This is a genomic window from Kosakonia sp. YIM B13588 (genome assembly GCF_042788165.1).
Lineage (GTDB): Bacteria > Pseudomonadota > Gammaproteobacteria > Enterobacterales > Enterobacteriaceae > Kosakonia > Kosakonia sacchari.
Genome location: NZ_JBHZPO010000003.1, coordinates 172,003 through 228,287, shown reverse-complemented (window position 1 = coordinate 228,287; position 56,285 = coordinate 172,003). Strand labels below are relative to the sequence as shown.

Here is a 56,285-nt window from a genome sequence, read left to right as displayed (position 1 = left end):
TGCGCCGCTTTCACATCTGCCGGGTGCTGCGAACGTGGATACGACGGCGTCAGGTTCAACACAATGCCAATCTCACCGGCGTAAAACCCGGCGCGAAATGCTCTCACCGCGCCGGCATGCGCCAGTACCGTGTGGTACGCCACCGTGGCCGCACGTTTAAAATCCACCACGTTCGGGTAATGGAAATCGTACAGATAACCGCCTTCTACCGGCACAATCGGCTCGTTAAAGGTGAACCAGTGATGCACCCGATCACCAAACAGCTCGAAACAGATTTGCGCGTAGCGGCTGAAAGCCTGTACCACTTCCCGGCTTTCCCAGCCGCCTTTTTCCTGCATCACCATCGGCATATCAAAGTGAAACAGCGTGATAAACGGCGTAATACCCTGCGCCAGCAGCTCGTCGATGACCTCGTTGTAGAACGCCACCGCCTGCGGGTTCACTTCACCATCGCCATCCGGGATCAGCCGTGACCAACTGATCGAGGTGCGAAAGCTGTTGTGCTTGAGCTGCTTTAATAGCGCGATGTCCTGCCGCCAGTGGCGATAAAACGTCGAGGTCTCTTGCGGCCCAATTTGCTGGTGAAAGCGCCACGGTTGGCTGGCATGCCAGGCATCCCATGTGGTTGCGCTTTTACCGCCTTGCTGGCTTTCCCCTTCGGTTTGCAGCGCAGAGCAGGCGCTGCCCCACCAGAAGTTTGCGGGAAATACGTATTTCATTACCGACTCCTTTTCGTTACTGCTAATGCATTACGGCTTAGTTACTGCGGACGGTTTCCGTCATCGGCGCGCTGCTCTGCGCTTTTTCTTCTTCTGCTTTCATTAATGAATGCTCGTAAGCACGCAGGAACGGCAGATACATCAGGGCGGACATCACCATACAAATCAGGCACATCACCACCGGACTAAAGGCCCAGTTCGCCGCCCAGGAAGCACCGATAGGCGCAGGCGTTGTCCACGGCGTCAGGGAGACGACTTGCGCCAGCAGGCCCATTTTGGTGGCGGTGTAAGCCAGCACGGCGTTAACCAACGGCACGCAGACAAACGGCACAAACAGCATCGGGTTCATGATGATCGGCGCGCCGAACAGAATCGGTTCGTTGATGTTAAAGAAGCTCGGTACGACGCCCATTTTGCCGATAGTGCGCAGATGTGCGACGCGGCTACGCAGCAGCAGGAACGCCAGCGGCAGGGTGGAACCGACGCCGCCAATCAGCAGGTAGTGATCCCAGAAACCTTGCAGATAAACGTGCGGCAGCGCGGCGCCCGCAGCCAGTGCGGCCTGGTTGGCGGAGAGGTTTGCCATCCAGAACGGGTTCATGATGCCGGTGACAATCAGCGAACCGTGGATACCGGCGAACCAGAAGATCTGGCACAGCAGCACGGAAAGTAGAATGGCAGGCAGGGAATCGGACGCGGAAACCAGCGGTTCCAGTACGTGCATAATCGCCTGCGGCAGGATCATGCCGGTTTGCGCTTCAATAAACAGGTTCAGCGGGTGCAGCGTACCAATGATCACCAGCACCGGAATGAGGATTTCAAACGAACGGGCAACGCCGGTTGGCACCTCTTTTGGCAGGCGAATGGTGATGTTGTGCTGCTTAAGCCAGGCGTAAACGCGGGTGGAGTAAATCGATGTCAGCAGCGCGGTGAAAATGCCCTGGCCGGAGAGATACTGGGTAGAAATTTTGCCATCGGCATACGGTGCGGCAACCAGCAAAAACGCCATAAACGCCAGCAGGCCTGTCATCACCGGGTCGAGGTTAAACTGGCGACCCAGGCTCGCGCCGATCCCGACGGAGATAAAGAAGGTCATTACCCCCATGCTGAGGTTAAACGGCAGCATCAGCTGCGCGCGGTATTCGGTGGAGAAATCGAGCCACGCGCGGGCGAAACCGACGGTGGTGTCGGCGGAAAACGGCGGGAAGATAAACACCAGCATAAACGAGCCGATGATCATAAACGGCAGTGCGGCGGTAAAACCGTCGCGAATAGCGATAACGTACTTCTGTTGCCCGAGGCGACCGGCCAGCGGCGTAATGCTTTGCTCAATAACCGTAATCATTGATTGATATAAGGAACTCATAAGAACACCTTTTTAATGCGCCGCTTCTATGAGCGACAGTGCATAGTCCAGTACCTCATTGCCACGTTGCATTCCGTAGTCCATCGGGTTGATGGGTTGGACCGGAATGCCCTGAGCGGCGGCCTTTTCTGACAGCGTGTTTAGCATGTATTTGACTTGCGGTCCGAGAAGCACGACCTGGTAACGCGGAAATTGCGTGTCGAACTCCGCGACGCCATACGCGTCGATCTCTACCGGTATATCGCGTTCCTTCGCGGCTTCCAGCATTTTCCTCACTAGTAAGCTGGTGGACATACCGGCTGAACAGCACAACATAATCCTGAACATCGTTAACCATCCTCGAAGTGTAAAAAGTTATTGCGGGGTCGATTGGATATCATATGGAAACCGGTTTCCATTTATTCACCGCAGAAGTGTGATAGCTGTCAATGTCTATGAATTATCTGATGCCGTAATTGGATTTGTGTCACGGAATTTGGCACTCTATTGAGAACAAAAAGCGCAAAACGGAAAATCGGTTTCCATCAAAAAGCGAAACCGTTATACTGCGTGTGGTTATATATTAGCCGTTGAAGTATTTAGATTTTGCGGGCGCAATGTGCGCCTGTCAGGGGAGAAAGATGTCTACAATCAACGATGTATCACGTTTAGCTGGGGTGTCGAAAGCCACAGTCTCACGGGTGTTGAGCGGTTCGCGCGGCGTTAAGGAAGCCAGTCGCCTCGCGGTGCTGAAAGCGGTCGACGAGCTGAATTATCGGCCCAATGTTATCGCGCAGTCATTGCTCAGCCAGTCGACAGGCTGCATCGGTGTTATCTGCGCCCAGGACAATATCAACCAAACCACCGGCTACCTCTACGCGCTGGAAAAGCATTTAAGCCAGAGCCAGAAACATCTGCTGCTGCGCTTCGCCAACACCAAAGCGGAAGTGATGAGCGCGCTGGATGAGCTGACCTGCGGGTTGTGCGACGATGTGCTGATCATCGGCGCGCGTTTCCCGCTCAAAATTGACGACGAAAACGTCATTCTGGTGGATTGCGTTGAGTCTGCCGACGCCACGCCCAACTGTATTCAATTTGATCACGCCTTCGCCGCCGAAACGGCCTGTAACTACCTGATTAGCCAGAGCCGCCGACAAATTGCGCTGATCCACCCGCGCACCGCCGCGGCCGATCAAGTGCTGCACGGCTATAAGCTGGCGCTGGAAAATAATTTCCTGCCGTTTAACCGCAACCTGGTGTTTATGGATGACACCACTTCCTCTGTTGCGTTGCAGGTGCTGCTCAATAACGCCACTACTCTGAATTTCAACGCGTTGCTGGTGGCGGACGAGCAGGAAGCCCAGCGCGTGATCCCGCAATTGCAGGCGTTTAATAAATCGGTGCCGGGCGACATTATGGTCTTCAGCCTCGCCGGTTCACTGCATTTGCCGGGCATTCCTACCATTCCGGCTATCGAATATTCGATGGACGCGATGGCAGCGCGCATTGTCGCCTGGCTAAATGAAAAAACGCAGAGCGTGCTGGGGGCTTACCGGGTACGCGGGGATTTAATTATTCCCGATGTCAGCAAACGCTAATCGCTTTTTTGAAAGCCTCCGGTCGGGGGCTTTTTGTTACCTTCGTTAAAATAAATTTTACGCAAAACGCCGTTACGGTTTGGTTTGCTGCCAGATGAAATAAACGCTTTTCTTCCAGTCAGTCTCACGGAAAAACATAACGGGGTATTTTCCCTTGTGCTTAACTTTCCCGCGCAGCGCGGGTTATCAGCCGTTTAGCTGAATTTTTCCAATCGTTAGCCATAAGTTTGCTAAGGACGTTTAGCTATAAGCCATACGTTTTCGTTGTTAGACAGGGTGCGGTGCGGCTCTTATCGTTCGTCATTATTTGTAAATTCCACGCAATCATTTGATGAGGGAGCAATTTTGGCCAGCTTTGTGAATAGCTTAAAAACAAAACCCACGCGCTTCACCCTCGCGCTGAAAATCGCGTTACTAAGCAGCGTGGTGGCGTTCTCGTCTGCCTCGTTCGCCGATGAGATCTTGAAAGAAGGCATCACACCGGCGACAGACGCCAGCCAGATCCCGGCGGCGGCGAAGCTGCGCAAAGACACGGTGGTAGCCGGTATTTCGGAGCCGCAGGGGATTTTTAACCCGTACTTCTTCGTCAATGGTTGGGATGAAAACGTCACCAACGTCATCTTCTCGCGCCTGATCGACTGGGACAGCCATGGCAAACTGGTGCCGGGTCTTGCCGAAAGCTGGACGGTTAGCCCGGACAACAAGGTCTATACCATCAAGTTGCGCCCGAACCTGACTTTCAGCGACGGCTCGCCGCTGACCGCTGAAGACGTGGCCTTTACTCTGACAGTGCTCTACGACCCGAAATATGATGGCGACACGGATATCACGCTAGCGAATATCGCGGGCGGCGCGGAATACAAAGCCGGGAAAGCGGACAGCGTCAGCGGCCTGAAGGTGATTGATCCGTTAACGTTGCAAGTCACCACCACCCAACCGGGTGCCACAACGCTGGCGAAAATTGGCGGGCCGGTACTGTCCAAAGCCTATTACGGCAAGGGCTATCAGCGCGGCAACCTGGATTACCTGCGTACGCTGCACGGCAAACCGCTGGGCAACGGGCCGTATGTCTATGAGAAATACATTCCGGGCCAGGAGATCCGTTTCCACGCCAACACCCATTTCTACCGTGGCACACCGCCAACGCCGCGCTTTATCTATCGCGTGACCAACCCGTCCACCAACTTCCAGCTGTTCCAGACCGGCGAGACGGACTATGACGCGTTCACCTCGCGCCCGGATGATATTGAACAGCTGAAAATGCTCGGCTTCGCCAATATCAACCTGTACGGCTCCAGCGATTACAGCAAAGTGGAATTCAACGTGCGTCGCCCGGCGTTGCAGGACGTGAAAGTGCGCCAGGCGCTGATTTACGGTCTTGACCGCCAGAAGCTGATTGATGTGGTGTATCAGGGTTACGGCAAAGTGGCGATTGAGCCAATTGCGCCGATCTCCTGGGCCTATAACACTGACGGTGTTAACCCGTACAAATTCGATCCGGCGCAAGCGAAAAAACTGCTGGATGAAGCGGGCTGGAAACCGGGGCCGGACGGCATCCGCGTGAAAGACGGCAAACGCCTGGAACTGACGTTGCTGGTGAGCAAAAAAGTGCTGAACGACGCGCTGATCCCGATTGCCAAAGAGAACTGGCAACAGATTGGCGTGCTGCTGAAACCGCAGGTTGTCGACTTCAACGCCCTTATGGCGCAGCGTAAAGCCGGCAATTATGACCTCGCCTCCTTTAGCACCAGCACGTTAAACGATCCGCATGACGGCGTGTGGGATTACTACAGCACGGAAGCGAAAGAGTCCGGCTATAACAACCCGCAGGTCGATAAGCTGATTAACGAAGGTAACGCGGTGCTGGATGTGGAAAAACGTAAACCGATTTACCACCAGCTCTATAAAGTGCTGGCGGATGATCCGCCGGTGATCCTGCTGGGCAACCGCGAGATTTTGTCGGCCAGCAGCGCCCGCGTCACCGGTTTTAAACCGGATATCTACAACGGTCTGACCGGCAGCCTGCCGGATGTGAAAATCGTTAAGTAACACCATCACAACTGCCGGGGCTTCCCGGCAGTTGCCATGAGAACGCTATGCGAAATTTTATCCTGAGGCGGCTGCTGCAAACCATTCCCATGCTGCTGCTGGCTTCGCTGATTATCTTCATGCTGTTTGCCAAAACGCCGGGCGACTTTATTGACGGCAACGTCACGCTGACCGCCGCCCGCGCCGCTGAACTGAAAGCCATTTATGGCCTCGATCAACCGCTGTTCACCCGCTATCTGCACTGGCTCGGCCAGTTATTACGCGGTGATTTAGGCTTCTCGTTGCAATATCAAATCCCGGTGAGCCAGTTGCTGAACCAGTACATCTGGAACTCGTTCCTGCTGGCAAGCGTCGCGCTGGTTTTTTACTGGGGCATCGGCCTGGCGGTGGGTATCGCCTCGGCGCTGAAACCCAACTCGCTGTTCGATCACCTGGTGAGCGTGGTGGTGTTCGCTGCCATGTCTTTTCCGACCTTTTTCCTCTGCCTGTTGCTGATTAAGTGGTTTGCGGTGGATCTGCACTGGCTGCCGGTCGGCGGCATGACCAATACCGGTAGCGACGAAGGCGGCTGGGCGTGGGTGATGCAGGTGGCGGCGCACCTGGTGCTGCCGGTGCTGGCGCTGGTGATGTTGCAGGCGGGCAGTCTGACACGCTATTTCCGCGCCAGCATGCTGGACGTGGTGAAGATGGATTTTATCCGCACCGCGCGCGCCAAAGGGCTGCGCGAACGGACGGTGATTTTTAAACACGCGCTGCGCAATGCATTGTTGCCGATCATTACCCTGCTCGGTTTTGAACTGCCGGGGCTGTTTTCGGGCGCGATCATCACCGAAAAAGTGTTTAACTGGCCGGGCGCGGGGCATATTCATATCGATTCGCTGGCGGCGCGCGATTACCCTGTGCTGATGGGCTTTACTCTGTTCCTGGCAGTGCTAACCATTCTTGGCAACCTGATTGCCGATGTGCTTTACGCGTGGGCTGATCCACGTATTCGGGTGAGGTCGTGATGTTCGGTTCGCTTTTTTCAACCAATCGCCGCCTGCGTAAAGCGGAAATCCCGGCGCTGGCGCAGGCCACGCCTTCACCGTGGCGGCAAGCGTGGAAAGCGCTGCGCCATAATCATTTAGCCATGTTGTGCCTGTTTTTGCTGGTGGTGATGACGGTCTGGTGCGTGATTGGGCCGCTCTGGTCGCCGTGGAAAAACGACGCCACCGACGCGCTGATGATCAACAACCCGCCCGGTGCGGAGCACTGGCTGGGCACCGATTTTCTGGGCCGCGATGTCTATACCCGCCTGCTGCTGGCGGGGCGCATTTCGTTGATTATCGGTCTGCTGACCATGCTGCTCTCCGTGGCGCTCGGCTATCTGCTGGGCGCGGTCTCCGGTTATGCGGGCGGCTGGACAGACAAACTGATTATGCGGCTGGCGGACCTGGTGATGACCATCCCGAGTTTACCGCTGCTGATTGTCGCCGGGGCGATGCTGTCGGAACTCGATTTCTCCGCTGAATCACGCATCTACATGGTGGTGATCATGCTCAGTTTGCTGGAGTGGCCGAAACTGGCGCGGCTGGTGCGCGGGCAAATTCTCTCCCTGCGCGAGCGCGATTTTATGCTGGCGACGCAGGTGCTGGGCTTGTCGTCGCGTCGCCGTCTGTTTGGTCACTTATTGCCGAATACCATCCCGATTCTGGTGGTGATGGCGACGATGGCTGTGGCGAACGCCATCCTGATGGAGTCCGCGCTGAGTTACCTCGGGCTTGGTGTGGTGCCGCCCACGCCATCATGGGGCAACATGATGGACGCCGCCAACAGCCTGATTGATTTTCAGCGCCGCCCGTGGCTGTGGATGCCGCCGGGTATCGCCATTTTTATTACCGTGATTGCGATTAACGTGTTGGGTGACGGCCTGCGCGATGCGCTGGATCCGAAGATGAAACGGAGCGTGAAATGAGCGAACCGCTGGTCACCTTTAATCAATTGTCCCTCTCTTTTGCCGGCGATCAGGGGCGCGTGCGCGCCGTGCAGGACGTGTCGTTCACCATCAACGCCGGACAAACTATCGGCGTGGTGGGTGAGTCCGGCTGCGGCAAAAGCGTCACCGCCATGTCATTGATGGGGTTGTTACCACCGCAAGCGGCCCGCATTGACGGCGGGCAAATCCTGTTTCAGGGCACTGATTTGCTGCGCCTGAAGCCGTCAAAAATGGCGAATCTGCGCGGCAACCAACTGGCGATGATTTTCCAGGAGCCGATGACCGCGCTTAACCCGGTGCTGACCATCGGCGAGCAGCTTTGCGAACCGCTGATTCGCCATCGCGGAGAAACGCCAAAAGCGGCATGGGCGCATGCCACGCAGTTAATTACCGAGGTGGGGCTTGCACGGGCGGAGAGCCTGATGAGCAGCTATCCGCATCAACTTTCCGGCGGCATGTTGCAACGCATCATGATTGCCATGGCGCTGAGTTGCCAGCCAAAACTGCTGATCGCCGACGAACCGACCACCGCACTGGATGTTACCGTGCAGGCGCAAATCTTGCGGCTGCTGCGCGACCAGGCGCGGGCGCATGAGATGGCGCTGATGCTGATCACTCATGATTTAGGCGTGATCGCGCAGATGGCGGAACATGTGGTGGTGATGTACGCCGGACGCATCGTTGAACAAGGCCCGACGGCCGATGTGCTGCGTAACCCGCTGCACCCGTACACCAAAGGGCTGATCGCAGCACGTCCCATTCCGGGCGAGCGCAGACGTCGGCTTTACTCCATTCCCGGCCAGGTGCCGGATCTCGCCGCGCTGCCGCCGTACTGCGCCTTTTACGATCGCTGCGAGCGGGCGACCGGGGCGTGTCGCGCGGGCATTCCGCCGCTTATCGGCCAGACGCGGCAAGCCGCGTGTATTCACAGTACGCTTCTGGAGCCAACAGCATGAGCCAGCAATATGTCATTGAAGTGGAAGGGCTGAAAAAGCACTTCCCGTTGCGTGACGGGCTGTTTGGTCAGCAAACCGGGGAGTTACGCGCCGTGGACGGCGTCAGTTTTAAGATTCGCCAGGGGACGATTTTCGGGCTGGTGGGCGAGTCCGGCAGCGGTAAAACCACCGTTGGCCGCACCTTGCTCGGGCTGTACGACAAAACCGCAGGCAGTGTGAAGTATCGCGGCCAGGAGCTACAAGACCTGAGCGCGAAACAGATGCGCGCGCTGCGCCCGAAAATCCAGCTGGTGTTTCAGGACCCTTACAGTTCGCTGAATCCGCGTATTCGCGTGGGCGATGCGATTGGCGAAGCGATGCTTGAGCATAAGCTGTGCAGCCGGGCAGAGCTTATGCTCAAGGTGCTGGAGGTGATGAAGATTTGCGGACTTGCACCGCAGCATTACAACCGTTTCCCGCACGAGTTTTCCGGCGGGCAGCGCCAGCGTATTGGCATTGCGCGCGCGTTGATCCTCAACCCGGATTTCATCATCGCCGATGAGCCGATTTCGGCGCTGGATGTCTCTATTCAGGCGCAAATCATTAATCTCTTTGCCGACCTGCGCGACGATCGCGGCGTGACATTCCTGTTTATCTCCCATGATTTGGGCGTGGTGGAACACCTGTGCGATGACGTCGCGGTGATGTACCTCGGGCAACTGGTGGAAACCGCCAGCCGTGACACGTTGTTTAACCGGCCGCTGCACCCTTACACCCAGGCATTGCTGGCGGCGGTGCCAACGCTCGACCCGGATAGTGAACCCGTCGCTGTGGTACAGGGGGAAATTCCCGATCCGTCGCGCCCGCCGTCCGGCTGCCGATTCTCGTCGCGCTGCCCGCTGGCGACCGCCCAATGCCGCGCTGAAATCCCGGTGCTGCGTGAAGTGGAACCAGGGCATCATGTGGCGTGTCATTTGGTGGGAAGGATTGAGTGACAGCAATCGTAAGGGGTATTGTTGAGCACTCTTCGTTAACCTGGCGCACATAATGCAACATCCATTCGACACGATAACAAAGGGGGCGAATCTTCCTGGCCCCTTTTTACACAGAAATTTTCCCGCTATTTCTTTTTTGATAACGACATCTGTACATCAGATTGGTTGATAACGGCAACGCAGCAAATTATTCGTGCCTGCTTTGGCGCGACAGGTTGCGCGCATGTTTTCGCCAGCACCAGCTATACGTATTTAGGCGTAATAGATTCTCGCGAAGACTGGCTGGTGAACATCGCCGGGTTGAGCAAACAGATGCATGATAGCCGCGAGTATGGCGGCTTTATCATCGTGGATGCGCAGAAGCAGTGGGCACTATTTCAAAATACCCCTGTCGAAAACGGCGTGCTGGGGATTAACAGTGATAAGGACTTATCGGCGCTGAATGACACGATTTATGACATCTTTTTTGTCGATTGCGAGATCATCAAGGGTTGGCTAAATGGGAGCGGTCAGCGAGAGAGAAGGTTAGTCGAGAGTATTGGCTTTGATTATTTAACCGCATTACTAAAATATTACGATAAATAACTCTCTGCCCGGCGATAACTATTTTTATTTTCTCCTGACAAGCGAAACGGTAATTCCATAGGCAATGTTTTTGTGACCCAAATAACCGTTTCGCTGACATTAAGAATTACTGCTTATTTTATTTCTCTGCTCTGGTCTGTTCTATGCTTATCAGTTCTGTCTGAACCTTATAAGGAACAGGATATATGAGAGCACTGACTTATCACGGCGCGCATAAAGTTAGCGTTGATAACCGCCCCGATCCGGTTATCGAATCTTCAGACGATATTATTCTTCGCGTTACCGCAACGGCAATTTGTGGTTCCGATCTGCATCTTTATCACGGGAAAATACCGGGCACCAATCACGGCGATATATTTGGCCATGAATTTATGGGCGAAGTGGTGGAAACCGGGCCGGGTGTTCATGCCGTCAGTAAAGGCGACCGGGTGGTGATCCCTTTTGTCATTGCCTGCGGGGAGTGTTTCTTCTGCAAACTTCACCAGTACTCTGCCTGTGAGCAAACCAATTCCGGCAAAGGCGCGGCGCTGAACCGCAAAGGCATCACGCCGCCTGCGGCGCTGTTTGGTTACAGCGATTTGTACGGCGGTATTCCTGGCGGCCAGGCCGAATATGTACGCGTGCCGAAAGCGAACACCGGGCCGTTTAAAGTGCCGGACACACTGGCCGATGAGAAAGTGCTGTTTCTCTCCGATATCTTGCCTACCGCGTGGCAGGCGGTGAAAAACGCCGAGGTGAAACCCGGCTCCAGCGTGGCGGTTTACGGTGCCGGGCCGGTCGGTTTACTCACGGCGGCCTGCGCGCGTCTGGAGGGAGCCGAACAGATCTTTATGATTGATGACAGCGATTACCGGCTGGCTTTTGCCCGCGATCGCTATGGCGTAATACCGATTAACTTCGATAAAAATGACGATCCCGCCGCCTGGATAATCGAAAATACGGCGGGACACCGTGGCGTTGACGCCGTTATCGATGCCGTAGGATTCGAAGCCAAAGGCAGCACCACCGAAACGGTGCTCAGCACGCTGAAAATCGAAGGCAGTAGCGGGAAAGTGCTCCGCCAGGCGATCGCCGCTACGCGACGCGGCGGGATTGTCAGCGTGCCCGGTGTATATGCTGGTTTTATCCATGCGTTTATGTTTGGCGATGCTTTCGACAAAGGGCTGACGTTCAAAATGGGCCAGACGCATGTGCATGCGTATCTGCCGGATTTGTTACCGCTGATTGAGTCTGGTCATTTGAAACCGGAAGAGATCGTCACGCACCACCTGCCACTGGAAGAGGCCGCTCGCGGCTATGAGATCTTCGATAAACATGCCGAAGATTGCCGTAAAGTGATCCTTGTGCCGGGCCTGAATGCAGAAAAAGCGACGATTTGACCTGTCGCTTTTTTGCTAACACCCGCGGGAATTGCTAAGACGTGCCATGCCTCTTCCGGCAGGGAGAGGCATGGCGTAGCGCAGGAGCTTAAATAAAGGTGAAAATCTCGTCGCGCGGCAGGCGCGATTTTGGCAGCGCGGCGTTGAAATCGTTGTCGCTGCGAACGCCGAGCGACACCAGCACCACGCTGGTCAGCCCTTTCTCACGCAGGCCGAGGGCAAGATCCAGTTCGCGCTGGTCGAAACCTTCCATCGGTGTGGCATCAATCCCCAGCATTGCCGCACCCAGCAGCAGGCCGCCCAGCGCCAGATAAACCTGTTTTTCCATCCACTGCGGCAGATCGCGCTGCTCATAACGGTGAATCGCTACGTACGAACGGCGGCCTTTATCCTGACCCGCTTTTGCCGCTTCGTCTTTAAAACGACCGTCTTTCTGCTCTTGTTCCAGTACATTTTGCAGGTGCTGCTCATCAAGATCGCTGCGGATGCACAAGGCGATAACGTGAGACGCATTGACGATTTTCGGCTCGTTATAGATGAACGCCGCAGTGGCGGATTTCGCCATTGCCGCGCGGCCTTCCGGCGTGGAGGCGACCACAAAGTGCCACGGTTGCGAGTTCACTGAAGAGGGGCTGTTTTGCAGCACGTTGAGCAAGGTGTCGATTTTATCCTGCGGCAGCGTTTTGCCGGGTTCAAAGGCTTTCACGGTATGGCGGGCAATTACCGCATCATCAAGTGTCATTGTCGTTCTCCTGCGCAATAGATGAAAAATTCGGGGCGAACCGTCCCGTAGAGTGTGACGAGAATAAACAGAAAGCGGCACAAGATAAATCGGTGTAAAAAGGCAGCACTTTCACTCGGCGAGTGAAAATGGTGTTTGCCAGGACGCTGTTTTCTGGCAAAACAAAGGAGCCACTCGCCTGTTATTCACCCTGCGGAGAAACCATGATTCGGCTGGAAGATGTCACGCTGTTCGTCCGTTCAGCGCTACTGGGAAGTTTTTCAAACGCGGCGCGCGAAGCCGGGCTGTTGCCAGGCCAGGTGAGCGCGGCGGTACACCGGCTGGAGCGCGATCTGGATAAACGGCTGTTTGTCCGATCCACGCGCAGTTTGCGCCTCACCGCCGAAGGGGAAAAATATCTCCCTTTCGCCCAGGAGATGCTGGCGGTTGTCGCGGCTGGTGCGGAGAGTTTGCACAGCGGCGATAAAGAGATTCAGGGTGAATTGCGCGTGGCGGTGCCTTCCGATATAGGCCGCAATGTGCTGCTGCCGCTGATTACGCGCTTTTGCGAGCAGCACCCCAAAGTGTCGCTGCGGCTTTCGCTTTCCGATCAAATCAGCGATGTCTTTCGCGATCCGGTCGATATCGCCATTCGTTACGGCGTGCTGGACAACAACAGCTATGTCGCCTTGCCACTGGCGGAGGATAACCGTCGTGTACTGGCGGCGTCACCGGCTTACCTGGCGCACCACGGACGCCCGCAAACACTTGATGACGTGGTTAATCACCACTGTTTACTCTTCACCATGAACAGCCAGGTGTATGACAAATGGAGCTTCCCGGAAAACGGCATGCGCCGCCAGTTGATCGTCAAAAGCCGGATGCAGTGCGACGACGCTGATGTTGCCCGGCGTTGGGCGCTGGAAGGCATGGGGATTATTTATAAATCGTGGATCGATATCAGCGCCGATGTGCTGGCAGGCCGGCTGGAAGTGTTGTTGCCACAACACCCCGGCGAAGCCACGCCGCTGAATCTGATTTGCCCGCATCGCAAACAGTTTTCCCCGGCAATTCGCCATCTGCATAGCGTGCTGCGCGAACATCTGCGGCCGATCACCGCGTTGCTGCACACTCACCCGGCTTTTAAACCGCACGGATGACCAAAAAATATACGCCACTGCGCGCCAGGATTAACCTCTTTGCGTAGTTCATTGCGCACTCTTACGGAGGTATCAGCACATGGCTTTACGTTCACTGGGTACAACAGGGTTACAGATCCCAACACTGGTTTTCGGCGGCAACGTTTTTGGCTGGACGGTCGATGAAAAGCAGAGCTTCAGCTTGCTGGATGCGCTGCTGGAAAGGGGTTTTAGCGCTATCGACACCGCCGATGTTTACTCGCGCTGGGTGCCGGGCAATAAAGGCGGCGAATCGGAAACCATTATTGGCAACTGGCTGGCGGCGCATCCTGGCGCGCGCGACAAAGTCACGCTGTTTACCAAAGTCGGCGCGGATATGGGTGAAGTGGGTAAGAAAGGCCTTTCCGCGCGCTGGATCACCCAGGCGGTGGAAGATTCGTTACGCCGCCTGCAAACGGACTATATCGATCTCTACTTTTCTCACTGGACAGACAGCGAAACCGCCTATGACGAAACGCTCGGCGCGTATGAAAAACTGCTGAAAAGCGGGAAAATCCGCGCCATTGGCGCATCCAATCTGAATGCCGAGCAACTGGGCGAATCGCTAAAAGTGGCAGACGCCAAAGGTCTGCCGCGCTACCAGGTGCTGCAACCGGAATATAACCTTTATGACCGTTCCAGCTTTGAAGGCGCGTTGCAGGATTTAACGATACGGGAAAACATTGGCGTGGTGACCTATTACAGCCTCGCGTCCGGTTTCTTGTCCGGTAAATACCGCAGCGAAAAAGATTTGAGCCAAAGCCAGCGTGGGCAGGGCATTGCCAAATATCTGAACCCGCGTGGTTTCGCCATTGTTGAGGCGCTGGAAAGCGTGGCGGCCAGCCACAACGTGAAACCCGCCGAAGTGGCGCTGGCGTGGCTGATCCAGCAACCGGGCGTTACCGCACCGATTGCCAGTGCCACCAAACTGGCGCATATCGACAGCTTTGTCACCGCCGTGTCGTTAAACCTCTCCGCAGATGAAATCGCCGCGCTGAATAAAGCGGGTGCCTGATCCCATCGCCCGGCGGCGCCAGTTGCCGGGCTGTATAACTTTATGCGCAGTTGAGCGATAAGCGCGCACTCATCCAGATTCCAGTACCCTCTTTAAAAACAACCTGAAGCAAATCGCTTATTGGCGGCGCGTGCGGCACGGGTTTTGCGCTTTGGTGAACGCCGGGGCCTAGCCCTGAACTATCACGTTGCCGATTGAACCGGCGTCGGTGACGCGGATACCTTTCGCCATGAGCGCGGCGGATCTGTTGATGCTTTGTTGAAGTAAACGCAGCGGTAACGTGCAAAAAACACCTGAGTGACACGCCCTGTCAGGGCGATCGTTTATCTTTCCCTGAGCGAAATCATGGCATTGTGTAATTGTTGCGCTTTGGGCAGAAATTTCATTTTAGTTTTTCGCATTACTGCCGTTAACCACTATGAAAAAACAAGGTTTTACCTGGATAGCAGGGCCGTGGCGCGAGGGTCAGGCCGTAACCGTTAACGTCTTCTGAGACTTTGTATTCCGGAACCCGTCACAATGAAGGAAAGTCACGACAGAAAACACGACCCGTTGATTGAGCGGCTGTGCGAGATCTTCGCGGCGTTGTATCAGGGAAAGATCATTGATAAGGCGTGGCTGTGCGAAAAATTCGGTATCACTGAACGTACGGCTTATCGCGATCTGGCACGGCTTGGGCATATTCTCGATCAGGTTTCACCTGGCCGGTATAAACTCAGCGTCCATCTTCTTCCTGCCTTGCATAATGGCCATTTGGCGGAGTTCGCCGATTTTACCGGCGTGGCGCACCTTTTTCCACGTAATGATGGTCAATCGCTGCGTAACAGTATGCAGCACCGCAGCAATATTACCTTTCACGCGCCGAGTAGCCGGGAGAACCGGCAAATCGAAGATCTGATTAATCAGCTTAATCACGCTATTACCGGGCATTACGAAGTGGAATATCACTATCGCGATAAACCCCGGTGCGCACAGCCCTATCGGCTGATTAACCAGTACGGTCTCTGGTATCTGGCGGCGGTGGAAAACGGGCGGCTGAAAGCGTTTGAAGTGGCGCGAATCGAAAACCTGAAAAGCACGACGCTTAATTTTGAACCCCACGCCGAGGTACTGGCGGAGCTGGAGAACAGCGTCGGCATCCGCTTTGGTTCAAGGGTTGAAGCACTGCTGCGCGTTTCAGCCCACGCCGCCGAATATGTCACCCGTCGGGCGCTATTTCCGGCACAACGTATCGTTGAACAGCATGATGACGGCAGCTTAACGCTCGCCACCGCCATCACCGATCCGCACACGCTGTTTCGCTGGTTGCGCTACTGGTTGCCGGATATCGGCATTCTTTCTCCGGCGTCGCTGCGCGAACAGTTCGAGCAGGATTTGCACCTGCGCTACGCCCACGGCGTGGCGCAGAGATAGCGTCCGCGCCTACAAAAGTGAAAAGTATTGGTGGGGGCTAGCAAGGCCTTCCATCTTCAATCCACTTTTTCACTAACCCCATCGGCAGGCGGTACCGCGCGCAATTATACACCTCAAGGATGCGCAGTTCTTCCTGCAACAGCGCTTTGAAACGAGCCGTTTCTCCCTCGTCGAGGGTGATAGACGTTAGCGCGGCGTCCAGGTTCTGCCTTTCGCGAACCACATAACCAATCGCTTCATTTAACGCTTCGCGATGACGAAACCGAAACGGGTCGGGTACACCCATCGCGTCGAGTGTGACAGCATATTTTTTAATTGAACGGCGATATAAAAACTCAAAGAGCTCAGCGGCAAGGGAGACGTCTCGTTTTTCATAAATCCCCATCATGGCATAGGCGTATTCGGCGGGGTCTGCGTCGAGAAAGGAGAGGGGAGCACTGTTGTAAATCATCAACGGAATATTTGCGGCGAGTCGGCTTGTCCGCTTGTTGCCATCTTCAAAGGGCTGTAGATAAGCAAGGTTGACCCACAGGAAAAACGCGGATTCAACCGGGTTTTTAATCAACCTTGCTTTCTCAACAATGATTTCAAACATTTCTTTAAGCAAAACAGGCGTCTGTGGAGGTGTATATGTTGTGCCGCTGACGTTAACGATTTTGGTTCTTATGCTGCCAAGCCCCATTGAGTCCGACAATAAATCACTCATCAAGATCGAATGCAGATTGCTGATGACAGGTGTTGTGAGCCCGTACTGCGGAACCGCATCAATAAGAAACTCAATAGCTTGTTTATGGTTGAGCAGCATTACCGCATCCATGTCTCCCGCTTCCCTGCCACTGCGAAACAACTCTTCTGTTGCCAGTAGTGAATAGGTGTTGCCTTCCAGGCGAGAAGATGACCATGAGAGATCGACCAGCAGTTGTTCCAGTACTTTTCGGGCATAGGTTCCGGCAGGCTGTTGGCCCGCCATTTGACCTTCCTTCAGCAGGGTTTCCGCAAGCGCTTCAGACAGTAAAAATGTTTCGTTAGGGATGTAGGCATCGACGAAATCCCGGACATAACCGGTGATTTCTCGTGTGGTAAGCGGAGACTGAAGGTAGGTCAACAGAGACCGGGCATTATATGGCGCAGGAGATTCGTTTGCGGCCAACACTGGGCGATGAAGCGCAGTACGGGATAGCGTATAGCGGGTGGCTTTCCCCACGCCTTCTTTACGTAATAATCCTTCCTTGATAAGGACTTCAAGATGGCGTTTGATCGTCGACTTGCCAACCTGGAGCGCCTGGGCAAGTTCGCTGGAACTGACGGGCGTATTTTTCTCGCGCATCGTCACCAGCATTTCGTCTCGTACAGCCATACTTTCTCCTTACCCAACCCGCTTAGCCTTGTGGGCCGTAAACGTTAATGCGGCCCATCATAAAGGCAAATACGACTTATGATAAGAAAAATACGGTCCAAAGGCGATTTTTGCGGTCCATTTCGCAGAAATACGGCCCATAATGGGCAGGCCAGCTCGGCTGCGCTTTCGGCTAATCTTTATTTTCTACGTTGCTCATTATGCCTCCGGGTTAGCCGTGATACTGCTCGTCGGTAACATGTTCAAGCCAGGTAACCGGGCTGCCGTTTAGTGATTCGGCAATGGCGATATGGGTCATTGCGTTGGTGGCTGTTGCGCCGTGCCAGTGCTTCACGTCTTCCGGGATCCAGACGATATCGCCCTGGTTCATCTCCTGGACAGCTTCGCCTTCGCACTGGATCCACCCTTTACCATGGGTAATAATCAGCGTTTGGCCCAGCGGATGGGTGTGCCACGCGGTACGAGCGCCTGGCTCAAACGTGACCGTCGCACCGCCAACGCGTGCGGGTTCGTCAGCTTTAAATGGCGCGTCGATACGTACGCGCCCGGTGAAATAATCTTGCGGCCCTTGCGCAGAGGGAACCGATGCGCTGCGGATGATTTTCATGTTGTTCTCCCGTGTTTGAATACGTTTTAAAGCGTAGTTGGCAGGCGAGAAATTGTTGCAGGCAGAAAGCGGCGGTTCGCGGCGAAAACCGCGACTGACACCGGTAATAAGCAAGGTTTCCTGCGCCCTATTCGCTCCAAAAGGAAAAGTGACAAGGCGATCATAATCCTCACCGACTACCGACACTATTGGGGGAAATCGGCATGAGCTTATGAGTAAAACTCATCAATGGCGGCGTAGCGCCATCATCGCGCTGGCAAGAGTAAACAGCGCCATGATCCACGCCATCGTCCACGGCGTTCCGTCGCGAAACCACGTCAGCAGCAGTGACGAGATAATACCGCTGCCATATTGCAGCGAGCCAATCAGCGCTGAGGCAGAACCGGCGATAGAGGGAACAGTGTCGAGTGCGGCGGCGGTTGAGGTGGCGGCGATAATGCCGTTCATCGAAAAGAACAGAAACACCGGAATGATCACCGCAGCAATACCGCCGAACTGCAACTTCACCGCCAGCGCCAGAGTTACCATTGCCAGCGCGGCAATCGTGACGGCAATTTTTAGTAACTTATCTAACGGATGGCGCTGCACCAGCCGCCGGTTCAGAAAGCTCACCCCCATTAGGCCGACAATATTGACGGCAAACAGCCAGCCATAATATTGCGGATCAATACCGTAATAGCGGATGTAAACGAACGGCGAACCGGTAATAAAGGCATAGGCAGAGACGTAGAAAAAGGTCACGCACAGCGTGTAACGCATAAACGCGCGGTTACGCAGCAGCGCAAGATAGTTACGAAACGCGCCCGGCAGCGAGGCTTTGGTGCGTTTTTCAGCGGGCAAGGTTTCCGGCAGGAAATAGAGCGAAATGAACATCAGCGCGCCAATCCCGGCCAGCAACCAAAAAATAGCGTGCCAGCTGGTGATTTGAATAATTTGCCCGCCCGCCAGCGGCCCAACGATCGGCGCAATCGCCATAATGATGGTTAACGTTGAGAGCATTTGCGCCGCGCGGGTGCGGGCAAACAGATCGCGGATCATCGCCCGCGCCAGCATCGGCCCGGTACAGGCACCAAAAGCCTGAAACACGCGCCAGAACACCATCTGATGGATTTCTGTGGAGAGCGCGCAGCCAGCAGAACCGATGATAAACAACAGCATGCCAATAAACAGCGGCGTGCGGCGACCAACCGCGTCGCTAATTGGCCCCCAAACCAGCTGCGCTAGCGCGAAGCCGACCAAAAAACCGGTGGTGGTCAGTTCGATATCGCCCTGGAGCGCTTTTGCCATCAAAGGCATCGCGGGCAGGTAAATATCCGTCGACAGGGAGGTAAAGGCCATCAGCGCGCTGAGGATCGCGAGAAATAGCGGCCCGTGGAGCTTGTTGTTCATAAGATCCTGATTAAGTTATGAAGGGAACGCCGACAAGGGCGGAACGGTATCTTAATCAGTGCGGCACAAATGATAACGCCATTAAATCATAATGACGTTATGAGCCAGATTCATGAATGGCGTTCACTGACTGTCATGGTGAAAATAACGGGTTGGCTGCTTTCATTGGCGTAATGGTGTGCGGTGTCGGTTAACTGGCGATGTCGACAATATCCGCGACAGCGTGGTACCTGCAATTGACCCGGTGGTGGATCTCTATAACGCCATCAGTCTGCGCTACGCTATTCCGGTCGGTGGTGTGAACATTGCGGCCTATCACGGCGCGCCACGTCTGACGATCGCCGACGGTACGGAGCTGTTCGACATGATGAAAGAGGGCGAGCTGGCGCACGAATCACCGGAGCCGGGGGAAGTTATCTGGCGTGATGACACGGGCGTAACGTGCCGCCGCTGGAACTGGCGCCAGGGCGTGCGTACCCGCCTGAGCGCTGCCGACAGCCAGATGTGGTTTATCCTCGAAAGCCTGCCGGAAATGCCGCTGGACGCATTATGTGAGGCAGGCGACGAACTGATCGCCGGATTGCAACGTATGATGCCGGGCTGTCGTGTTGAAAAAACCAGGCTCGGGTTTGATCTCTGAAGGGGGAAGAATGGATTTCACAGGATTGAGCGCCTTTCCGCTGTCGCCGCTGCGCGACGAACGGCTGGATGAAGCGGCTTACGTGAAGTTGATTGAACGGCTGCGTGTTGCCGGAGTCGATTCGATTGGCGCTCTGGGCTCGACGGGGTGCTACCCCTATTTCAGCCGTACCGAGCGGGCCAATGCGCTGCGCCTGGCGACGGAACACTCCGGCGCGGTTCCGGTGATTGCCGGGATTGGCGCGTTGCGCACGCGCGATGTGCTGTGGCTGGCGGAAGATGCGCAGAAAGCGGGCGTTAGCGCTGTGCTGCTGGCACCGGTCTCCTACCACGCCTTAACCGAAGAGGAAGTGTTCAGCCTGTTTGCCGCCGTTACGCGCGAACTCTCTGTGCCGCTCTGCGTGTACGATAACCCCGGCGCCACCCATTTCACCTTTAGCGACGAGTTGCTGCTTCGTATTGCCCAGTTGCCCAATATTGGCTCAATCAAAATCCCACCGATTTCCGCACCCGAGCGGGCTGCGCGCCTGCGCCCGCAAATTCCGCAGAGCATCACGCTGGGTATTAGCGGCGATGCCATCGCGGTTGACGGTCTTCGCGCCGGATGCGGCGTCTGGTATTCGGTACTCGGTGGGGTGTTCCCGCAAGCGGCGCTGGCTATTTCCCGCGCGGCACAGGCCGGAGATTTCACACTGGCGCGCGCCCACTCTGATGCGCTGCAACCCTTGTGGGATCTCTTTAAGCGCTACGGCGGTAGCCTGCGGGTGATGGCCACGGCGGCGGAACTGCTGGGTTTAGCGGGCGCATCGTGCTTGCCCGCGCCATTGCGGACGCTCACCGGCGATGCGCGCCGCGAGGTGGCGGAAGTGATTGAGCAACTGCGGTTAGCCTGATGATTACTCTTCGAACGTTTCTTTTTGGTTCGTTGCATGGAGTATTTTGTATATCCCATTGGTAAATTATCCTGTCTTTCAGTGTGAAATTTCACCAATGGAGGCGCATGTGGAAAAAACGACACTTTTCAAAAGCAACCGTAGTCAGGCCGTGCGTTTGCCAAAGGCAGTCGCGCTGCCGGAGGACGTGAAACAAGTCGATATCATTGCTGTAGGAAGAACACGCATCATTACCCCCTCCGGGGAGGCCGGGGATAGCTGGTTTGATGGTGAAAGTGTGTCACCAGACTTTATGGCTGCACGGGAGCAGCCAGGGGATCAAGACAGGGAAGACTTTTGATGCTCAAATTTATGCTGGATACGAATATTTGCATTTTCACTATCAAGAACAAACCTGAGATCGTCAGGCAGGCTTTTAATCAGCACAACGGGCAGATGTGTATCAGCTCTGTCACGTTGATGGAGCTGATTTATGGTGCCGAGAAATCAGCCATCCCCGAAAAAAATTTGCGTGTTGTGGAAGGGTTTATGGCGCGCCTGGAAGTTCTGCCATATGGTGTAGATGCTGCTGTTCATACAGGTCAGTTGCGTGCGGAGTTAGCCAGAGCTGGTACTCCAGTCGGACCATATGACGCCATGATGTGGCGCACATGCACGCTCACTGGGACTGGTACTTGTCAGCAATAACACTCGCGAGTTTGCCCGTATACCAGGCTTGCGTTTGCAAGACTGGACCTCGCATTAACCTGGAGATTACGCCCCCAGTCGTTTCGCCACGAAGCGGGAAATCGCCGGGCCGGTTATCAGCACCAGAATAAACCGCCCGGTCTGCATTGCCATCACAAACGAGATATCGACCTGGCTTGACGAGGCGATAATCGCCACCGTATCCGCGCCGCCGGGGCTGGTGGCAAGGTAGGCGGTAAGCGGGTCGATGCCGGCGAAGTGCACCAGTAACCAGGCAAAACCGCAGCACACCGCGACAAGCGTCAGCACCGACAGCAGCACGCGCGGTAGCGCGCGGGCAGCGTAGCAAACAATCTCCCGCGTAAAACGTAAACCGATACTCCAGCCAATCATCGCGTAGGAGAGCGCCAGCAACCACGGCGGCAATTCCAGCGTCAGCAAACCGGTATCTTCCACCATTATCCCCAGCGCTAACGTTATCAGCATTGGCCCGGACGGAATTTTGACGCAGCGGGCAATCAGGAAACCTGCGGCAATCACCAGTAATGTTCCGGCGAACGGCAGCCAGCGCACCGGGCCAAACAGGGTAAAGGTGGCGACCGCGTGATCCGCGCTCTCAGTGCCCATCCACATACGGGTCACCAGTACCGCGACCAGCGCCACGATCATCACCCGCAAATACTGCATAAACGCCACCAGGCGAACGTCCGCACCAAAACTCTCGGCCATAATCGTCATGGCCGCTGCCGCGCCTGGCGACGATCCCCAAATCGCTGTTGAACCGGGGAAAACCTGCAATTTCGCCATGATCCAGCCAAGAATGGCGCTGGCAAAAATCACGGAGAAAATACAGCTGATAAACAGCGGCCAGTCGGCGGCGATGCGGCCAAACACGGACGGCGGGATCGCATGCGCAATCATCGCGCCGACTACCGCTTGCGCGGCGGCGAAGCATTTTTTACTGACGGTAACAGGCCGGTTGAAGATGGCGAGAAGAATGCCGGAAAACATCGGGCCCAACAGAAGCGCTGCGGGCAGATGAATCAGTTCCATCACAGCAACGAAGAGCAATGAAAGACCGATTAGCTGTAACCAGTTGCGAAACCAGGGCGCATGTGTCGCCATCAGCGGCACTCCCTGCATGCCACAGCAGCGGCGGTAAGATCAATCAACGGCATAACGCTTCCCGAAAATAACGTGTTGAAAAGCAAGGTTGGGTCTTTGAATGTAAGTGTTCTTCACTATCCCTGCAAATGTGCTTTTCCTCACGGTAACATGGCTTAGCAGACCTTACTCTTCCCGTCGGAATTTGCGGTCAGTCTGTTCGCTGTTTTCAGCCATTGATAAGTGCAGCTCCACCTATTTGTTCTGCGTACTGTGAAGCGAGGCGGCTTTTTAACCAAAAATATTTATTTAAGAGGATATATTTTTTCTAATTCAACTATTTTCTGCTTTAGTAATAATTTGATTGGTATAGGCTATTCTAGCTATAGGTTTGGACATTTATGAAAAGTCCTAATCTATTGTGAGCCTTCTTGCGTTATGCAACCTTAATGGCTAATTTTTTATTACTCTGTGTTACTGTTGTTATTTGAAAAATAATAACTTCTTAATTTATTTACAAATTTAGATGATTTTAAATGTGGCGAAATTTATTGCCACGTTATTTATTATATTAAAGATAATGCTTCCAGGTGATTGAGTCATAAAACATTGCACCTCCCTAAGTGAAATTTATCTTCAGCACCCATTATTTCTCTTATGGATTAAATTGCTTTTGTTATGGATTTATTGGCTATGGCGGGTATCGAACGACTCAGTATGCTTTGGTGAAAACCAGGGGCGGTAGCATTTTTTTGCGACTTTATTTTTCCTGATTCACCCATTTCTCTTATTGCAAAACGCTATATAACCTTTTGAATTAACCGAAGGCATAATTTGTTTTCGTTATAATTCGCTGGCAAATAATATTTTCCGGAGGTTGGATATGTATGTCATCTCTCAGGATAGCTATTTTGTCATGGGCATGGATAAGCTGCTTAAAGCCATTAATCCGCATGCAACACACACGTTGGTTGCATTTGATCGGGGAGATGGAAAAATATTATTTTTTAGCATGAACTCATTGCTTTATATTTTAAGTGAAGAAAAAGGGTTTAATTCATTTATTTGCACTCGATTTATCTCTATCGATAAATCTTCATCTGTATCTTTGCTTCGGCATGAGATCAGAAAGATACTTAATTTCCTTAAGGGTCATGAGGATATATATTCCTTTCGCGAAGTCCATTTTAGCGCGACGGAGTATAAAATTATGCTGCGGTTTCTAGAGTACCAGTCCAGCGATACGATTTCGCAAGCATTGGACATCGATAAAAAAATCGTCAGTAATTACAAAAACGCGATACTGCGTAAACTCGGTTTAAACAGTATGGCGGAGCTTATTCATATTTATAATAACTGGAACGACTGTTTTTGTTGCTTCGAAGGAAAAGTCATGGCGGATGCGATATTTCTTCCCCGTATCGGGACGAATGAGCTAAAGATGATACGACGCGCGAATAAGCCTGCTTCAGAACCTGCGGTTTCGCCACTCTATTCTGGCAGTTTCTGCCACATCCCTGCGATAAGGGCAGGCCAGCATTATTTATTGACAACGTAGCAATAGTTTATTGCTTTTATTGCTGTTTATTCAAAACTCTTGTGCGCCTATCCTGCTTCGCATCAGGTTGTTAACCGCAACCACATTGACCGAATCAAGAAAGGATAAGCCACCATGTTATTTGATAAATATTCTCTGAATACGCTCGCGTTAACTAACCGGATTGTGATGCCGCCAATGACCCGCTCCCGTGCCGGAACGGGTGATGTGGCCACCGACATGATGGCGGATTACTACGCGCAGCGCGCCAGTGCCGGGCTGATTATCAGCGAAGGCACACAAATCAGCCAGCAGGGTCAGGGATACGCCTGGACGCCGGGTATTTACAGCGATGCGCAAATTGCTGGCTGGAAAAAAGTGACCGATGCCGTGCATCACGCGGGCGGCAAAATTTTTGCTCAGTTGTGGCATGTGGGGCGCGTTTCCCACACCGTTTTGCAGCCCGGTAACGCGGCACCGGTTTCCTCTTCGGCGATTCAGGCCGAAGGCGTAAAAGTGTTTGTCGATGTGGAAGGGCGCGGACCGGAAAATGGCGTGGGCGATATGGTGCAGCACTCCATGCCGCGTGCGCTGGCTGTGGATGAAATCCCCGCTATCGTCAACGATTACGCACAAGCGGCGCGTAACGCAATTGCTGCCGGTTTCGATGGCATCGAACTACACGGTGCGAACGGCTATCTGATTAACCAGTTTATTGATTCACAATCTAACCTGCGCGATGACGAATACGGCGGTTCGCTGCAAAACCGCCTGCGCTTTATGAAAGAGGTGGTGGAAGCCGTTTCGGCGGCGATTGGTAAAGAGCGCGTCGGCATTCGGCTTGCTCCGCTTACTACGCTGATGGGTTCACGCGATGATACGCCGGAAGCCACTTATCTCGCGGCGGCGAGCGTACTGAATGCGATTGGCATTGCTTACATTCACATCGCTGAAGCGGACTGGGACGACGCGCCGGTGATGCCTGCTGCGTTTAAAGAAGCACTGCGCATTATTTTCCACGGCACGCTGATTTACTCTGGCAAATACACGCCGGAGCGCGCCGAAGAAGCGCTGGCAAAAGGCTGGGCAGACTTAATTGGTTTTGGCCGACCGTTTATCGCTAACCCGGATCTGCCGTACCGCCTGCAACATAACCTGCCGCTTAACGAACCGATCAGAGAGAAATTCTTTGGCGGCGGCGCAGAAGGCTACCTGGATTATCCACTGCAGAAAGCGTAATAACGAACGGGGGCAAATGCCCCCGTTTTTGCGTGCTGCAAACCGCCGTCAGAAATCATAGGCATTAATAACTTTCATTAATGCCGCGTCATTCTTGTATTTTTCCCGCAGCGTTTTGAGCTGCACCACCGCTTTGCCGCAGGTGGCTTGCAGGCTGGCATCCAGCTCTTTCTGGCGCTGCTCGTCGAGATCTGAATCCTGCTCGCCGGCAAAATGCTCGCACTCTTCGGCAAGGTTGCGGAAATCCTGAACGTCTTTCGGCAACGGGGCGGCAGCAAAACTGCTGTTGAAAATAAAGGCGGTGGAGAGAATAAAAAGGAAGCGCTTCATCGGTTGTTGTCTGTGGAATTTCGAGGCGCTTATCTTACTCCTTAATAATGGTGATGCAGAGAGGGAAACGAACGACTTTTAACGCGTTTTTTGGAGTGCAATATTTAGCCGATGCTGCCGCTTTTTACCGCGTTCTTCCCACCGTAAAACAACTTACTGGTTGGTCTTTTTATTTCCTTCCGCCCCGGCAAATACAGCCCGTGGGCAGGCTGTTTTGGCATGCTGCAAATCGACAGGTTTCAGTCTGGCCGTGATTGCAGATACGCCTTTTTCATAACGTCCTTCACTTCCCTGAGCTGCTTGCGCGTTTTATCCAGCGCCGTCGCCAGCCACTCCTCTTTATCACTGTATTTCACCAGCACGATGCAGCCCTGCATCACTTTCACCAGAATATGTTGCCCGGTATTAAATCCGGCATCGCGTAGCCACTTGCCGGAAAGCGTGATGCTCGGTGTGCTCGCATCACCCTGATTCGGGCGATATCGCACAATTACGTTGTGCTCGGTTCCGGCGATGGTGAAGTCTGAGGTAGAATGCGGATCAGCCATTATCAACTCCTTGATAGTTGTGGATGGTTAGACGCTCCGGTTGTGTTGCTGCACATCGGGGCGTTGTTTACGAAATCCAATTTCATGTGGTAGGTACCACGTGAACATAACGTAACTGAAGTGGTACCTACCATGCAAGAAAAAAAGAAGCTAAATTTTGATCGAGCCAAAAGCACAATGAAAAACATCCGATTTGAGGATGATCTTTTGGAACAGATTGAGAAAGCGGCGGGAAAAGGCAATTTTAGCAAGTGGGTTAAAGAGGCTTGTAGGATGCGTCTTGAGGCAGAACACGAAAAAGAATAAAAGACGCTACTTTCTTATTCTAAGCGAATTAGAAAAAACTCATCCTTAATGATATTTCGTCTATAAATATATTGTTAAATATTAATGGGTAATTATTTTTAACGCCAGAAGTATACTGGCGTCAGTGAATAAAAAGATGAATTGCTAATTTGCTCGCCAATGTTTAATTAATCCCTCATGCGAAGCAGTTCCCATTTTTATTAACATAATCTGCAGTTTATCATTCGTATCATACCCTATAATTATATTGTCGCCTTCAGCAGCATTATCCATAACTTCATTTGGCGTAAAATAGAGCCGATACTCTGATCTCGACAGATGGGAAGTACGAGCGTCATACCAAGTAACTTGTGCCAGTTTTGAGATTTGTGATCCGCGTATAGAGAATTGTGCATCACATTTAAATTCATCTATACCTAATAAAGCTTTTAATTCTTTAACTCCATTAAACTCATGCTGGTGTGATTTTTCTGGATTTGCTTCTACAGATGATAATGTTTTGATGCAAGAGGCCCGAAAACGAATAGCAGCAGTCATATATTCATCCTTGTAAGAGTGAATCTGTAATTTATCAGATAATGTTGAATAGAAAATTGGCTGAATTACTGATATTTGGATCTATCTCACATAAATTTAGCTATATTTTGGGGGTTTAATAAATATAAGTATAGGGAATAAAGGATGTGTATTAATAAATTATTTGCATATGAGGTAGATGTTCATTTTGGCGGAGATCACAGGAGTCGCATTTGGTGATTAATCATGTTGAATTTATTGATTATTTTCCTATGTGGTTTACTGACATGCCCCCGATTATGCCCCCACATGTTTTCCTTAATGATCAGTTGGCTGATTTATGAGCGTTTCAAGCCAAGGTTGAACTGTGCCCGATGAACATCCAAAGATGTTATCCAGGGTTCTTGATCCTGCCAGGATAAACCCTTCTGGTCAATGCGCACCAGCTCGAATCGTTCCACAAGGAAATTAACAGCATCAGTAAGATTCACTCCAGCCTCTATATGTTCCTGAATCGTCGTATCGTTACTGAACGGTGTGTCGTTGATCGTGAGGCCGTAATGATGCTCTAAAATATACGTTAATAGTTTTTGCCAAACTTGGACAGGAGACAGGCGTGACGAAACCGTCACCGTTGCCGGTACAGTTGAAATATGCATGTGTTGAGTCCCTGATAAAAGAAGAGGAAGGTGTTATCTGGTTAGAGCTGACTGGGGATATATGGCAATGTAAACGTAGCCATGAGAGCCGAGAGTGTCAGCTTCACAAGTAAGTCCGTTGTGATGCCGTGTGACGCAGTGCTGGCTGCGAGGATCAAGCTCGCCAGCCGTCAGCATCCGCTCAAGCTGTTTCATCATCAGTGGAAATGCCTGGTCCAGACGCAAAGCTTCATCGTCACTGAATGAGCCATTAAATCCTGCCCGGTCAGCCAGAAAGTATAGGCGGTTGCCTTCCTGTACCAAGCGAGCGCCGAAGCATGGCGTGATATTACGTTTTAAACCCCACTGAAGGCAGGATGCGTTCTCCGCCGATGTGCCGGATAAGGTGGTCGACTGCATTAATATATTCCTTAATGACTGAGTGGGTTGATTAGTTCACTGTCACGCGTGCGCAGAATGGCGTACGGGCCTGCCCGGTCCTGACGACGTTCAACAAAAACAGCGAGAACGCCGCTGATATCCTGAACTTCACGTCCGTAGTAATGGCAGACACTGCTATGCCACTGGTAGTGACCTGTACAGAAGGCAGATAACTTGGATTCGGGATGCTGACGATAAATATGCATCGCCTGGCGCTTACTGATGATTTTCATTCTGCACCTCATAACAAGCCACATTCAGCAAAAGACACCACTTCGTTCCCGACCACAAGATGATCCAGCACACGCACTTCCACCAGAGCCAAGGCTTTAGCAATTCGCTGAGTGACATGTTTATCCTGCTGGCTGATTTCTGTCGTGCCGGACGGGTGGTTATGCGCCAAAATGACCGCAGCAGCGTTATGTTTCAGGGCTGATTTAACCACTTCGCGGGGATGCACTTCGGTATGGTTGAGCGTGCCGGTAAACAGTGTTTCTCGCTCCAGCAGGCAATGCTGATTGTCGAGATACATTACGATGAAGACTTCCCGTTCCAGGTGAGCCATCTGCAGTTGCAGCCAAGTTTTTGTAAGGCTGGTAGAGGTAAATGACTCACTCGGTTGACGCTGGTATTTCTCCAGCAGACGTAATGCTCGCTGGATGACACGCTGCTCGTTTGCAGGAAATACCGGGGATAAATTGATCGTAGACATGGTTGCTCCTTAGAAAGAAAAGCCCTTCCGAATCTTCGGAAAGGCGTTAAGGGAAAATAGTGGAAGAGATCATGAAGCAAGCTGCAGCATATTCTCAGCCATCACCCAGAGGGCCCGGTTGAGCTTCACATCACCGTCAATACCTTTCACTGCTCGGGTATGGGCGCGCTTTCCTTTGGTTGTTCTCCCCGATAGACCGCCTTTAATCAGGTTTTCCTGAATGCGCTGATAAGTGGTCCACAGGTCGTTACTCTCATCCTGCCAGCGGCGTGGGGAAAGTATCTGCGTCTCTGTCACCGGTTGGTGCTCCTCACCGAAGCGATATGTCAGCGCCGCTTTCGCCATAGCCTGCTGAGCGGGCGGTGGCAACAAAAGCGACTGCATGGAATCGCGTTTCTCTTCTACTCGGTCAAATATTCCCAGTACTTCGTAGGCCCCTTCGATGACTTTCTCTACTACGTTGCCTTTATGCGGCACGCGTACTTCGCCAAAACTCTCACCGCAAATCAGCCCATTTTGGCAAACTGCTCTGAATAACCCCGGTAGCATCTGATATGAGCTGGAGCCGTCGTGACTGTTCAGCAGAATAATTTCGGGAACCTGTTTGCCAGTAATCTGGCCTTCACGACGCAGGCGCAGCATGTGCTTCGTATGCTCTCGTTTGCTCTGGTCGCGGACTCTGGTTTGACACGCGAAGAATGGCTGGAAGCCTTCGCGTTGCAAGTTATCGAGAAGGGTAATTGTCGGGATGTAGGTATAGCGATCACTACGGGATTCATGCTTTTCTTCGCTGAAGACACTGGGCACATAATGGGCCAGTTCGTCGCGAGTTAACGGGCGGTCACGACGAACAAGGTTGACTGCACCAAAGCGGCTGGCTAAACAGGTCATAGTTGATTCCTTTTAAAACGGGCATAAAAGCCACTCCAGTAGAGTGGCATTGGATGGAAGATAAAATGTTCAGGGAGAGGCTGGTGGCTGGCTCTGCTGTGGCGAGAGTTCTCTGTCAGGTAATGCCGGTGGTATTAGCTTTTCGGCCTGGTGATGTTGTAATCGCTGCAGAATAAAGGGTTTACTGTACTGGAAGTATCGAAGACACCACTCGTATTTAACGACTCGCCTTATGTTCAGAGGTAAGCGTTCATACGCTTTGCTGCACACCGATAAAACAAAGGCATCATCATTGATTCTGTCCTCTGCTATTGCAGCCAGCCCTTTGATAAAGGAACGATTCAGCTTTTGTCGAGAGTTAGCTTCCAGGCGAGCTTCGGAAGGTGATAGTACGTCTGGTACAGGTGTTAGAACACAAACCGTGTTGCCTGATTGGGACTTTTCAGGCAAGCGTGGCGAGTTTTTTTATGAGTCTTATCAGGCTATAGGTCATCAGGCTGGCTCCCATTGTCTGGCATACGACCGACTTACTTCTCAGCAGAGTGAGGCCTGCGACGCTGAAAACAACGGGCCAGGTCAACCCAAATGATTCTGCATCTGGCGTTGTATCGTCCGGGGATTTTTTAGTTTTCATAGGTTGATCCAAAAGGCGTCCGGTATCGCAGGAAGCTTATACCGGACTAGAAGAGTAATTAGGGGAGATCGACTGAGGCTATTTCCTCAGAAGCGTTTGTGGGGCCACTGTAAACGCCGACGTATTCATTTTGAGGGAAGATAATTACTGCATTTTTCTTCGGGTCAAAAGAGCAACCATTTAATCCTGCAATTTCGGCGGTTTTCCCGGAGCTTGTGTTTTTAACAACCAGTTTGTTGTCAGCACAACTGCTACCTTTTACATAATTCACCACATAACCGTCCTGCTCTGCGACCATTTCTCCAGCTGCTGGTTTTGGCTCAGAGTTACTTTCTTTATTCCTACTTACGCGTTTGCTGTTGTAAGGAATATATTGCGCAGCATCATTCCGCATGGTCGGTGGATCATTGTTCAGACCGAGATATACAGGACAACTGGGGACACCCACCTCGCAACTCTTTTCGACGATAGCACGTGACGGCCAGCCTTTTGTGCCGATGTAAGCAGCACCGGTTTCATCAAGGCAGTAGGTTTCCTCCCATGTGTAATTTTTATTCTGACCCGGCATAGTGCGGGTCGTGACGAGACAAGTCAGAGCCTTAACCGGTTTACTGTCGTAGCGGATAAAGTTCTGTTCAAGGGGTGATGCTGCGTACAGCAAAGGAGATATGTTCGCAGCAGCAGCCTTGCTCTGTGCCTCAGCGCTAAAACCAACTTTGTTGTTGAGTTTTACGCTGACTGCCGCATCGTTCATTTCGCGAAGCATTTCACCGCCTCTATCTGTTAGAAAGAACGTGTATCGCTCTGGGTGAATATTACCGGGAATGGTGATGGCAAAACTTAGGGCCGGAAATGAAAGCACTGAGATAACAAATAAGCGTGAAATAAACTCTGTCATGATGACACCCTGAGGACGTTTGTCGTTGGCTCTGCTGGACGTATCTGAACTCCAGCAACGAGTGGTTAAAACAGCAAACTGTGCTGTTTTGAGAATTAGGCGAAGAAGGTGCTTAACGGCTGATGCAGTCCTGCCAGGTTACCTCTTTCAGCGCTTCCTGAAGACCTACAGTTTTGAACGGTTTGGACAATGGTTTTTTGGCTTCAGTGACTTCCAGCACTCCTTCATCACTGGTGTTTTTGAGCGCCATAAATGCAGCTTCGCCTAATTGATAGTGGGTTGAGTTGATGATCAACCCTGGCTTTTTCAGACCTGCCCCAGAAGAAATGGAATAGTTCTTTGCTGGGACGCTGTAGGTGATGCCCAGGTGGCCTCCGATGCAAGTGAAGGTAATGCGCTCACCAACATCATTGTCGGCATTAATACCAAATTCCATTCCGCTGGTATTACCAAACCAGTTACCCCACTGCTGTTCCTGAATGGTCGCGTGCGCAGCGGTGGTGAACAAAGTTGCACTGAGAAAGAGTGCAGAAGTGACCTTGAACATAGAGATTCCTTACTGTTGTTTTACAAACGAAAAATGGCCCTTTGCTGTACAAAAGGCCACCTGATCCTATGCATTTGAGAGAGAATGGGATAATCGTTACTACAGATCAGTTTCCAGGAATTGATCGTTATATTCTATTGATAAAACGATCGATTCCTCGCTATTAATAGTCAGTAACTATCACTGCTTGAGTATCGATCGGTGCAATAGATCAATGTGAAGAAGCCGCGCCAGTAATACATACTGGCACGGCTTCATGTGGGTAATATAGATGTGAAATGATCTGGAATACTTTCAAGGCACTTTTATGGGGTAATTTATACTAAGTTATAAGCTCACCAGTTGCCCACAGACTAATTCAGCTCCTGTAATTTATTTCTGATTATTTTTATTTTTTTTCTTTTACGGGTAAGGTATGTATCCTTGGCACGCTTAAACTGGTTATAAAGTTCTGGTTCCAAGAAGGTTCCTCCAACATAGAAAATCCAGACTGCATGGATAGCTAAATATGTTTCTCTTGGTGTCGATGGCTGAATGATCTCAAATGCATCATGCCAGCCAATTCTATTAATACTGGATAGAGAACTGCCATTTTCCGGAAAAAGGTCTATGGTTTTATAACTCACCTTTTTTATGCCACTTTCATGCTTTGAACTCTTGTCATTATCAGCGTCATTGTTAGGTGATTTATTGTAATCCTCCTGTGCCGTACTTTCTGACATATTCTTATTGCAGATGCCATATTTGTCGTCAGCAGAACATATTGAGAGTGAATAATCTTCAACAGATAATTTAATTCCCCCCTCTGGCGCTTCTGTGCCTTGACTGTAAACGCGCTTCCTCATGGATGGTTTATTTTTCATATAGTCCCAGGCCCACTGGCATAGACCTGTATTTTCCACGGGGATATTTAACTTACGTTTTGCTTTAAACTTAACATCCCATTGAGACCTTATGTTTTTTATAAATGATAATTTATCAATGAAGTATGATGGAACTAGATCCATGAAATACAGGATAGAGTTATAACGTTCTTTGTGGGATGCGGGATGTACATGCAGCGAGTTTATTTCTGAAAGAAAAGGTTCCGATGCAATTGCATGCTGATTCTTTTGGCTAAAATTATCAAGACCTGATAGGTCAACCAGAGAATGCACATTGCTAAATTTTTGTGGCGCAACCTCCTGTTGAATATTGAGCATTTCAGAAGATAGCTGAGGATAGTATTTTTTAATACTTAACCAAACAAAATAACAAGCATGCTCATTTTTCCTGAACCATTCAAACTCTGATTCTGGAAGAAGTGAGTCAAGAAAAATTTCTATTTTTCTTTCATAATGAAGTATAGCATCAAGGACACCTGAATAATAGTCGCTGATAATTTCAGATAATAGTAAAGAGGCATCCCGTATATTCATTCGGTAAATTGAATTTATTCTTTTCATGTTTTTTAGAGGTGAGAAACGGTAGCGATCGACCATAGGTTTATTTTCCATTACAAACCAATAAAAAACGGATAGTTCTCTTTTTGTTTTTATTTTTAGCCTGTAATCCTCATTCTTTCCTTTGCTTAAACTCATCTTTTACCTCTTTGAATGCCGGACTCAATTTACAGCATATCCATTATTTTTATACTGATAATAGTTGTAGTGTATTGCATAGTCAATAAGTAGATTTTTCGTAGTTTTTTTGTAGTGTTTTTTTTGATGAAACGTGCAGTAATAGTGACAAATTACATAGAAAGTAGCTTTTTTTAGACAGGGGTGTAAGGAGAGTTTCCTTATCGCCATAGTGAAAGGCCATAACCTGTCCCTGTATGCTTTCAGTAATGACTCTTCAACCACTATGGAGACTCTCCATAGAAATGTAAAACCATACATACCTGACCTATCCATTTGAAAGGATGCCGCCCGGCGTCCTCATGTTAAATTCTTTTGGAGAAGTCATGAAAGAGATTGATCTTTATAAAGACCGGTTCGTTGATATGGTTTTCATTACCGAGCTGACCAGTCTGTCTGATAAGTGGTTTTATAAAATGGCACAGCAAGGGAAATTTCCAAAACCTATAAAGTTTGGCCGCAGTTCCCGCTGGATTGAACGTGAAGTAAAAGAATGGTTAGAAGCCCGCATTAATGACTCGAGAGCATAAAGACAATTAAAGATAGTGATAAAAAGGTCACTAACTTTACACCATGCTTTTATACTTGCGTGCCTTGTTGCTCATGGGTTTTATGTGATTTATAAAGACGGTTTATTTATTATTGTATTTAATGCATTATCAATCGGTCATTAATGCACTCAATCATCAAACAATATCACCCCATATAAGCACTTTATACCCATCTCATTGAGGTGTTATACACTTATACTTTGTTATCACACAGACACTACCTCTGATATAACTATTCATACTGAATATTAGACAAAGACACTCATCCAATAACCACACTAATACATTGCCGGTCAGCAATGGCTGACCGGTCTCAGAGAAATACATTATGGCCTTACCAGAATCATTCCTGTTATCTCATGCTGAATATCACATTGAGAATAATACTCCCTATGTCACCATATCCGATGACAATGAATTCAGACTCAGATTAGAACAACTGGATAGTTGTCTTAAAACTATCAGCAGAGGACGTAAGTTACCTTTCGCTATTCTGTATAACCGTTCAGGATACAAAGAGAGCGCTGAGTCAGTCACCATTCTTGATGCCATCCGTTATCTTAATATGTTGCCACAAGATGCAATGAAAGTACGAATAGCTAATCCACGTATAGCTACCTTCCAGCGTCTATTTACTGGCGCCAATTTATATTCGCGTGTCCATAACGGGAAAATAGCAGGGGCAGACACTGTTACCACAGCAGAAATGCTGAATAAGCTGATACAGGATTACCGGTTTACTGTGAGCCAGGCAGGATTTAAAAAAGCATGCAGAAAGTATCAGAGGGCTTCGGTTAAAAATCTTAAGGGAGTGATGAATTACATCAGACATCTGCAGGAGCGTCATTCCCGGCTGCTGGTCTTGCGGGTTGATTTATCATGGGCAAATGAACACAAAGCTGATATCACTGCTGATGATGCCCGTAAGCACCGTCAGCAGCTGTTTCGCAATATGCAAAAGAATCCAATGTTTCGCCATGTCCTCGGGACGGTATGGAAACTGGAATATGGCCCACAACGTAAATTTCATTACCACATGCTATTTATCTTAAATGGTAATAAGGCACAACAGGATGGCGTGATTGCTCATGCTTTCGGGAGATACTGGAATGAAACTATTACTAAAGGTAAAGGCATGTTCTACAACTGCAACGCTTACAAAGAGCGTTATGAGGACTGCTGCCTCGGCAAACTGAAACGCGGTGACAGTAGTAAGGACAAGGGGTTACTTAAGGCGCTAAGTTACATCACCAAAATCGATGCCTGTGCACGTCTGGTTCTTCCGGGTAATGCCAGAACCTTTGGTCGCGGAGAAGTACGTTCATTGAAAAAAAGGAAGAGAGCATAAATATGCCGGTAAACCTAACCTGTTGTAACAGTCGGTAATGCTTCCTTCCCCCCTTCTATCTACAAAGCCAGCTAACCATGCTGGCTTTTTTCATTTGTTACGGAGTTCATGATGAATTACTTCGTCTTAGCCACTCACGCCGTCACCGTAGATGGTGAATGGGTTACACCAGAATCTGTTCAACAGGTTGATTTTGATTCATTGCTTTGTATTTACTGCAAACTGCAGATCGGTGTTCAGTTTAATCCTCTGACATCTACAAAAACGTTTGTGCACATACCGAGGCATATCAACAATGTTGCTCGGCTTAAAACATGTCGATTTAACAAGCTCCAAACAGTACCAGAAGAAACCTCGCCAAAAACTATCCCGCCTCCAGAAATGCGCCTTCGACCTACTAACACGACGATACGGCAATGGCGATGCTGCTGGTGCGATACTCACTGGCATGGGGACAAGGTTTGTCCGAAATGTCGCGACTTGATTTATGTGTTAGAAGTTTAAGAGACAGTTTCGGTCGTTAGAGTTCGTAGGTTAAATCTGAGCGTGCCGACATCTACCATTGCCTCTCTTTTACCAGGAAAGGAAATTAGGTATATTTCTACAATTCCGGAAATATAGAAATGAGATGCAAATGGAGCTTTCAAAAGCAGCAGACACTCTGAAAGAGCTGGGACATCCTACACGACTGAGCGTGTACAGAGAGCTGGTTAAAGCCGGACATGAAGGTTTACCGGTTGGCGAACTGCAGAAGCGGCTCGACATCCCTGCCTCTACGCTGAGCCATCATCTCTCATCGCTGATATCAGTTTCTCTGGTACGCCAGGAACGTCAGGGCAGAACGCTCTTTTGCCATGCTCGATATGAAAATCTTGAGGCTCTGATTGCCTTCCTGACAGAAGAATGCTGCTCAGGAACTGACGACTGCCTCACCATGCCCCAGAAGACGGAGAAGTAAAATGACAGGTGATCTTAAGAATGTTGATTCGGGTTTGTTCGACACCTCAATCACAGAGGCAAGATTCGGCGTTCCTGCCGTTCCCCATCCTCCACGTATCCTCATGTTGTACGGCTCTGTACGCGAACGTTCCTACAGCCGACTGGCAACTGAGGAAGCTGCAAGGCTGCTGACTGCCATGGGCGCAGAGGTGCGGATCTTCAATCCTTCTGGCTTGCCTCTTCCTGATGATGCGCCTGATTCGCATCCTAAAGTCATGGAGCTGCGTGAGCTGGTTCGTTGGTCCGAAGGCATGGTGTGGTGCTCACCTGAACGCCATGGTGCGATGACCGGCATCATGAAGGCTCAGATTGACTGGATACCACTTTCGGAAGGCGCTGTTCGCCCTTCTCAGGGTAAGACGCTGGCCGTTATGCAGGTCTGCGGTGGCTCCCAGTCTTTCAATGCCGTAAATCAGATGCGCATTCTTGGCCGCTGGATGCGGATGATCACCATCCCGAATCAGTCCTCCGTGGCAAAAGCCTGGCAGGAGTTTGATGAAGATGGACGAATGAAACCATCGTCTTATTACGACCGCATCGTGGATGTGATGGAAGAACTGGTGAAATTTACTCTGCTGACAAGAGGTAGCTCAGCTTATCTCGTCGATCGCTACAGCGAACGTAAAGAGTCTGCAGAAGAACTTTCCCGGCGGGTTAATCAGAGCAAAATCTGAGGGCTAGGATGAGTGATGTAACGGCATTCAACAACTGCATGAGCGCGTTATGGCGGCAACATGAAGCCGAACTCTCTCGCTTCCTGACATCGAAGACAGGTGATAGCGAAAAAGCAGCAGACCTTCTGCAAGAGCTATTCCTGCGTGCCCGCGCTCATTCAGACAGTTTCTGCGAGATGGAGAATCCGCGAGCCTGGCTATATCGGGCGGCGAGGAATCTGCTGATTGATGAGTACCGCACCACCAGGGAGTTTGTTGAGCTGGAAGAAGATGCCCCATTAACAGACGTATCCCCTGATGCAATCTCAACGCTGGATATTTGCCTGCCTGAAACATTACAGGCTTTACCCGAAGATGAGCGATGGTTGATTGAAGAGTCCGACCTTAACCGGCGTCCCCAGCAGTCTCTGGCCGATGAACTGGGAATCACGCTTACGGCGTTTAAATCCCGTTTGCTTCGAGCCAGAAAGCACCTGAAAGAAACGATGACAGAACTTTGTCAGATTGAGGCGGATGACACGTCTCCCGTCTGCTGCCACAAAAAAATGAATTAATCGCGCATCTTTTTCCCGTCACCTTCGTTTACTTCAGTGTAAAGCCAAATGACTAAACACTGAGGTAAACAGTCCATGTCAAAAATTGAGATCTTTGAAGCAGCAGGCTGCTGCGCAACCAGCAGCGTTGTGGTCAGCGACAATGCCGTCAAATGGAACGCCAACGCCGAATGGGCGAAAAAGAATGGCGTTGATATTCAGCGCTACAGCCTTGCGAAGAACCCACAGCAGTTCCTGAATACCCCCGTCATCAAAGAGTTCCTGAACACATCAGGAATGGAGTCCCTCCCCGTCACCTTGCTCGATGGGAAGCTCGTGATGGCAGGCAAACTCCCGACGCGTGAAGATATCGCCCGTTGGTCAGGTATTCCGCTTACTCAGGACTGGAGTGAAGACAACACGCAACCACGCTGCTGCAGCATTCCACGTATGCCTTAATTCCAGAGGAGCTATTACTGATGAATATTCCATTTTTAAAAGACATTCCCCCGTTCATCTTCTTCACTGGCAAAGGTGGCGTGGGTAAAACATCTCTGGCCTGTGCTACTGCGGTATGGCTGGCCGATCAGGGTAAGAGAACGCTTCTGGTGAGTACCGATCCGGCTTCCAATGTCGGCCAGGTCTTTAGCCAGACTATCGGCCACCGAATCACAGATATCAGCACCGTAGAAAATCTTGCCGCGATGGAAGTTGATCCGATGGCTGCAGCACAGGCTTATCGTGACCGCGTACTCGACCCGGTTCGCGGGCTGATGCCAGCCGATGTGGTCAGCAGTATTGAAGAACAGCTCTCTGGCTCATGCACCACGGAAATCGCTGCGTTTGATGAGTTTACCGGTCTACTGACCAATCATGAGCTGCGGGAAAAATATGACCATATCGTATTTGATACCGCGCCAACCGGTCACACCATCCGCATGCTTGAGCTGCCGGGAGCCTGGAGCGGTTATCTGGAAGCGAACCCCGATGCCGCCGCTAACCTCGGGCCGCTGGTGGGGCTGGAGAAACAACAGCACCAGTACTCAGATGCGGTTAAGGCGCTCTCTGATGCTGCACTCACGCGTCTGGTTCTGGTTGCCCGCGCCCAGGCTTCGACACTGAAAGAGGTTTCCCATACGCATGATGAGCTGTCTGCTATCGGTTTGCGGCATCAACACCTTGCCATTAATGGTGTGTTGCCGCCATTTGTGGGTGAAAATGATCCGCTGGCGCAAAGTATTTTAGCTCGGGAGGAAAAAGCGCTACTTGCTATGCCAGAGAATCTGGCGAACCTTCCCCGCTCGCAGCTGTATCTGAAGCCATTTAATCTGGTCGGTCTCGAAGCCCTGCGTGGGTTATTTACAGAGAGCGAAGCCTCGATGTCTCTCCCAGCTACCACGCTGAACACTCTGGATTTACCAAAACTTGCCTCGCTGGTGGATGAACTCAGCCTGACAGGTAAAGGTCTGGTAATGACGATGGGTAAAGGCGGGGTCGGCAAAACGGCTGTTGCAGCATCGGTGGCGGTATCTCTGGCAAAACGCGGTCATAAAGTCCATCTGACGACGTCAGATCCGGCAGCACATCTGTCTTATACGCTGGATGGCTCGATACCAAACCTTCAGGTCAGCCGTATTGACCCGAAAGTAGAGCCTGAACGCTATCGTCGCTTTGTTCTGGAAAATCAGGGGAAAGGGTTAGATGCAGAAGGGCTGGCGGTGCTGGAGGAAGATCTCCGCTCACCATGTACTGAAGAGATCGCCGTCTTCCAGGCATTCTCGCGGATCATCAAAGAGGCAGACGATCATTTTGTCATTATGGACACCGCGCCAACGGGTCATACGCTTCTGCTACTGGATGCAACAGGGGCCTATCACCGGGAAATGGTGCGCCAGATGGGGCAAACACATGACCATGTGATGACACCAATGATGCAATTGCAGGACCCGGAGAAGACGAAGGTGATTATCGTGACGCTTGCCGAAACGACACCTGTACTGGAAGCAGCAAACCTGCAGCAGGATTTGCGTCGGGCTGAAATTGAACCATGGGCATGGGTAATCAATAGCAGTCTGGCTGCTGCGAAACCGTCCTCACCGTTCCTGGTAACCCGAGCCAGTCGCGAACTGCCGCTGATAAATGACGTTACAGAGCAGTTTGCAAAGCGTATTGCATTAATACCACTGCAGAACGAAGAACCAGTGGGTGCGGCTCTGCTGGCAAAAATGGCAGGCTAATAGATGGGGCTGCGGCCCCATCTTCTGTAGCCAAACTTTTGCTTATACAGATTATAAGCTTAAGTGCTTAACCTGCTGTCGCGAATTTCGGTAGTTTGTAAAACACCATTACTGGAGCAATTCGATGCACATTATCAAAGCTGAAGAACAGCACATTACCGCGATACGCAATATCTATGCTTACCATGTTCTGCATGGTACAGGTAGCTTCGAAACCGAACCTCCGGATACGCAGGAAATGCTTAACCGACTGAGGAGCATTCAGTCTCGGGGATTCCCATGGTATGTCGCCCTGCAGGGCGATACGATCATTGGCTACTGTTATATTTCCCGTTACCGCGAACGCCATGCTTATCGGTTCACGGTTGAAAATTCGATATATATTGATCCGGCTTATCAGCGCCAGGGCGTCGGAAAAGCACTGCTCGACCATGCATTAAAATGGGCCGAATCTCAGGGATATCGTCAGATGATTGCTGTTGTGGGTGACAGCGCTAACGTTGCTTCTGTTGCGCTGCATATCCGCGCAGGATTTACTGAAATAGGCACATTAAAGGACATTGGTTTCAAACATGGCCGCTGGCTTGACACGGTTTTGCTGCAAATGAAACTTGGTGAAGGGAATAGTACTCTGCCAGAAGGTTCAGATCTTATGCCTGAGGCAGGAATAAGGGGGCGTCTGCCCCCTTTATGTTTATTTCAATCGCTTACCTGTTTCATCAACAACTTTCTCGCCGTCTTCCTTAGCAAATGCACCTTTTTGCGCATCCGGAAGAATATCCAGTACCACTTCGGAAGGGCGGCAAAGGCGCGTTCCCAATGGTGTCACCACAATCGGGCGGTTAATCAGGATCGGATGCTGAAGCATAAAATCGATTAACTGATCGTCAGTAAACTTATCTTCGGCAAGCCCCAGTTCTTCATAAGGCTCGACATTTTTACGCAGCAGCGCCCGTACTGTAATCCCCATATCTGCGATAAGTTTGACCAGTTCATCGCGTGACGGTGGATTTTCAAGGTAATGAATAACGGTCGGTTCATTACCGCTGTTGCGGATCATCTCCAGCGTATTACGCGACGTGCCGCAGGCCGGGTTGTGATAAATGGTGATGTTGCTCATATCAGTATCTCATTACAAAGTGAAAGAGAGACGTAGCGCCAGCGCGGCCAGCGTTACAAACAGCACAGGCAGAGTCATGACGATCCCGGTGCGGAAATAGTATCCCCAGGTGATGGTCATATTCTTCTGTGAAAGGACATGCAGCCAGAGCAGCGTTGCCAGGCTACCAATAGGTGTAATTTTCGGGCCCAGATCGCAGCCAATCACGTTGGCGTAGATCATCGCCTCTTTAATAACGCCAGTTGCAGTGCTTCCATCGATAGAAAGAGCGCCAACCAGCACGGTAGGCATGTTGTTCATAATGGAAGACAGGAAAGCCGTCAGGAAGCCAGTACCCAGCGTCGCAGCCCAGAGTCCTTTATCCGCCAGTACGTTCAGCACACCTGAAAGGTATTCGGTTAGCCCGGCGTTGCGCAGACCGTAGACCACCAGGTACATCCCCAATGAGAAGATGACGATCTGCCATGGCGCACCGCGCAGCACTTTGCCAGTGTTAATAGCATGGCCTCGTTTAGCTACTGCAAACAGGATCACAGCTCCAACAGCCGCAATCGCGCTAACGGGAATACCGAGCGGCTCAAGGACAAAGAACCCAACCAGCAGAAGAATTAAAACTATCCAGCCGGTTCTGAAGGTTGCCAGATCTTTTATCGCTTTCGCCGGTGCTTTCAGCAGAGCCAGGTCATACGTTGGCGGAATGTCTTTGCGAAAGAACAGATGCAGCATCACCAGCGTGGCGATAATAGCGGCAATATCCACCGGCACCATTACCGACGCATACTCAGTGAAGCCCAGTCCAAAGAAGTCCGCCGAGACTATATTCACCAGGTTCGACACGATAAGCGGCAGGCTGGCCGTATCGGCAATAAAACCCGCAGCCATGACGAATGCCAGCGTGGTGCCTTTGCTGAACCCTAGTGCCAGCAGCATGGCGATGACTATCGGCGTTAGAATAAGTGCCGCACCATCGTTGGCGAACAGTGCCGCCACCGCCGCACCGAGCAGAACAATATACGTAAAGAGCAAACGTCCACGACCGTTACCCCAGCGGGAAACGTGCAGCGCTGCCCATTCGAAAAAACCGGACTCATCAAGCAGCAGGCTGATAATAATTACGGCAATAAAGGTCGTCGTCGCGTTCCAGACGATATTCCACACCACCGGAATATCTCCCACATTCACAACGCCAGATATCAGAGCCAGTCCCGCGCCCAGCATTGCACTCCAGCCGATCCCTAATCCCTTCGGTTGCCAGATAACCAAAACAATGGTCAGGACAAAAATAGCGCCTGCCAGTAACATAACACCTCCTGACAGGGCGACTTTGTCGCCCTGTATATGCCAAAAAATTAACTCATCAACTCTCTGAGCTTTTCAATACCGGCGGGCTCTGACGCCAGCACCGGAACAAGCGCTATACGGTCAGCGTGCTGATTCTTAACAGCCTCAATCTGAGGCCGTTCCTGATGAGCACGCTGGCAAAGCAACGGAGAACGCGTATCCGCAATGGAAAGGCTGTTATTGATAATCCAGCCCCACGGATGAATCCCCGCTCTCTCGAGGTCAGCCTGCAGGTTTGCCGCTTCCAGCACCGGTGTGGTTTCAGGAAGCGTAACCAGCAGAACTTTGGTGCGTTCCGGGTCCTGAAGCTGCATCATTGGGGTAGTAAAATGACCTTTACTCCCCATTTTTTTGGCAATCTCTCGGTGGTAAGCCCCGGTCGCATCCAGCAGTAAAAGCGTGTGCCCCGTAGGGGCAGTATCCATGACAACAAACCGTTTACCCGCTTCACGAATCACCCTGGAAAAGGCCTGAAAAACGGCAATTTCTTCAGTACAGGGAGAGCGTAAATCCTCTTCCAGTAGCCGTTTCCCTGCTTCGTCCAGATCTCTTCCCTTCGTCTCAAGGACATGCTGACGATAGCGTTCGGTTTCATCGTGAGGGTTGATGCGGCTGACCTGCAGGTTTTTGAGGCTGCCGTTCAGCGTTGTACTCAGATGCGCAGCAGGATCAGAGGTCGTGAGATGCACGTCAAATCCCATGTCTGCCAGCCTGACGGCTATAGCCGCAGCCATCGTGGTTTTCCCTACGCCACCTTTGCCCATCAGCATAATCAGGCCGTGTTCACTGCGAGCGATATCCTCGACCAGGCCAGAGAGCGATAAGTTTTCAGGCATGTACAGAACGTTCGTTGCCGGGAGCGGTAACGCCTCAGAATGGATATCCAGCAGTCCCTTCAATGCGGACACACCAACCATATTGACTGGCTGTAGTAATAGGGTATCTGTCGGTAGCTCAGATAAACCGGCAGGAAGATTTGCCAGTGCCTCCTGCTCACGTTGCCATATCGCAGCTGCCAGGGCGTCATGTTCAGCTTCGGCTTTAGGCAGCACACCATTAATCACCAGGTATTGGTTTTTCAGGCCAATTGAAGCCAGTTCTTCATGGGTGCGGGCGACTTCCTGCAGCGTCGATTTTTGCAGTCGTGCAACCAGAACCAGGCGGGTACGTTCAGGATCGGATAACGCCTCTACTGCATGAGCATACTGCTCACGCTGCTTTTCCAGCCCGGCCATTGGGCCAAGACAGGAAGCACCATCTGGATTACTTTCAATGAAGCTACTCCAGGCACCGGGAAGCTGGAGAAGGCGAATCGTGTGGCCCGTCGGCGCTGTATCAAAAATGATGTGATCGAAGCGGGTCAGCAGGGTAGCGTCTGTCAATAAGCCGGTGAACTCGTCAAACGCCGCAATCTCAGTGGTACAGGCTCCTGAAAGCTGCTCGCTGATACTGTTAACAACGTCATCTGGCAGAAGACCTTTGATAGGATCAACAATTCTGGCGCGGTATTGCTGGGCGGCTTCCTGCGGGTCAATCTCCAGAGCAGAAAGCCCAGGAACTACTGTCACAGGGCGAATGTTGTTACCGATAGCTTGGTCGAATACCTGGCCGACATTCGAGGCAGGATCGGTACTGACCAGCAAAACCTGCTTACCCTGTTCGGCAAGGCGGATAGCCGTCGCGCAGGAAATGGAAGTTTTTCCTACGCCTCCCTTGCCAGTAAAAAACAGGTAAGGCGGGATATTCTGTAAGAATTTCATATGTCCTCCTGACATATTCAGCAACAGGAAGTATTACCACCACAGCAGCTGGTGGGAGCTAACCCTACCTTCTCCAGCGGAATACCGAACCAGCGAGCCAGCTCAGCACGTTTTGGGTATCGCCCTGCCATCACAGTTTCACCGTCCAACAGCAGTAGCGGAAGCCCTTCTGCTCCAGATGCTTCGAGGAATGCTTTCGCTTTCTCATTCTGAACAAAGCTCATGGGCTGCTGCGCCAGGTTGTAACGTTCAACCTGTACGCCACGTCCTTTCAGCCACTGCACATCAGCAGAAAAATCAACCAGAACCTGATCGACATCTGAGCCACATACGCCGGTACTGCAGCACATTGCCGGGTCAAACACCGTTAACGTCTTCATTCTCAATACCTCACATTCGTAAAATCATATATGTTCAGGCAAATTTTTTAGATGCAAACAGCCTTACCGCTACCAAAGCAGTTTGCCGATGCCAGCTTACGGGCGATGGCCTGTACGTCGTCCTGTTGGCTTAACCAGGCCTGCTCAATCACCTGAGCGGCCCAGGAAGGAATATGCGGGGACAGGCGGTAATGAACCCACTTGCCCTGTTTGCGATCCAGCAAAAGTCCACTTTCCCGGAGCATTGCCAGATGGCGTGAAATCTTGGGCTGAGACTGTTCCAGCGCAGTACATAGATCGCACACGCATAGCTCTCCCATCTCTCTAAGCAGTAGCACGATGCCCAGGCGGGTTTCATCGGAGAGATTTTTGAAGAGTTGTAAATTGGTAAGTTTCATTGATACCTCCGACAAATATTTTTAATGATAAACAGGTTTGTACAGGAGTCAATGTCATATTCGATTTTTCATATGTGTTTTGGGGGTGGGTTGGTAGAATTTAAGAAAATTTGGTTTTGTAAAGTGGAAGTAGTCCCAATTCTCAAAATAACAGGTTTACATCACTGAAAGAGAGGATATTATCATCAAAAATTGTTCATCAAAGATGCGGGTCGTATGAGTTCTACACACCAAGAATATCTTTACAGGCAGTTATTTCGACTGAAGATTCATGAAAGCATGGGCGATGCTTTTCAGGCTCTTTTTTCGAAGGTTATGCAATATACGACCCCTGGATTCCAGGCTGTATCACCGTGGGGAAACTGGGGAGATGGTGGAAACGATGGATGGATAGAAACCGAAGCTCACTACTTCCAGGTTTATGGCCCCAAGCCTTCTAATCAAATCAAAGAGCTAGAAGCTGTTAATAAATCGATTGGCGATTTTGACAAGTTAGTTGTTAAGTGGGGAAAGGTATCAAAGTATACTTTTGTTATGAATGATTATTTTAAGGGTATTCCTGCACCTGTAGGAAATTCCCTAAAAAAGCTTGCGGACGAAAAATGCCTTGACCATGCAGGAGCTATGGGAGGGATGGAACTCCTCAAAGAGTTTATGTCTTTGTCAGAGTGTGATAAGCAAGATATTGTAGGTTTAATTCCAGACGTAGATCTGGATTTTATTGATAGTCGTGCTGTCGGCGAAGTTTTGAATTATTTGGCATATAAATCCTCTTCAGACTTGGCTTTTTTAAGCGAAACAGCACCTGATTTTGATGAGAAAATAAAAATAAATGGTATTTCTAAGCCTATAAAATTAAGGCTTGAAATGAATAGCTATCAATTATACCTAATAAATGAATTTCTCAATTCTGTAGATAATGGTTTAGAACAACGCATAGCACAGGAAGTCAAAGAGACTTATGCACAAAGTAAATTAGCCATATCTTCCGAAATTCCTGAACGAGCGGACTTGAGATATCTTTGGATGATTGATAGATTACTCCCATCAGGAATTCATGAAAATGCTAAAGCTAGCTATAGATTTGCCGCTGAGCTGATCTTGGCAAAATATTTTGAGACGTGCGATGCGTATGAACATCCAAACAATGCTTCTGCCACATAAACATATTAGATTTAGCAATTCTTTAGTAGCAATTGCTGGGTACATCCGGACAATTATAGATGAACCACTATCTGTCGATGAGCTCTGGTCGAAAATTGAACAAAAAAAATCCACAGAGCTGATAACTCCATCATTTACACAATTTATATTTGCCCTAGATATTCTATTTTGCATCAAGCAGATAATTGTTGATGAAGAAGGCAGATTAACTTTGGAAGTTTGCAATGATAATGAACTATAGTAGAAGAGAAGTTTAATGAAACTAATCCGCTTAACTTGCGATCAACCAACTTTTCACCCTGTATATTTCAATGAATCTGGATTAACTCTAATAATAGGGGATAGTTCAACTGAAAAAGAAGGGAGTAGTAATGGCGTTGGCAAAACGTTAGTACTTGGCCTTATACAGCATTGTTTAGGAGCAAATGCTGATAAAAAATTATCCTCTGCTGTTCCTGATTGGTGGTTTACATTAATTTTTTCACACAACGGGACTGAATACTTAGTTTCGAGAACGGGTAATGGGAAAAAAATAATATTAAATGATCAGCCTATTTCTTTAAAGGCATACAAAGAGTTATTGGATAAATCTGGCATATTTAACTTAAATGATAACATTCCTTATTTAAGCTTTAGGTCACTATTTAAGCGGTTTACACGATATACAAGGGATGACTGCATTAGCCCAGTTCGCACAACTAAAGAGCCTGATTTTGAAGCTTTACTCCGAACGGCATTTTTATTAGGTATTGATCATACCTTAATTTTGTCTAAAAGAAATAATAAGCATGAATTAGACAAGGTTAGTCAATCTTTAAAAAATTGGCAGAACGACGATATATTAAAAGATATGTTTAGAGCTGGTTCTCAGCCCAAAGTTCGTTATGAGTGGCTTGAGCGTGTCATTCCGAAATTGAAAGATGAGCTAGATGAATTCCAGATTCATGAAAAATATCGAGCTATAGAAGAAGAAATAAATATATTAACAAAGAAAGTACGAGAGTTAGAAAAAAATAAAAACATTATTGAATTTAGAATAAGTAATATTGATAAAACTCTTTTAGAACATCCAGATATATCAAGAGAAGATTTACTTGATTTATATTCTGGTTTGCAAAATATTTTCAAACCAGAAACATTAGCTCATTTTGAAGCGGTTGAAAATTTTCATAATTCACTTTCTTTCAATAGAAAAAGACGATTAGAGAAGGATAAAATAAATCTGCTTTCTGAATTGGAAATTCTCAGGTTTAATATTGCTGAAGTTTCAGAGCTTCGAGATCTAAATCTGCAATCTTTGAATGGTAAAAAAGCGCTTGATGAATATTCCGTCGTTGCAAGGCAACTTGCTGAATTAGAGGAAGAAAAATCAAGATTGCATGAATACTTAAACTTTGCAACTAAACTCCAAGAAAAAGCACAAAAATTAAGAGAAAGAAAAGTTGAACAAGATAGACTGGCGGTTGATTATACTTCCACCAATCCTTTATCAGAATATGATAGAATATTTGCCGAGCTTGCTGAAATATTGTATCCGAGAGTACCGGCTGGAATAGTCTTAGATGTTAATACCGGTGATAATCAAATTCGTTATGATTTAAGCATTCAAATAGAAGGAGATGATTCTGATGGTATTAATGATGCAAGGATATTATGTTTTGATTGGTTAGTATTTATGTATGGTCAAAATCATTCGATGAATATGTTGTGGCATGACAACCGCCTGTTTGCTGATATTGACCCTGGGGTGCGTTCAAGATGGTTTGCATTCATAAATGAATCTGTGAAATTTAATGGAAAACAGTATATAGCGTCGTTAAACACAGAAAACTTCCAAGCTATGGCCGAAACACTCTCCAAGTCAGAAATGGATGATTTAAGGTCAAAAGTTGTACTCACATTGCGAGGAGATAAAGCTGAGAATAAGCTTTTTGGCATTCAATTTGGAAGCAAAAAATAAAAATAAAGTGGGCTGTTAAAATGCCCACTTGAAAATTAATTAAAGCTGATATTTTAATTACTTTATCGATATACATTTCACTTTAATAAAGTTTGAATACCACTGCATCATCTCTCTACGCCCCTCCAAATACTGCGCATGGTTGTAAGTCCCACGTATCGCGTTCTTATCCACATGGGCTAGCTGCGTTTCTATCCACGCTGAGTTAAAACCTTCTTCATGGAGTATGGTACTCATCGTGTGGCGGAAACCATGTCCTGTCAGCCTTCCTTTATATCCCAATAACTCAATAACCTGATTAACGCTTTCCTTTGAGATCGGCTTCGTTCGATCGTTACGTCCGACGAATACCAGTGGGTATAGCCCGGTAATAGGTTTAAGTGACTCAAAGAGCTCGACAACCTGATCCGACATCGGAACGATGTGTGGTCGTTTCATCTTCATCACTTCAGCAGGGATCTCCCAAAGCCGCTTTTCAAAATTGATATCCTCCCAGCGGGCAAAACGTAATTCCTGAGTTCGTACCCCTGTAAGCATGATGATTTGAGTCGCAGTCTTGGTAACAACGCTACCGGTGTAACCGGCAAGATCCCTAAGAAAGTGAGGGAGTTCTTCGGCTGTCAGGAATGGAAAATGTGTTTTCTTTGGTGTTGCGAGGGCTGTGGCGAGATCGGGTGCTGGATTGTATTCAGCGCGTCCGGTCACAATCGCATGACGGAATACTTCACCGCAGCGCTGTCTGACTTTGCGCATCTTTTCTAATGCACCACGCTTTTCCATACGACGAAGGGTTTCCAGCAATTCCATGGGCTTAATTTCAGCTATAGGGCGCTTACCGATGTAGGGGAAAATATCCTTTTCAAAGGTATCAATAATTTCATCGCGATAGCGTAATGACCAACGATCCGCTCTCAACTGATGCCATTCACGGGCAATAGCTTCGAAGGTATTTTCATAGTTAAGCTTTTGGGCAATTTTCTCTGCTTTCTTTACTTCACCGGGATCGCTTCCAGCAGACAGCAGCTTTTTCGCAGCATCACGCTTTTCGCGTGCTTGAGCGAGAGAAACCTCGGGATAAACGCCGAAAGCAAGACGCTTTTCTTTACCTGCGTAGCGATACTTTAAACGCCAGTAACGTGAGCCGTTGGTAGTTACTTCAAGGTAGAGGCCGCCACCATCAGATAGCTTATACGGCTTCTCTTTGGGTTTGGCTGTATCAATTTGTCTGACTGTTAGCTTCATTGGGGGCATCTCAAAATGGGGCTATAAATCATGCCCCCCATTATGCCCCCAGAATGCACTTGATTCTGGTAGAGACAGTAGACCTCGGGAGAACATAATCAGCTTTAATTGCGGGTATTATAGGGGATTTACTTGAGACAGTGGAGTTCAGTAGAGGCTAATTGGCGGAAGATCACAGGAGTCGAACCTGCCCGGGACCGCTGGCGGCCCCAACTGGATTTGAAGTCCAGCCACCTCACCGGAGATGACGATCTTCCGCGCCTGCATTGCTACATGGAGGCGGGGCGCATTATAGCTACTTTCAGGCATTTACCACATACTTCCGTCATAAATTTTCTCATTGTGCTCCCGCCGCAAACGGTTGTTTAAGATAAATCCTCAACTTTTCCACGGCTTAGCAATTTTTCACCCGCTAAAGGAACCGCGATCACAGAAAAGAATAAACGTAATCAGATAACAAGAATTCGCAATACCCGGCTGAAATCCAATCGTTTACAACGTCTGAAACCGCTTTCTGCGTATTTTTCATGCGTAAAGGAAACAAAAATGGACAGTCAGATTATTTCTGTGAAAGAAAAGATTGGCTACGGCATGGGTGACGCCGCCAGCCATATCGTCTTTGATAACGTAATGCTGTACATGATGTTCTTTTATACCGATATCTTTGGCATCCCCGCCGGGTTTGTCGGCACCATGTTTCTGCTGGCGCGTGCATTAGACGCCGTTTCGGACCCATGCATGGGGCTGCTCGCCGACCGAACCCGCAGCCGCTGGGGCAAGTTCCGCCCGTGGATAATTTTTGGCGCGTTGCCGTTCGGCATTGTGTGCGTTTTGGCCTACAGCACGCCGGATCTCAGCCTTAGCGGCAAGATGATCTACGCCGCTGTCACTTATACGTTACTCACCCTGCTTTACACCGTGGTCAACATTCCTTACTGCGCCCTCGGCGGCGTGATCACCAACGACCCGCAGCAGCGCATCTCGCTGCAATCCTGGCGCTTCGTGCTGGCGACGGCGGGCGGCATGCTCTCTACCGTGCTGATGATGCCGCTGGTGAAACTGATTGGCGGCGATGACAAAGTTTTCGGTTTCCAGGGCGGCATCGCGGTGCTCTCCGTGGTCGCCTTTATGATGCTGGCGTTCTGCTTCTTCACCACCAAAGAGCGTATCCAGGCGCCGCCGAGCACTACCGGCATGCGCGAAGATCTGCGCGACATCTGGCAAAACGACCAGTGGCGCATCGTGGGTCTGCTAACCATCCTGAATATTCTCGCGGTCTGCGTGCGCGGCGGTGCGATGATGTATTACGTCACCTGGATCATGGGCGATGCCGCCATTTTCACCGCGTTTCTCACTACCTACTGCGTCGGCAACCTGATCGGCAGCGCACTGGCCAAGCCGCTTACCGACTGGAAATGCAAAGTCACCATCTTCTGGTGGACCAACGCTGCGCTCACCGTGCTTAGCATCGCTATGTTTTTCGTGCCGATTCAGGCCAGCGTCACCATGTTCATCTTTATCTTTGTCATCGGCGTGCTGCATCAGCTCGTCACGCCGATCCAGTGGGTGATGATGTCCGACACCGTTGATTACGGCGAATGGTGCAACGGCAAACGTCTCACCGGTATTAGCTTCGCGGGCACGTTGTTCGTGCTGAAACTTGGTCTCGCTTTCGGCGGCGCACTGATTGGCTGGGCGCTGGCGGGCGGTGGTTACAATGCCGCGGCACAGAGCCAGAACAGCGCCACCATCAGCATCATCATTGCGCTGTTTACGCTGGTTCCGGCGGCCTGTTACTTGCTGAGCGCTTTTATCGCCAAACGCTACTACACCCTGAAAACACCGTTCCTCAAAACGATCATGGAACAGCTGGCGCGCGGCGAGCACCGCAGCCAGCAACGGTTTGGGCATGTTTCACCACGGGAAGAGTTACTGTAAGGAGTCATGCATGAAAATCAGTGATGGCAACTGGCTTATCCAGCCGGGTCTGACATTGATCCAGCCGGTGCAGGTGTTTGAAATCGAACAACAGGGTAATGAGATGGCGGTCTATGCCGCCCCGCGCGATGTGCGCGAGCGCACCTGGCAACTGGATACGCCGCTCTTCACCCTGCGTTTTTTCTCGCCGCAGGAAGGGATTATTGGCGTGCGCATCGAACATTTTCAGGGAGTAATAGATAACGGCCCGCACTTCCCGCTTAATGTTGCGCAAGACGTCCACGTGGAAATGCGCAACACCGACGATTTTGCCGAGCTGCAAAGCGGTGCGCTCAGTGTGCGCATTGGTAAAGGTGAAAACTGGGCGCTCGATTTTCTGCGCGATGGCGTGCGCATTACCGGTAGCCAGTTAAAAAACAATGGTTACGTGCAGGATGGCAACAGTGGCCGCAATTACCTGTTTGAGCGGCTGGATTTGGGCGTGGGTGAAACGGTATATGGCCTCGGCGAGCGTTTTACTGCGCTGGTTCGCAACGGGCAAATGGTGGAAACCTGGAACCGCGACGGCGGCACCAGCACCGAACAGTCGTACAAAAATATTCCCTTTTATCTCACCAATCGTGGCTACGGCGTGCTGGTAAACCATCCGCAAGCGGTAGAGTTTGAAGTGGGTTCGGAGAAAGTCTCCAAAGTGCAGTTCAGCGTTGAGGGCGAATATCTCGAATATTTCGTGATCGACGGCCCAACGCCGCAGGACGTGCTGAACCGCTATACGCAATTCAGCGGTCGTCCGGCGTTGCCGCCTGCGTGGTCGTTTGGTTTGTGGCTCACCACCTCGTTTACCACCAACTACGACGAAGCGACGGTGAACAGCTTTATTGACGGCATGGCGGAGCGCCAGCTACCGCTGCACGTTTTCCACTTCGACTGCTTTTGGATGAAAGCTTTCCAGTGGTGCGATTTTGAGTGGGACCCGGTGACCTTCCCGGATCCGGCCGGGATGATCAAACGTCTGAAAGCGCGCGGGCTGAAAATCTGCGTCTGGATAAACCCCTATATCGGCCAGAAATCACCGGTATTCCATGAGCTGAAAGAGAAGGGCTACCTGCTGAAACGCGCGGATGGTTCGCTGTGGCAGTGGGATAAATGGCAACCGGGGCTGGCGATTTATGATTTCACCAACCCGGAAGCCTACCAGTGGTACGCCAATAAACTCAAAGATTTAGTGGCGATGGGCGTGGACTGCTTCAAAACCGACTTTGGCGAACGCATCCCGACTGATGTGGTGTGGCATAACGGCGCGTGTCCGCAGAAAATGCACAACCATTACGCGTACATCTACAACGAGCTGGTGTGGAACGTGTTGAAAGAAACCGTTGGTGAGCAGGATGCGGTGCTGTTTGCCCGCTCTGCATCCGTCGGTGCGCAACAGTTCCCGGTACACTGGGGCGGCGACTGCTACGCCAACTATGAATCGATGGCGGAAAGCCTGCGCGGCGGGCTATCAATTGGCCTGTCTGGTTTTGGTTTCTGGAGCCATGATATTGGCGGCTTTGAAAACACCGCTCCCGCGCATGTTTACAAACGCTGGTGCGCGTTTGGCCTGCTCTCCAGCCACAGCCGTCTGCACGGCAGCAAATCTTACCGTGTGCCGTGGGCGTACGATGACGAGTCCTGCGATGTGGTGCGCCACTTCACGAAGCTAAAATGCCGTTTGATGCCGTACCTTTACCGCCAGGCTGCGCTGGCACACGAATCCGGTTTGCCGATGATGCGCGCCATGATGCTCGCTTTCCCGGACGATCCGGCTTGTGACTATCTTGACCGCCAGTACATGCTTGGCGATGCGCTGCTGGTCGCGCCGGTGTTCAGTGAAGCGGGTGACGTGCAGTTTTACCTGCCGGAAGGACGCTGGACGCATCTGTGGCACAACGACACATTAACCGGCAACCGCTGGCATAAACAGCGCCACGACTTTATGAGCCTGCCGGTGTACGTGCGGGATAACACCCTGTTGGCGCTTGGCAACAATGATCAGCGCCCGGATTATACCTGGCATGACGGTACCGCTTTCCAGTTGTTTGCGCTGGAAGAGGGACGCGAAGCGTTATGCGACGTGCCGGATGCCAGCGGTGCGGTGATCTTCCGTTTACGGGCCAAACGCGATGCGGGTGTGATTACCGTACGTAGCGAAGGAGAGTGTCACAACTGGACGCTGTGCCTGCGCAATATCGCGCAGATTGCGGATGTACAAGGCGCCACGCAATCTGGCAGTGAGTCAGGCGTGGTGATTACGCCGCAAGACGGGGAGATACGGATTACGCTGTGAGTTTTTGCTTCGCGATATTCCTCTCCCGTGAGGGAGAGGACATATCATGTTCAGGGAGCCGGCTGAGGTGAAGGCGCTGATGTGGATTCCGCCGGAGGCGCAACGACGCCGCCGGAAACCACACCGCCATGCATATTCTGTTTGATTTGTTGCTTCTGCACGTTAATAGCGGAAAGCTCGGCGTTTACCGACGGTTTTAGCGGCGCATCGGCGCGCACACTGCCGCTGGCGGTGAGCTGAAGATTACCGTCGCCGCTGATGGGCAGCGCCGGCCAGCCCCACTCCTGCAATACATTCACCGGCACGCCGCGCCCGTTCAGGTTAAGGTTCACGCTGCGATCCGGCGTTTGCGCAACCACCGCTTTGGCTTCCAGCAACCCCTGCCCGGTAAAGGCGCTTAGCTCGCTGATAGTGACCACATTGCTGTTGGCGTTCAGCGCCAGTGATGGGCGGCGTACGTCCACGCGGTTAAAGGTGGCGGCCGCGGCGTTCAGTTTCGCCGTTCCGCCCCACACGCCCCATTTGCGCTCGCGCACCAGTTGCAGGTTATCGCCGTAGCCGTCCAGCGCCGTCAGTTGCCACGGAAAAGCCGGGTCGATATCGATCACCAGATTGCGGCTGGCGCTGAATTTTTTCAGCGTCACGGTGTTCAGCCATGCTGGCAAATCATCCATCCATAGCTGCTTCCAGTTTTCCGGCAGCGTGTATTCCAGCCCGGCAAATGCGGTGTCGTCCAGCACCAGCGCGTGGCCTGCGCGATACCAGTTGCCGGACGTGCGCACCATGCCGTTTTCCCAGCGTGATGTGAACTGTTGCAGCGCAATACCCTGCGGCGCGAAGTTTGCATTGAGGATCGGGTCGAACAGGTGCAGCGAGCCGTAAATAAACTCGCTGGCGTTCATCGACAGCCTGCCGTCCTCGCTTTTCCAGTCGCCATTCATCAGCGTCAGATTGCGCAAACTCAAATCGAGATCGGTGACCGCCCAGCCAGGCCCTTGCAAACGGGCATCGGTCACTTCAACGCGGCCAATTTGCAGCGATGGTAATGTCGTCAACGGATTAAAGAAATCGAGCAGCGACTTGTCGCTTTGCAGGCGGATATCATTCAGCCGCAAATTGTTCACCACCCAACTGCCATCGGCGGCGCGCTGCGCGTCTCCGGTCAGAGAACCGCGCGCCATATCCGCACCGATGGTGGTCAGCGTAACGACATCTTTATCAATACTGCCCTGAACCAACACGTTACTGGCGGGAACGCCGTTTAACGTCAGCGAACCGGCGCTCATCTGAATTTGCGCCTTGCTGCCCAGTACACTTCCCGCGACAGGCTGCCACGGTGCAACGCCGCCAGTGACGCGCTGGGCGCTGAGATCCCAGCCGGTGGTCGGGCTGTTAAACGCCATATTGCTTAATTGCAGACGGTCTGCCTGGAAGGGCAGCGGTGCGGCCGCCGGGGAGAGATTAAGCGTGCCGTCCTGCAACAAAATGGTATCGACATGCAGAGGATCGGTAATTTGGCGGCTGCTCAGACCGATATCGACGGTTTTGGCGACCAGCGTTGCCGGTTTGCCTTTGCGGCCAAAATTCACGCCTTTCAGCAACACATGGGAAGGGGAGGAGAAGCGGTGATCCATTGCTTCGAAAGTGAGGTGATAGTCACTGTTGTCGTTTACCCACTTGCTGACCTGCGTTGCACCCCAGCGGGTTTGCAGCAGGAAATAGCAGGCGATGACCGCCACAAGCAGGGCGATAACAACGACAAGGAGCAGCTTTCCAAGAAATTTCATGATCTTCCATCCCCAGTTGCCAGTCTGGCAGTTATGCACGATTTATGCGCAATGCTCAAGGGCGGAATGATGAAAGGGCGTTACGGCGGCAACGGTTTTCACCCCGTTGCCGCGGGGTTTATCAGTTTTTCTCTGGCGGAAAAATCAGATTCAGTACAATCGCGGTGATCCCGCCTGCGGCGATACCGGAAGAGAGCAGGTTTTTCAGCCAGTCCGGGGCAAATTGCAGGATTTGCGGCTGCTGGGAAACGCCCAGACCAACGGCCAGCGACAGCGCGATAATCAGGATCGCACGGCGGTTCAGCGGTTCGCGGGAAACAATGCGCACGCCGGAAGCGGCAATCGTGCCGAACATCACCAGCGTTGCACCGCCCAGCACCGGTTCAGGCAGTTGCTGCACAAAAGCGCTGACTGCCGGGAACAGGCCAAGCACCATCAGCATCACCGCAATGAAGAAACCGATATAGCGACTGGCAACGCCGGTCAACTGGATCACCCCGTTGTTCTGGCCGAAGCAGGAGTTCGGGAAAGTATTGAAAACAGCGGAAACAAATGAGTTGAGGCCGTTTGCCAGTACGCCGCCTTTCAGGCGTTTCATATACAGCGGGCCGGCAACAGGCTGCTCGGAAACGTCAGAAGTAGCGGTGATGTCACCGATGGTTTCAAGCGAGGTGATCATAAATACCAGCATCAGCGGCAGCAGCAGGGTCCAGTCAATGCTCAGGCCGTAGTAAAGCGGCGTCGGCACCATAAAGGAAGTTGCCGGTGCGCTATAGGCCGGCAGCATGCCCATAAACATCGCCAACACATAGCCAACGGCCATGGCGATCACCAGCGACGCAATGCGTAAATAGGGGTTGCGCTGGCGGTTAAGCAGAATGATCAGCCCCAGCACCACGCCTGCCAGCAGCAGGTTTTTCGGCGCGCCGAAGGTGTGGTTGCCCATCGCAGCAAAACCGCCGCCAACCGATGTCAGACCCACCTGAATCAGCGACAGGCCGATAATCATCACCACCACACCGGAAACCAGCGGAGTAATAATGCGACGCGCAAACGGCAGAATGCGGGAGACGACCATTTCGGTG

General features: G+C 51.0%; 56 protein-coding genes, 1 tRNA gene and 3 pseudogenes (2 of these 60 only partly in view). 32 read left to right on the top strand and 28 right to left on the bottom strand.

The features are described from left to right. The 3 genes in view from ACFX4U_RS08565 to ACFX4U_RS08555 are tightly spaced (at most 37 nt apart) and all read right to left on the bottom strand, a layout consistent with a single transcriptional unit that may run on beyond the window. Window positions 1-719 carry the 5' portion of a glycoside hydrolase family 1 protein gene (locus ACFX4U_RS08565; protein ID WP_313508157.1) on the bottom strand. It extends 670 nt beyond the left edge of the window, so only the first 719 of its 1,389 coding nucleotides appear in the window; it begins with the start codon at window positions 717-719; the stop codon falls past the left edge of the window. 37 nt (window positions 720-756) lie between these two features. Continuing rightward, entirely contained in the window at window positions 757-2,085 is a 1,329-nt protein-coding gene (locus ACFX4U_RS08560) for a PTS cellobiose transporter subunit IIC (protein ID WP_020455796.1), read from the bottom strand. A 12-nt stretch (window positions 2,086-2,097) separates the two neighbouring features. Next, window positions 2,098-2,412, bottom strand: coding sequence for a PTS sugar transporter subunit IIB (locus ACFX4U_RS08555; protein WP_017458127.1), 315 nt, complete (start codon window positions 2,410-2,412; stop codon window positions 2,098-2,100). A 293-nt stretch (window positions 2,413-2,705) separates the two neighbouring features. On the opposite strand from ACFX4U_RS08555, the gene ACFX4U_RS08550 reads away from it, so the two are divergent. From ACFX4U_RS08550 to ACFX4U_RS08515, 8 genes are all read left to right on the top strand, one after another. Further along, window positions 2,706-3,662 carry a LacI family DNA-binding transcriptional regulator gene (locus tag ACFX4U_RS08550; protein WP_131412503.1) on the top strand — a complete coding sequence of 319 codons (957 nt, stop codon included), beginning with the start codon at window positions 2,706-2,708 and terminating at the stop codon, window positions 3,660-3,662. A gap of 345 nt (window positions 3,663-4,007) precedes the next feature. Beyond that, window positions 4,008-5,711, top strand: coding sequence for an ABC transporter substrate-binding protein (locus ACFX4U_RS08545; protein WP_305734647.1), 1,704 nt, complete (start codon window positions 4,008-4,010; stop codon window positions 5,709-5,711). A gap of 47 nt (window positions 5,712-5,758) precedes the next feature. Further along, window positions 5,759-6,718 carry an ABC transporter permease gene (locus ACFX4U_RS08540; RefSeq protein ID WP_200551155.1) on the top strand — a complete coding sequence of 320 codons (960 nt, stop codon included), beginning with the start codon at window positions 5,759-5,761 and terminating at the stop codon, window positions 6,716-6,718. Then, window positions 6,718-7,665 (top strand): oligopeptide ABC transporter permease, encoded by a 948-nt coding sequence (gene opp4C / locus ACFX4U_RS08535; RefSeq protein ID WP_313508156.1) that lies wholly within the window; start codon window positions 6,718-6,720, stop codon window positions 7,663-7,665. Before ACFX4U_RS08540 ends, opp4C begins: the two co-directional genes overlap by 1 nt. Further along, on the top strand, window positions 7,662-8,642 hold the full coding sequence (locus tag ACFX4U_RS08530) for an ABC transporter ATP-binding protein (protein ID WP_313508155.1): 981 nt from the start codon (window positions 7,662-7,664) through the stop codon (window positions 8,640-8,642). The genes opp4C and ACFX4U_RS08530 overlap by 4 nt, the downstream gene beginning before the upstream one ends. Further along, window positions 8,639-9,616 (top strand): oligopeptide/dipeptide ABC transporter ATP-binding protein, encoded by a 978-nt coding sequence (locus ACFX4U_RS08525; protein WP_313508154.1) that lies wholly within the window; start codon window positions 8,639-8,641, stop codon window positions 9,614-9,616. Before ACFX4U_RS08530 ends, ACFX4U_RS08525 begins: the two co-directional genes overlap by 4 nt. A gap of 165 nt (window positions 9,617-9,781) precedes the next feature. After that, a complete protein-coding gene (locus ACFX4U_RS08520) occupies window positions 9,782-10,201 on the top strand; it encodes a hypothetical protein (protein WP_313508153.1) in 420 nt (139 codons plus the stop codon). Between the two features lie 185 nt (window positions 10,202-10,386). Then, window positions 10,387-11,580, top strand: coding sequence for a zinc-dependent alcohol dehydrogenase (locus tag ACFX4U_RS08515; protein ID WP_313508152.1), 1,194 nt, complete (start codon window positions 10,387-10,389; stop codon window positions 11,578-11,580). An 88-nt stretch (window positions 11,581-11,668) separates the two neighbouring features. Here ACFX4U_RS08515 and nfsB read toward each other — a convergent pair whose 3' ends face one another. Further along, a complete protein-coding gene (nfsB, locus tag ACFX4U_RS08510) occupies window positions 11,669-12,322 on the bottom strand; it encodes an oxygen-insensitive NAD(P)H nitroreductase (protein WP_305734652.1) in 654 nt (217 codons plus the stop codon). 203 nt (window positions 12,323-12,525) lie between these two features. Here nfsB and ACFX4U_RS08505 point away from each other — a divergent pair, with 203 nt between their 5' ends. From ACFX4U_RS08505 to ACFX4U_RS08495, 3 genes are all read left to right on the top strand, one after another. Next, window positions 12,526-13,461 (top strand): LysR family transcriptional regulator, encoded by a 936-nt coding sequence (locus ACFX4U_RS08505; RefSeq protein ID WP_313508151.1) that lies wholly within the window; start codon window positions 12,526-12,528, stop codon window positions 13,459-13,461. Window positions 13,462-13,540: 79 nt separating this feature from the next. Beyond that, window positions 13,541-14,494, top strand: coding sequence for an aldo/keto reductase (locus ACFX4U_RS08500; protein WP_313508150.1), 954 nt, complete (start codon window positions 13,541-13,543; stop codon window positions 14,492-14,494). Between the two features lie 519 nt (window positions 14,495-15,013). Then, entirely contained in the window at window positions 15,014-15,907 is an 894-nt protein-coding gene (locus ACFX4U_RS08495; protein WP_313508149.1) for a WYL domain-containing protein, read from the top strand. Window positions 15,908-15,944: 37 nt separating this feature from the next. Here ACFX4U_RS08495 and ACFX4U_RS08490 read toward each other — a convergent pair whose 3' ends face one another. The 3 genes from ACFX4U_RS08490 to ACFX4U_RS08480 all read right to left on the bottom strand — a co-directional run bounded on the left by ACFX4U_RS08490 (window position 15,945) and on the right by ACFX4U_RS08480 (window position 19,260). Further along, window positions 15,945-17,264 (bottom strand): Fic family protein, encoded by a 1,320-nt coding sequence (locus ACFX4U_RS08490; protein WP_313508148.1) that lies wholly within the window; start codon window positions 17,262-17,264, stop codon window positions 15,945-15,947. Between the two features lie 211 nt (window positions 17,265-17,475). Further along, complete coding sequence (locus ACFX4U_RS08485; protein WP_200551167.1) at window positions 17,476-17,871, bottom strand: cupin domain-containing protein; 396 nt, start codon at window positions 17,869-17,871, stop codon at window positions 17,476-17,478. A 225-nt stretch (window positions 17,872-18,096) separates the two neighbouring features. Beyond that, on the bottom strand, window positions 18,097-19,260 hold the full coding sequence (locus tag ACFX4U_RS08480) for a multidrug effflux MFS transporter (protein WP_313508147.1): 1,164 nt from the start codon (window positions 19,258-19,260) through the stop codon (window positions 18,097-18,099). Window positions 19,261-19,471: 211 nt separating this feature from the next. Here ACFX4U_RS08480 and ACFX4U_RS08475 point away from each other — a divergent pair. The 4 genes and pseudogenes from ACFX4U_RS08475 to vapC all read left to right on the top strand — a co-directional run. After that, window positions 19,472-19,900, top strand: a pseudogene (locus ACFX4U_RS08475) (B3/4 domain-containing protein); the annotation flags it as partial. A 10-nt stretch (window positions 19,901-19,910) separates the two neighbouring features. Next, window positions 19,911-20,792 (top strand): dihydrodipicolinate synthase family protein, encoded by an 882-nt coding sequence (locus ACFX4U_RS08470; protein ID WP_313508146.1) that lies wholly within the window; start codon window positions 19,911-19,913, stop codon window positions 20,790-20,792. A gap of 109 nt (window positions 20,793-20,901) precedes the next feature. Further along, complete coding sequence (gene vapB / locus ACFX4U_RS08465) at window positions 20,902-21,132, top strand: type II toxin-antitoxin system VapB family antitoxin (protein ID WP_313508145.1); 231 nt, start codon at window positions 20,902-20,904, stop codon at window positions 21,130-21,132. Further along, window positions 21,132-21,537 (top strand): annotated as a pseudogene (gene vapC, locus ACFX4U_RS08460) (tRNA(fMet)-specific endonuclease VapC). Before vapB ends, vapC begins: the two are co-directional and overlap by 1 nt. 8 nt (window positions 21,538-21,545) lie before the next feature. On the opposite strand, the gene ACFX4U_RS08455 reads toward vapC, so the two are convergent. Then, entirely contained in the window at window positions 21,546-22,604 is a 1,059-nt protein-coding gene (locus ACFX4U_RS08455; protein ID WP_313508144.1) for an AbrB family transcriptional regulator, read from the bottom strand. An 862-nt stretch (window positions 22,605-23,466) separates the two neighbouring features. Here ACFX4U_RS08455 and ACFX4U_RS08450 point away from each other — a divergent pair. Both ACFX4U_RS08450 and ACFX4U_RS08445 read left to right on the top strand, forming a co-directional pair. Beyond that, window positions 23,467-24,141, top strand: coding sequence for a LuxR C-terminal-related transcriptional regulator (locus ACFX4U_RS08450; protein ID WP_305734660.1), 675 nt, complete (start codon window positions 23,467-23,469; stop codon window positions 24,139-24,141). A 114-nt stretch (window positions 24,142-24,255) separates the two neighbouring features. Continuing rightward, complete coding sequence (locus tag ACFX4U_RS08445; protein WP_313508143.1) at window positions 24,256-25,359, top strand: alkene reductase; 1,104 nt, start codon at window positions 24,256-24,258, stop codon at window positions 25,357-25,359. 48 nt (window positions 25,360-25,407) lie between these two features. On the opposite strand, the gene ACFX4U_RS08440 is transcribed toward ACFX4U_RS08445, so the two are convergent. Then, the gene (locus ACFX4U_RS08440; RefSeq protein ID WP_200551176.1) at window positions 25,408-25,689 is read right to left on the bottom strand and encodes a hypothetical protein; all 282 of its coding nucleotides are present in this window, start codon (window positions 25,687-25,689) and stop codon (window positions 25,408-25,410) included. Between the two features lie 239 nt (window positions 25,690-25,928). After that, window positions 25,929-26,237, bottom strand: coding sequence for a SymE family type I addiction module toxin (locus ACFX4U_RS08435; RefSeq protein ID WP_020455769.1), 309 nt, complete (start codon window positions 26,235-26,237; stop codon window positions 25,929-25,931). A gap of 132 nt (window positions 26,238-26,369) precedes the next feature. Here ACFX4U_RS08435 and ACFX4U_RS08430 point away from each other — a divergent pair, with 132 nt between their 5' ends. Further along, a complete protein-coding gene (locus ACFX4U_RS08430) occupies window positions 26,370-26,543 on the top strand; it encodes a YlcI/YnfO family protein (protein ID WP_313508142.1) in 174 nt (57 codons plus the stop codon). A 144-nt stretch (window positions 26,544-26,687) separates the two neighbouring features. On the opposite strand, the gene ACFX4U_RS08425 is transcribed toward ACFX4U_RS08430, so the two are convergent. From ACFX4U_RS08425 to ACFX4U_RS08385, 9 genes are all read right to left on the bottom strand, one after another. Next, on the bottom strand, window positions 26,688-27,080 hold the full coding sequence (locus ACFX4U_RS08425; RefSeq protein ID WP_313508141.1) for a type II restriction endonuclease: 393 nt from the start codon (window positions 27,078-27,080) through the stop codon (window positions 26,688-26,690). 317 nt (window positions 27,081-27,397) lie between these two features. After that, on the bottom strand, window positions 27,398-27,718 hold the full coding sequence (locus tag ACFX4U_RS08420; RefSeq protein ID WP_126498987.1) for a TA system toxin CbtA family protein: 321 nt from the start codon (window positions 27,716-27,718) through the stop codon (window positions 27,398-27,400). A gap of 33 nt (window positions 27,719-27,751) precedes the next feature. Then, window positions 27,752-28,117: a type IV toxin-antitoxin system YeeU family antitoxin gene (locus ACFX4U_RS08415; protein WP_125372192.1), complete on the bottom strand. Its 366-nt coding sequence runs from the start codon at window positions 28,115-28,117 to the stop codon at window positions 27,752-27,754. Window positions 28,118-28,128: 11 nt separating this feature from the next. Next, window positions 28,129-28,371 carry a DUF987 domain-containing protein gene (locus tag ACFX4U_RS08410; RefSeq protein ID WP_126498988.1) on the bottom strand — a complete coding sequence of 81 codons (243 nt, stop codon included), beginning with the start codon at window positions 28,369-28,371 and terminating at the stop codon, window positions 28,129-28,131. Between the two features lie 8 nt (window positions 28,372-28,379). Then, entirely contained in the window at window positions 28,380-28,850 is a 471-nt protein-coding gene (gene radC, locus ACFX4U_RS08405; protein ID WP_126498989.1) for a DNA repair protein RadC, read from the bottom strand. Window positions 28,851-28,919: 69 nt separating this feature from the next. Continuing rightward, a complete protein-coding gene (locus ACFX4U_RS08400; protein ID WP_126498990.1) occupies window positions 28,920-29,741 on the bottom strand; it encodes a DUF932 domain-containing protein in 822 nt (273 codons plus the stop codon). Window positions 29,742-30,433: 692 nt separating this feature from the next. Further along, window positions 30,434-31,273, bottom strand: coding sequence for a hypothetical protein (locus ACFX4U_RS08395; protein ID WP_063448361.1), 840 nt, complete (start codon window positions 31,271-31,273; stop codon window positions 30,434-30,436). Window positions 31,274-31,385: 112 nt separating this feature from the next. Then, window positions 31,386-31,820 (bottom strand): hypothetical protein, encoded by a 435-nt coding sequence (locus ACFX4U_RS08390; RefSeq protein WP_126498992.1) that lies wholly within the window; start codon window positions 31,818-31,820, stop codon window positions 31,386-31,388. 353 nt (window positions 31,821-32,173) lie between these two features. Beyond that, window positions 32,174-33,400, bottom strand: a complete 1,227-nt coding sequence (locus tag ACFX4U_RS08385) for a hypothetical protein (RefSeq protein ID WP_380217915.1) — start codon at window positions 33,398-33,400, stop codon at window positions 32,174-32,176. A gap of 365 nt (window positions 33,401-33,765) precedes the next feature. On the opposite strand from ACFX4U_RS08385, the gene ACFX4U_RS08380 reads away from it, so the two are divergent. The 9 genes and pseudogenes from ACFX4U_RS08380 to ACFX4U_RS08340 form a co-directional block, all read left to right on the top strand. Beyond that, window positions 33,766-33,969 (top strand): AlpA family transcriptional regulator, encoded by a 204-nt coding sequence (locus ACFX4U_RS08380; RefSeq protein WP_126498994.1) that lies wholly within the window; start codon window positions 33,766-33,768, stop codon window positions 33,967-33,969. A 349-nt stretch (window positions 33,970-34,318) separates the two neighbouring features. Beyond that, window positions 34,319-35,338, top strand: a complete 1,020-nt coding sequence (locus ACFX4U_RS08375; protein WP_126498995.1) for an inovirus-type Gp2 protein — start codon at window positions 34,319-34,321, stop codon at window positions 35,336-35,338. 108 nt (window positions 35,339-35,446) lie between these two features. Further along, the gene (locus ACFX4U_RS08370) at window positions 35,447-35,842 is read left to right on the top strand and encodes a putative zinc ribbon protein (RefSeq protein ID WP_129996982.1); all 396 of its coding nucleotides are present in this window, start codon (window positions 35,447-35,449) and stop codon (window positions 35,840-35,842) included. A 130-nt stretch (window positions 35,843-35,972) separates the two neighbouring features. Next, window positions 35,973-36,296, top strand: coding sequence for a helix-turn-helix transcriptional regulator (locus ACFX4U_RS08365; RefSeq protein WP_025760241.1), 324 nt, complete (start codon window positions 35,973-35,975; stop codon window positions 36,294-36,296). 1 nt (window position 36,297) lies between these two features. Continuing rightward, window positions 36,298-37,011, top strand: a complete 714-nt coding sequence (gene arsH, locus ACFX4U_RS08360; RefSeq protein WP_023305188.1) for an arsenical resistance protein ArsH — start codon at window positions 36,298-36,300, stop codon at window positions 37,009-37,011. A gap of 8 nt (window positions 37,012-37,019) precedes the next feature. Then, the gene (locus ACFX4U_RS08355) at window positions 37,020-37,565 is read left to right on the top strand and encodes a sigma-70 family RNA polymerase sigma factor (RefSeq protein ID WP_126498997.1); all 546 of its coding nucleotides are present in this window, start codon (window positions 37,020-37,022) and stop codon (window positions 37,563-37,565) included. A 75-nt stretch (window positions 37,566-37,640) separates the two neighbouring features. After that, entirely contained in the window at window positions 37,641-38,003 is a 363-nt protein-coding gene (locus ACFX4U_RS08350; protein ID WP_063448276.1) for an arsenic metallochaperone ArsD family protein, read from the top strand. A gap of 20 nt (window positions 38,004-38,023) precedes the next feature. After that, on the top strand, window positions 38,024-39,781 hold the full coding sequence (gene arsA / locus ACFX4U_RS08345) for an arsenical pump-driving ATPase (RefSeq protein ID WP_380217919.1): 1,758 nt from the start codon (window positions 38,024-38,026) through the stop codon (window positions 39,779-39,781). Between the two features lie 124 nt (window positions 39,782-39,905). Next, a pseudogene (locus ACFX4U_RS08340) lies at window positions 39,906-40,421 on the top strand (GNAT family N-acetyltransferase); the annotation flags it as partial. Between the two features lie 54 nt (window positions 40,422-40,475). Here ACFX4U_RS08340 and arsC read toward each other — a convergent pair. From arsC to arsR, 5 genes are read right to left on the bottom strand one after another with little or no spacing between them, the layout of a single operon-like run. After that, window positions 40,476-40,901, bottom strand: a complete 426-nt coding sequence (gene arsC, locus ACFX4U_RS08335) for a glutaredoxin-dependent arsenate reductase (protein WP_017880248.1) — start codon at window positions 40,899-40,901, stop codon at window positions 40,476-40,478. Window positions 40,902-40,913: 12 nt separating this feature from the next. Then, window positions 40,914-42,203 (bottom strand): arsenite efflux transporter membrane subunit ArsB, encoded by a 1,290-nt coding sequence (gene arsB, locus ACFX4U_RS08330; protein WP_057057332.1) that lies wholly within the window; start codon window positions 42,201-42,203, stop codon window positions 40,914-40,916. Between the two features lie 47 nt (window positions 42,204-42,250). Continuing rightward, a complete protein-coding gene (arsA, locus tag ACFX4U_RS08325; RefSeq protein WP_057057333.1) occupies window positions 42,251-44,002 on the bottom strand; it encodes an arsenite efflux transporter ATPase subunit ArsA in 1,752 nt (583 codons plus the stop codon). Between the two features lie 17 nt (window positions 44,003-44,019). Next, window positions 44,020-44,382 carry an arsenite efflux transporter metallochaperone ArsD gene (gene arsD, locus ACFX4U_RS08320; RefSeq protein ID WP_000855179.1) on the bottom strand — a complete coding sequence of 121 codons (363 nt, stop codon included), beginning with the start codon at window positions 44,380-44,382 and terminating at the stop codon, window positions 44,020-44,022. A gap of 47 nt (window positions 44,383-44,429) precedes the next feature. Next, window positions 44,430-44,780: an As(III)-sensing metalloregulatory transcriptional repressor ArsR gene (gene arsR, locus ACFX4U_RS08315; RefSeq protein WP_057057334.1), complete on the bottom strand. Its 351-nt coding sequence runs from the start codon at window positions 44,778-44,780 to the stop codon at window positions 44,430-44,432. A gap of 216 nt (window positions 44,781-44,996) precedes the next feature. On the opposite strand from arsR, the gene ACFX4U_RS08310 reads away from it, so the two are divergent. From ACFX4U_RS08310 to ACFX4U_RS08300, 3 genes are read left to right on the top strand one after another with little or no spacing between them, the layout of a single operon-like run. Further along, entirely contained in the window at window positions 44,997-45,944 is a 948-nt protein-coding gene (locus tag ACFX4U_RS08310) for an ABC-three component system protein (RefSeq protein WP_071886831.1), read from the top strand. Continuing rightward, window positions 45,907-46,185: an ABC-three component system middle component 6 gene (locus tag ACFX4U_RS08305; protein ID WP_071886832.1), complete on the top strand. Its 279-nt coding sequence runs from the start codon at window positions 45,907-45,909 to the stop codon at window positions 46,183-46,185. The genes ACFX4U_RS08310 and ACFX4U_RS08305 overlap by 38 nt, the downstream gene beginning before the upstream one ends. A gap of 15 nt (window positions 46,186-46,200) precedes the next feature. Then, on the top strand, window positions 46,201-47,904 hold the full coding sequence (locus ACFX4U_RS08300) for a DUF2326 domain-containing protein (protein WP_126498998.1): 1,704 nt from the start codon (window positions 46,201-46,203) through the stop codon (window positions 47,902-47,904). A gap of 57 nt (window positions 47,905-47,961) precedes the next feature. On the opposite strand, the gene ACFX4U_RS08295 is transcribed toward ACFX4U_RS08300, so the two are convergent. Continuing rightward, complete coding sequence (locus ACFX4U_RS08295) at window positions 47,962-49,146, bottom strand: integrase arm-type DNA-binding domain-containing protein (RefSeq protein ID WP_057057301.1); 1,185 nt, start codon at window positions 49,144-49,146, stop codon at window positions 47,962-47,964. 162 nt (window positions 49,147-49,308) lie between these two features. After that, window positions 49,309-49,403: transfer RNA gene (locus tag ACFX4U_RS08290), tRNA-Sec, on the bottom strand. 289 nt (window positions 49,404-49,692) lie between these two features. On the opposite strand from ACFX4U_RS08290, the gene ACFX4U_RS08285 reads away from it, so the two are divergent. After that, window positions 49,693-51,084: a glycoside-pentoside-hexuronide family transporter gene (locus ACFX4U_RS08285; RefSeq protein WP_305734663.1), complete on the top strand. Its 1,392-nt coding sequence runs from the start codon at window positions 49,693-49,695 to the stop codon at window positions 51,082-51,084. A 10-nt stretch (window positions 51,085-51,094) separates the two neighbouring features. Then, entirely contained in the window at window positions 51,095-53,413 is a 2,319-nt protein-coding gene (gene yicI, locus ACFX4U_RS08280; protein ID WP_313508131.1) for an alpha-xylosidase, read from the top strand. Between the two features lie 50 nt (window positions 53,414-53,463). Here yicI and ACFX4U_RS08275 read toward each other — a convergent pair whose 3' ends face one another. Both ACFX4U_RS08275 and ACFX4U_RS08270 read right to left on the bottom strand, forming a co-directional pair. Beyond that, window positions 53,464-55,200, bottom strand: a complete 1,737-nt coding sequence (locus tag ACFX4U_RS08275; protein WP_313508130.1) for an AsmA family protein — start codon at window positions 55,198-55,200, stop codon at window positions 53,464-53,466. A gap of 121 nt (window positions 55,201-55,321) precedes the next feature. Next, on the bottom strand, window positions 55,322-56,285 hold the 3' portion of the coding sequence (locus ACFX4U_RS08270) for an NCS2 family protein (protein WP_017458157.1). The gene runs 422 nt beyond the window's last position; 964 of the gene's 1,386 nt are visible here — the last part of the coding sequence; the start codon falls outside the window, past its right edge; it ends in the stop codon at window positions 55,322-55,324.

What these genes read in the sequence shown, in the direction of transcription:
- ACFX4U_RS08365 (WP_025760241.1), top strand. Translation starts at nt 35,973, where the DNA reads ATGGAGCTTTCAAAAGCAGCAGACACTCTGAAAGAGCTGGGACATCCT.
- arsA (WP_057057333.1), bottom strand. Translation starts at nt 44,002, where the DNA reads ATGAAATTCTTACAGAATATCCCGCCTTACCTGTTTTTTACTGGCAAG.
- ACFX4U_RS08310 (WP_071886831.1), top strand. Translation starts at nt 44,997, where the DNA reads ATGAGTTCTACACACCAAGAATATCTTTACAGGCAGTTATTTCGACTG.
- ACFX4U_RS08375 (WP_126498995.1), top strand. Translation starts at nt 34,319, where the DNA reads ATGGCCTTACCAGAATCATTCCTGTTATCTCATGCTGAATATCACATT.
- ACFX4U_RS08525 (WP_313508154.1), top strand. Translation starts at nt 8,639, where the DNA reads ATGAGCCAGCAATATGTCATTGAAGTGGAAGGGCTGAAAAAGCACTTC.
- ACFX4U_RS08550 (WP_131412503.1), top strand. Translation starts at nt 2,706, where the DNA reads ATGTCTACAATCAACGATGTATCACGTTTAGCTGGGGTGTCGAAAGCC.
- ACFX4U_RS08395 (WP_063448361.1), bottom strand. Translation starts at nt 31,273, where the DNA reads ATGACAGAGTTTATTTCACGCTTATTTGTTATCTCAGTGCTTTCATTT.
- arsC (WP_017880248.1), bottom strand. Translation starts at nt 40,901, where the DNA reads ATGAGCAACATCACCATTTATCACAACCCGGCCTGCGGCACGTCGCGT.
- arsR (WP_057057334.1), bottom strand. Translation starts at nt 44,780, where the DNA reads ATGAAACTTACCAATTTACAACTCTTCAAAAATCTCTCCGATGAAACC.
- ACFX4U_RS08400 (WP_126498990.1), bottom strand. Translation starts at nt 29,741, where the DNA reads ATGACCTGTTTAGCCAGCCGCTTTGGTGCAGTCAACCTTGTTCGTCGT.
- ACFX4U_RS08285 (WP_305734663.1), top strand. Translation starts at nt 49,693, where the DNA reads ATGGACAGTCAGATTATTTCTGTGAAAGAAAAGATTGGCTACGGCATG.
- ACFX4U_RS08500 (WP_313508150.1), top strand. Translation starts at nt 13,541, where the DNA reads ATGGCTTTACGTTCACTGGGTACAACAGGGTTACAGATCCCAACACTG.
- ACFX4U_RS08480 (WP_313508147.1), bottom strand. Translation starts at nt 19,260, where the DNA reads ATGAACAACAAGCTCCACGGGCCGCTATTTCTCGCGATCCTCAGCGCG.
- ACFX4U_RS08515 (WP_313508152.1), top strand. Translation starts at nt 10,387, where the DNA reads ATGAGAGCACTGACTTATCACGGCGCGCATAAAGTTAGCGTTGATAAC.
- ACFX4U_RS08390 (WP_126498992.1), bottom strand. Translation starts at nt 31,820, where the DNA reads ATGTTCAAGGTCACTTCTGCACTCTTTCTCAGTGCAACTTTGTTCACC.
- ACFX4U_RS08415 (WP_125372192.1), bottom strand. Translation starts at nt 28,117, where the DNA reads ATGCAGTCGACCACCTTATCCGGCACATCGGCGGAGAACGCATCCTGC.
- ACFX4U_RS08540 (WP_200551155.1), top strand. Translation starts at nt 5,759, where the DNA reads ATGCGAAATTTTATCCTGAGGCGGCTGCTGCAAACCATTCCCATGCTG.
- radC (WP_126498989.1), bottom strand. Translation starts at nt 28,850, where the DNA reads ATGTCTACGATCAATTTATCCCCGGTATTTCCTGCAAACGAGCAGCGT.
- ACFX4U_RS08300 (WP_126498998.1), top strand. Translation starts at nt 46,201, where the DNA reads ATGAAACTAATCCGCTTAACTTGCGATCAACCAACTTTTCACCCTGTA.
- ACFX4U_RS08305 (WP_071886832.1), top strand. Translation starts at nt 45,907, where the DNA reads ATGCGTATGAACATCCAAACAATGCTTCTGCCACATAAACATATTAGA.
- arsD (WP_000855179.1), bottom strand. Translation starts at nt 44,382, where the DNA reads ATGAAGACGTTAACGGTGTTTGACCCGGCAATGTGCTGCAGTACCGGC.
- ACFX4U_RS08455 (WP_313508144.1), bottom strand. Translation starts at nt 22,604, where the DNA reads ATGGCGACACATGCGCCCTGGTTTCGCAACTGGTTACAGCTAATCGGT.
- ACFX4U_RS08495 (WP_313508149.1), top strand. Translation starts at nt 15,014, where the DNA reads ATGAAGGAAAGTCACGACAGAAAACACGACCCGTTGATTGAGCGGCTG.
- ACFX4U_RS08440 (WP_200551176.1), bottom strand. Translation starts at nt 25,689, where the DNA reads ATGAAGCGCTTCCTTTTTATTCTCTCCACCGCCTTTATTTTCAACAGC.
- ACFX4U_RS08295 (WP_057057301.1), bottom strand. Translation starts at nt 49,146, where the DNA reads ATGAAGCTAACAGTCAGACAAATTGATACAGCCAAACCCAAAGAGAAG.
- ACFX4U_RS08425 (WP_313508141.1), bottom strand. Translation starts at nt 27,080, where the DNA reads ATGACTGCTGCTATTCGTTTTCGGGCCTCTTGCATCAAAACATTATCA.
- nfsB (WP_305734652.1), bottom strand. Translation starts at nt 12,322, where the DNA reads ATGACACTTGATGATGCGGTAATTGCCCGCCATACCGTGAAAGCCTTT.
- ACFX4U_RS08505 (WP_313508151.1), top strand. Translation starts at nt 12,526, where the DNA reads ATGATTCGGCTGGAAGATGTCACGCTGTTCGTCCGTTCAGCGCTACTG.
- ACFX4U_RS08485 (WP_200551167.1), bottom strand. Translation starts at nt 17,871, where the DNA reads ATGAAAATCATCCGCAGCGCATCGGTTCCCTCTGCGCAAGGGCCGCAA.
- ACFX4U_RS08490 (WP_313508148.1), bottom strand. Translation starts at nt 17,264, where the DNA reads ATGGCTGTACGAGACGAAATGCTGGTGACGATGCGCGAGAAAAATACG.
- ACFX4U_RS08560 (WP_020455796.1), bottom strand. Translation starts at nt 2,085, where the DNA reads ATGAGTTCCTTATATCAATCAATGATTACGGTTATTGAGCAAAGCATT.
- ACFX4U_RS08530 (WP_313508155.1), top strand. Translation starts at nt 7,662, where the DNA reads ATGAGCGAACCGCTGGTCACCTTTAATCAATTGTCCCTCTCTTTTGCC.
- ACFX4U_RS08430 (WP_313508142.1), top strand. Translation starts at nt 26,370, where the DNA reads ATGCAAGAAAAAAAGAAGCTAAATTTTGATCGAGCCAAAAGCACAATG.
- ACFX4U_RS08420 (WP_126498987.1), bottom strand. Translation starts at nt 27,718, where the DNA reads ATGCATATTTCAACTGTACCGGCAACGGTGACGGTTTCGTCACGCCTG.
- ACFX4U_RS08450 (WP_305734660.1), top strand. Translation starts at nt 23,467, where the DNA reads ATGTATGTCATCTCTCAGGATAGCTATTTTGTCATGGGCATGGATAAG.
- ACFX4U_RS08350 (WP_063448276.1), top strand. Translation starts at nt 37,641, where the DNA reads ATGTCAAAAATTGAGATCTTTGAAGCAGCAGGCTGCTGCGCAACCAGC.
- ACFX4U_RS08470 (WP_313508146.1), top strand. Translation starts at nt 19,911, where the DNA reads ATGGATTTCACAGGATTGAGCGCCTTTCCGCTGTCGCCGCTGCGCGAC.
- ACFX4U_RS08275 (WP_313508130.1), bottom strand. Translation starts at nt 55,200, where the DNA reads ATGAAATTTCTTGGAAAGCTGCTCCTTGTCGTTGTTATCGCCCTGCTT.
- ACFX4U_RS08555 (WP_017458127.1), bottom strand. Translation starts at nt 2,412, where the DNA reads ATGTTCAGGATTATGTTGTGCTGTTCAGCCGGTATGTCCACCAGCTTA.
- ACFX4U_RS08355 (WP_126498997.1), top strand. Translation starts at nt 37,020, where the DNA reads ATGAGTGATGTAACGGCATTCAACAACTGCATGAGCGCGTTATGGCGG.
- ACFX4U_RS08380 (WP_126498994.1), top strand. Translation starts at nt 33,766, where the DNA reads ATGAAAGAGATTGATCTTTATAAAGACCGGTTCGTTGATATGGTTTTC.
- ACFX4U_RS08445 (WP_313508143.1), top strand. Translation starts at nt 24,256, where the DNA reads ATGTTATTTGATAAATATTCTCTGAATACGCTCGCGTTAACTAACCGG.
- yicI (WP_313508131.1), top strand. Translation starts at nt 51,095, where the DNA reads ATGAAAATCAGTGATGGCAACTGGCTTATCCAGCCGGGTCTGACATTG.
- ACFX4U_RS08410 (WP_126498988.1), bottom strand. Translation starts at nt 28,371, where the DNA reads ATGAAAATCATCAGTAAGCGCCAGGCGATGCATATTTATCGTCAGCAT.
- ACFX4U_RS08385 (WP_380217915.1), bottom strand. Translation starts at nt 33,400, where the DNA reads ATGAGTTTAAGCAAAGGAAAGAATGAGGATTACAGGCTAAAAATAAAA.
- arsA (WP_380217919.1), top strand. Translation starts at nt 38,024, where the DNA reads ATGAATATTCCATTTTTAAAAGACATTCCCCCGTTCATCTTCTTCACT.
- ACFX4U_RS08370 (WP_129996982.1), top strand. Translation starts at nt 35,447, where the DNA reads ATGATGAATTACTTCGTCTTAGCCACTCACGCCGTCACCGTAGATGGT.
- opp4C (WP_313508156.1), top strand. Translation starts at nt 6,718, where the DNA reads ATGTTCGGTTCGCTTTTTTCAACCAATCGCCGCCTGCGTAAAGCGGAA.
- ACFX4U_RS08435 (WP_020455769.1), bottom strand. Translation starts at nt 26,237, where the DNA reads ATGGCTGATCCGCATTCTACCTCAGACTTCACCATCGCCGGAACCGAG.
- arsH (WP_023305188.1), top strand. Translation starts at nt 36,298, where the DNA reads ATGACAGGTGATCTTAAGAATGTTGATTCGGGTTTGTTCGACACCTCA.
- arsB (WP_057057332.1), bottom strand. Translation starts at nt 42,203, where the DNA reads ATGTTACTGGCAGGCGCTATTTTTGTCCTGACCATTGTTTTGGTTATC.